This is a genomic window from Kitasatospora sp. P5_F3, from assembly GCF_054049135.1.
The window spans coordinates 1-41078 of record NZ_JBFUMY010000047.1 but is presented as its reverse complement, the minus strand read 5'-3'; the positions used below and the strand labels follow the sequence as shown (position 1 = coordinate 41078).

Here is a 41078-nt window from a genome sequence, read left to right as displayed (position 1 = left end):
GCTAGTGTTTTACTTCATAAAGGAATCTCCAACCCATCCAAAGGATAGGCCGGGGATGTCAACATATCTGGCGTTGACTTTTGGCACGCTGTTGAGTTCTCAAGGAACGGACACTTCCTTCGAGCCGCTTATCAGGCGGACCCTCCGGGTGCTTCGTTCTTTCGTGTTCCGAGCTTATCAGACGTTTTCCGCTCCGTTTTCCGGAGTTTCATTCAGCCGACTCGCTTTTCTTCGCCCCTCTCGGTGCGACTCCGGAACTGTACGGGCATCGCCGCCCCACAAGCAAATCGCCTCCCCCAGTCGCCCCAACCCCTCATCGACACGGGCCCCACAACCCACCTGACCAGCGCGTTCTCACCAGTAGGACCATCAGCCCGGAGGTGGCCTCGAACAAAATCGAGTGGTCCGCCTTACCCGACCGACCTCATCCTCGAGCCATGGATGAACCGAAGCACCGGATTCGCGCGCAGCACACGGCGACCACCGTCACCGTCTATCAGGCCTACCGCACCGAGATCGGCCTGCCGGCCGCACGCGAGGGTCGGTTTCCGGCGGCCTGGCAGCGGGATCGGATGACCTGGGTCAAACCGTCGTTCCTCTGGATGATGTACCGCTGCGGCTGGGCCACCAAGGAGGGGCAGGAGACCGTCCTCGCCGTCGAGATCTCCCGCGCTGGGTTCGAATGGGCGCTCCGGAGCGCCGCCCTGTCCCATTACAAACGTGGCGTGCACACCGATCAGGCCTCCTGGAAGCGGGAGCTGAAGCGGGCCCCCGCCCGCGTGCAGTGGGACCCGGAGCGTGACCTGCACCTCCAGCCGCTGCCGTACCGCTCACTCCAGCTCGGGCTCACCGGCGAGGCAGCGACCCGGTACGCCGACGAGTGGACTGTGGGCATCACCGACGTGACGCCGCTCGCCCATCAGGTGCACGCCCTGGTGCGCAGCGGGGAGCTGGCCGCAGCCGCCGAATTGCTCCCCCAGGAGCAGCCGTACCCCACCGGGAAGGGCACCCTTGCACACCTCCTCGCCTGACTCGCCCTCGCTCTCCCCCCTCGCGTCGCCCGTTCAGTGGTGTGCGTGCGGCTTCGGAGGATTCTCCGGGTCGTACGCGAGTGCCCAGGCCCGGTCATCCGTCAGGATCTCGGCCGGCGGCCACGACTTCCGCAGGATGTCGGCCACCGCCGGGACGGGGCTGTCGAGGATCTGTGGTGTGCGCAGCCCCTCCAGTCGGAGGGGCGAGCTGATCGAGACCGGCGCGGCGAGGATGCCGCCGCCCCAGGGGGCAAGGGCGTTGGCGAGTCGGCCGTCGTAGGACGCGACGGCTGGGACACCCTCTCCGTGCACGGCATCGGCGAACCGCGCGTAGGTGTCCGCCTCCAGGGAGACCCAGACGCCGAAGCTGACGGTTCGTCCGTCGTCGAGCGGCACCGCAAGCAGGGCCCGGACGAACCCGCCGAGGGTCCGGGTCAGGACGGCCTGTCCGGAGTAGAAGGTGATGGTCCTCTCCTGCTCCGCCTCCGTCAGCGCTGCCAACGGGTCGGGCAGCTGGAAGTTGAAGGCCGGCTCGCTGGTGTCCAACGGTTCGTCGCAGCAGCTGCAGGCCGGCACCGGCGGCACGGGAGACCCCGGCGACGGGGCGTAGCCGGAGCGGCGTCCGGCGGCCCGGGCTTCGTGGTAGTCCAGCCAGGCCTGCTCGGAGAGGCGGAAGGAGAAGCCGCCCTTGACCTCCGAGTCGCCGACCGGAAGTTCGTCCAGGGTGCCGTCCTGCTGGAGCAGTGAGAAGACGGCGAGGCGCTGGAGATAGGAGCGGGCGTAGGGCTGCTCCACCAGGTAGGCGCCCAGGTCGATCCACTCGCCCGGGAAGGCGGTGCGCTCGAGGAGTTCGCGGCGCAGTCCGTCCGCGTGCTCCCGGTTCGCTGCCTTGGTGGCGGCGTCGCCGTGCAGGCGCCGCTTGAGGTAGAGCCCGAGCGGTATCCCGATCGCTGTACCGATCACCAGTGCGATCAGCAGTTCCGTGCCAGTCATACCTGTCCCCGTCCCCCGTGATTGACGGGCGGAGCCTACTGAGCGGGGTGGCGGTCCGTCGAGGTCTACCCTGACCGCATGGGTGAGCCTGTGGCGGACGAGGATCGGGCGGCGGCGCTGGAGTCACTGGCCGAGCTGGTGGCCGGGCGGGGCGTGGTGGTGCTGAGCGGGGCGGGGCTGTCGACCGAGTCGGGCATTCCCGACTACCGGGGTGAGACCGGGAGTCGGCGGCCTGGCACCCCGATGACCTTTCAGGAGTTCACCGGCAGTGCGGAGGCCCGCCGCCGCTACTGGGCGCGGAGCCACGCCGGGTGGCGGACCATCGCGCGGGCCGAGCCGAACGCCGGGCACCGGGCGGTGGAGCGGTTGCGCCGCTCGGGCCATGTGTCGGCGGTGATCACCCAGAACGTGGACGGCCTGCACCGGGCGGCCGGCACCCGGCAGGCGGTGGAGCTGCACGGTGGGCTGGACCGGGTGGTCTGTCTGACCTGCCGTCACCTCACCCCGCGCACCGAACTCGACCGACGGCTTACAGAGTTGAACGGGGACTTCCGGGAGGCCCGCGCCAGGACCCTGGCGGACGGCGACGCGCTCCTGCCGGACGGGCTGGTCGAGACGTTCCAGGTGGCGCCGTGCACGGAGTGCGGCGGGGTCCTCAAGCCGGACGTGGTGTTCTTCGGCGAGAGCGTGCCCAAGCCCCGGGTGGAGCGCTGCTTCGAGCTGGTGGCGGCCGGGCAGCTGCTGCTGGTCCTCGGCTCGTCCCTGACCGTGATGTCGGGGCTGCGCTTCGTCCGCCGGGCGGCCCGGGACGGCACGCCGGTGCCGCCCCCGCCGGCGACCGGCGGGGGCGGTCGGAGAGCGCAGCCGTCAGCCCCGGCCGAGCTCCTCGGCGATCGCCGCCGCGAAGGCGTCGATGTCGGCCTCGGTGGTGTCGAAGGCGGTCATCCAGCGCACCTCACCGGTCTGCTCGTTCCAGAAGTAGAAGCGGTAACGCTTCTGCAGTCGCTCGCTGACCTCACGCGGGAGCAGCGCGAACACCGCGTTCGCCTGCACCGGCCGGACCAGCTCGACGCCGTCGATGCCCTCGACCGCCGTCGCCAGCCGCTGCGCCATCGCGTTGGAGTGCGAGGCGTTGCGCAGCCAGAGGTCACCGCTCAGCAGCGCCTCGAACTGCACCGACACGAAGCGCATCTTCGAGGCGAGCTGCATCGACATCTTGCGCAGGAACTTGAGGTTCCTGACCTTCTCCGGGTTGAGGACCACCACGGCCTCGCCCAGCAGCAGGCCGTTCTTCGTCCCGCCGAACGAGAGCACGTCGACCCCGGCGTCCGTGGTGAAGGCCCGCAGCGGCAGCCCGAGGGCTGCGGCGGCGTTGGCGATCCGGGAGCCGTCCAGGTGCACCAGCATGCCGTGCTCGTGGGCGTGGTCGCAGATCGCCTTGATCTCCTCGGCCGTGTAGACCGTGCCCAGCTCGGTGTTCTGGGTGATCGAGACGGCCAGCGGCTGGGCGCGGTGCTCGTCGCCCCAGCCCCAGGCCTGAAGGTCGATCAGCTCGGGGGTGAGCTTGCCGTCGGGGGTGGGGACGGTGAGCAACTTGAGCCCGGCGATCTTCTCGGGGGCGCCGCACTCGTCCACGTTGATGTGGGCGGACTCGGCGGCGATCACCGCGCCCCAGCGCGGCAGCAGGGCCTGCAGGGCAACCACGTTGGCGCCGGTGCCGTTGAAGACGGGGTACGCCTCGGCGCGCTCGCCGAAGTGCTTGCGGAACACCTCCTGGAGGTGCTCGGTGTACTGGTCCTCGCCGTACGCGACCTGGTGCCCGCCGTTGGCGACGGCAAGGGCGGCCAGGATCTCGGGGTGCACACCGGCGTAGTTGTCGCTGGCGAAACCCCGGACGGCGGGGTCGTGCCGCCGAACGGCGTCGGTGGCGTCGCTGGCAACGTTCATCGGGCTGTCAACCACAGGTGCTGTCCGTTCAGTTCTGCTGCGGGGCGGTCCCAGAGGCCCGCCAGGGTGTCGGCCAGGTCGGCGGTGTCGGTGAAGCCGGGGAACTTGGCCTCGGGCTTCTCGACGCGCATCTCGGGGGTGACCAGAGCCTTGATCACCAGGATGGCAGCCGCCGCGGTCGGGGCGCCGTCGGGTGAGGTGGTCTCCTTCTTGAAGGAGTCGGCCATCGAGAGCGTCCAGGCCTCGCTCGCCGCCTTGGCCGCGGCGTACGCGGCACCGCCCGCGGTCGGCTTGTGCGCGGCGGTGGCGGAGATCATCGCGTACCGGCCGGCCGCACTGCGCACCAGCGCGGGCTGGAAGGCCAGCGAGGTGTGCTGGAGGGTGCGGACCACCCGGTCGTGCAGCCAGTCCCAGTCGTCGATCCGGCTGTCGAAGAAGGTCTTGCTGCCGCGCCAGCCGCCGACCAGGTGGAAGACGCCGTCGACGTGCCCGTGCTCGGCCTCCAGGTGGTCGGCCCAGTCGTGCACCTCCTGCGGGTCGAGCAGGTCGATGACCTGGCCGCTGACCCGGGAGCCGGGGACCTGGGCGCGGGTGGCGTCCATGACCTCGTCCAGTCGCCGGGCGTCGCTGCCCGCCGCGATCACGGTGGCGCCGTCGGCGGCCAGTCGGCGCAGCACGGCGCGGCCCGCCGCGCCGGTGGCGCCGGCCACCGCGATGACCTTGCCCTCGAGCTGACGGGTGCTCACGCGGCGGCCTCCTGGCGGTCGGCGGTGGCACCGGTGATGCCGGTGCTGGCGGCGATCACGCCGCTGAGCTTCTTGGCCAGGGCCTCGTAGAACATGCTGAGCGGGAACTCGTCCGGCAGCACAGCGTCGCACAGGGCCTTGTTGAGGGCCTTGCCGTCGGTGGTGCCGAGCGGGAGCGCCTCGGGGCCCTTGGCCCAGGTGGAGGCCGGGTGCGGGGTGAGGTATTTGGAGACCAGCTGGTAGGCCGCGATCCAGTGCGCGGTCTTGGGCCGGTCGATGCCGTCCCGGTAGAGGGTCTCGATCTCGCCGCAGAGCGCGTTGGTGACCTCGGCGACCCGGTCCCAGTCGATCGAGAGCCGGTTGTCGCGCCAGCGCAGCGCGTCGTGCTTGTGCAGGTACGCGAAGAGCAGCTGGCCGCCCATGCCGTCGTAGTTGCGGACCCGGTCACCGCTGACCGGGAAGCGGAACATCCGGTCGAACAGGATCGCGTACTGCACGTCGCGGCCCTGGTCGTAGCCCTCGGCCTCCAGGCGGACGGCCTCCTTGAAGGCGGTCAGGTCGCAGCGCAGCTCCTCCAGGCCGTACATCCAGAACGGGCTGCGCTGCTTGATCATGAACGGGTCGAACGGCAGGTCGCCGTGGCTGTGGGTCCGGTCGTGGACCAGGTCCCAGAGCACGAAGGTCTGCTGCGAGCGCTGCTGGTCGGCGAGCAGCTCGGTCGCGTCGGCGGGGATCTCCAGGCTGAGCTGCCGGACGGCGCTGGTGGTGACGGCGCGGAAGCGGGCGGCCTCACGGTCGCAGAAGATGCCGCCCCAGGTGAACCGCTCGGGGGCCTGGCGGACCGCGATGGTCTCCGGGAAGAGCACGGCGGAGTTGGTGTCGTACCCGGCGGTGAAGTCGGTGAAGGTGATCGGCACGAACATCGGGTTGTCGAAGCGGGTGCGCTCCAGCTCGGCCAGCCAGTCGGGCCAGACCACCTTGAGCAGGACGGCTTCGAGGTTGCGGTCCGGGTTGCCGTTCTGGGTGTACATCGGGAAGACCACGAGGTGCTCGAGGCCGTCCTCGCGCTGCTCGGCGGGCTGGAAGGTGAGCAGCGAGTCCAGGAAGTCCGGCTCGCGGTAGCCGGTGTCGGCCCACTTGCGCAGGTCGGCGAGGACGGCCGTGAGGTAGTCGGCGGAGTGCGGGAAGAGCGGGGTGAGCTCCTCGACCGCGCCGAGCACGGTCTCCACCAGCGGGTCGACGGCCGACCGCTGCACGGTGGAGAGGTCGATGGAGCCGTCCTTGGACTGCAACGGGCGCAGGGCCTCGACGGCCTCCTTGAGCCGCAGCCAGGCGGGGTGGGCCGCGTGGCCGGCCGGGGATACTCCGGAGAGTTCGGCCGCCACAGTCAGCCCGGGCGAAAGATTCTGCATCAGAGACCCACTTCGACAGGAGTTATTTCGACAGGACCACCATAGATACGAAAGGTTCTCCTGTTCAAGGGGGGTCGGAGCAACACTGACGTGAACAGCGCGACGTCCACCATTCGGACACCTGCGCGGACAGTGGGGACGATTCCGCCGAGGGGTGCGGCCTCCCGTGCCGTACGCCGACCATGCCCGGTACCCCGACCCCCCGCCACCGGGGTGAGCCGGGTGGGAAGCCAGACCGACGCGGCACAGCTCGCGCCCGGGAGTTGACCACCCGTCACACCTCTGTGCGCCCCCGTTCGCGCCCTGCTGCCCCCGCCCTGGATCGGTGATCGTGGAGTCCCGGCACACCGGCCTGGAGGGGGCGCCGTGCACGGTCCGGTCATGGTCAGCTGGCTGCTCGCGGCTCTCGCCGCCGGTTCGGCGGGATTCGGTCTGCACCGACTGCGGGCCGGGCGCGGAGGCTGCGCGTCGGCGAGCTGGGACTCGGACGCCGCCGAGGCGCTGATGGGGATCGGGATGGCCGGGATGGTGCTCCGGCCCGGGATCGTCTGGGGGTGGCTGTTCGCCCTGCTCGCCCTGCCCCTGCTGATCGGCGCCCTGGCGCCGGGCGCACCCCGCGCCCACCGGCTGCACCACGCGATCGGGGCGCTGGCCATGGCGTACATGGGGCTGGCCCCGGCCGGTCACCACGGTTCAATGGGGCTGCCGGCCGTGACCGGTGCCCTGCTCGGCTACTTCGGCGGGTACGCGCTCTGGACGGGCAGCCGGCTGCTCTCCGTCCCCGGCGGCCGCGCCACCACCGCCACGGAGGCCGGGGCGGCCGACCTCTCGCGGGCCTGCCGGACGGCGATGGGCGTCGGGATGTTCGCGATGCTGCTGACGATGTGAGCCACCCCACTGCTCGCGGCCGCCGGGCGACAGCGGTCTGCCGGGCCGCCGCCCGTGTCAGCTTGGTCACTGGCGCGGCGTAAGGCGTTCCTAAGAGGCGCGCCCAGCGCGTAGGTTGGGCACACGGCGCATGGTCGCGCCCGCGTGCCCGCCTGGGGGAGCACCTGCCATGACGGCTCTGTTCGGTCTGCTGCTGCTCGGCGTTCTGCTGTCCACCGTGGCGCCCCGGCTGCTGGCCCGCGCGCCCTGGGCCGAACGCGAACCCGTGCTGGCGCTCTGGGCCTGGCAGTGTCTGGTGATCGCCGTCCTGCTCTGCTGCCTGATCGGTCTGCTGCTGGCCTCCTCGGCTGCCCTCCCCGGCCTGCGCGAACTGCTCTTCACGGGCGCCCCGCACGGCGTCGAGGCGGCGTACGGCCTGGCGGGTGCCGAGGGCTGGGGCCGGCTGGCCGCCGCGCTGCTCGCGGCCGGCGGGGTCTGGACCGCCTGGTCGCTCGGCCGGGAGGTGCTGGCGGCCCGCGCGCTGCGGGTCCGCCGCTTCGCCGAACTGGCCGACCGCGCACCGGAGTTGCCGGGCGGTCTGGCCCTCCCCCGGCGGACCGGGGAGCAGCTGGTGGTGCTGGAGAACGTCCGCCCCGAGGCCTGGTCGCTGCCCGGGCCGGGCGCCCGGCTGGTGGTCACCACGGGTGCGCTGCAGCAGCTGACCGACCGTGAGCTGGCGGCGGTGCTCAGCCATGAACGGGGGCACGTCCGGGCCAGGCACCACTGGCTGGCGCAGTCCGCCCAGGCGCTGGCCAGCGGGTTCCCGGGGGTGGGTGTGTTCAGCGCGTTCCGGGACCAGGTGGGCGAGCTGGTCGAGCTGGCCGCCGACGACCGGGCCGCCCGTCGGCACGGGCGGGTGACCACGGCACTGGCGCTGGTCGAGATCAACAGCGGCCGCGGGGTCTTCGGCGCCTGTCCGCCGCAGCAGCTGGCGCAGTCCCCGCACCGGGTGGACCGGCTGCTGCTGGGGGCGCCCCGGCTGCCCGTCCGGCACCGGCTCCGGCTCACCGTGGCGGCGCTCGCCGCTCCGGCGGCAGCGGTGCTGCTGGCGGTGGCGCCCGGAGTGAACGCTCTACTCTGACCCGCCGCCGACGCAGGCCGTGCCGTTCAGCGTCCGCGCGAGCACCTGACGGTGCACCGGCTGCGCCTCCCGGTAACGCTGCCGCCCGGCCTCCGTGAGCATCACGAAGATGCCGCGGCGGTCGGCCGCGCACATCGCCCGCTCGACCAGCCCGGCCTTCTCCAGCCGCCCGATCAGCCGGGACAGCGCGCTCTGGCTCAGGTGCACCTGGTGCGCGAGGTCCTGCACCCGGAGCTTCTCCCGGTCGGCCCCCTGCTCGTCCTCGAACAGGCGCTCCAGCACCTCGAACTCACTCATGCCCAGACCGTGCAGTTCACCGAGCTCACGGTCGAGCGCACACGCGGTGGCCGCGTGACGGGCCAACAACTCCCGCCAGCCGGCGACCAGGGCCGCCTCGTCGGCGGCGACATCGAGTTCTGACACGTGGCCCACGCTAGCACATGCCTCGGAACTTAGTGCGAACACATTAAATCGACTTGCATTGATTGCACATGCATGTACTGTCTCCCTCATGACCACAGCCCGAGAGCCTTCGGCAACCAGCGCCCCCGCCAACCCTTCTGACGCCCCGTCCGTTCACGGTGACGACAAATGGAGCCCCCGACTCTGGGGCACCCTGATCGTCCTCTGCGCCGCCCTGTTCCTCGATGCCCTCGACGTCTCGATGGTCGGCGTCGCCCTCCCCTCGATCGGTGACGACCTGCACCTGTCCACCTCCACCCTGCAGTGGGTGGTCAGTGGCTACGTCCTCGGCTACGGCGGTCTCCTGCTGCTCGGCGGCCGGGCGGCCGACCTGCTCGGACGCCGCGAGGTCTTCCTGATCGCGCTCGCCGTCTTCGCCGCCGCCTCTCTGCTCGGCGGTCTGGTCGACAACGGCGGCCTGCTGATCGCGGCCCGCTTCGTCAAGGGGGTGGCCGCCGCCTTCACCGCTCCGGCCGGCCTCTCCATCATCACCACCACCTTCGCCGAGGGCCCGGCCCGCAACCGCGCACTGAGCATCTACACCGTCACCGGCGCCAGCGGCTTCTCGCTCGGCCTGGTGCTGAGCGGCCTGCTCACCTCGGTCGGCTGGCGCTTCACCTTCCTGATGCCCGTCCCGGTCGCACTGATCGCGCTGGTCTTCGCGTTCCGTCTGCTGCCCCGTCAGCCCCGCCCCGAGCGCGGCACCGGCGGGTACGACATCGCCGGGGCGATCACCGGTACCGGCTCGCTGCTGCTGCTGGTCTTCACCGTCACCGAGGCGCAGAGCGCCGGCTGGGCGAGTGCCCGCACCGTCCTGTCGCTGCTCGTGGTGGTCGCCCTGGCCGCCGCCTTCCTGCTGATCGAGCAGCGCACCGCGCACCCGCTGGTCCGGCTCGGCATCTTCCGCAACGGCGGCGTGGCCCGGGCCAACCTGACCGCACTCGCCCTCTTCGGCAGCTACGCCGGCTTCCAGTTCGTCGCCACGCTCTACCTGCAGCGGCTGCTCGGCTGGACCGCGCTCGAGATGGCCCTGGCCTTCCTGCCCGCCGGTGCGCTGGTTGCTCTGTCGGCCACCAAGATGGGCGCCATCGTGGACCGGTTCGGCACCGGTCGGCTGATGCTCGGCGGGGTGCTCTCGCTGACCCTCGGCTACGTGCTCTTCCTCCGGCTGGACGAGCACAGCAGCTTCGTCGGCCTGGTGCTGCCGAGCATGGTCCTGCTCGGCATCGGCTTCGCGCTGGGCTTCCCCTCCGTCAACATCGCCGCCACCAACGGCGTCTCGGACGACGAGCAGGGGCTGGCGTCCGGGCTGGTGAACACCGCGTTCCAGGTCGGCAGTGCACTCGTGCTGGCCGCCGCGACGGCGGTGATCACCGCGGGCAGCAACGGCGGGCAGAGCCCCGCGGCCCAACTGGACGGCTACCGCCCGGCGTTGCTGGTGATCAGCGGGATCTCGCTGCTCGGCTTCCTGGTCACCGCGGTGCCCTTCGTCTCCGTACCCGGGTACCCCTGAGGGAACCCGTACCGGCCCTGCCAGTATATTGGCCAGGAGCCAATCAACGTACGGAGCAGACACGATGGCACCTCGCGGGGAATCGGTCAACGAGGAAATGCGCCAACGTTCCCGGCTCCGCATCATGCGCGCCACGGTCGAGCTGGTCGACCAGCACGGATACGGCAGGACCACGCTGGGTGACATAGCCGAGCGCGCCGGGCTCGCCCGGGGCCTGCTGTCGTACTACTTCGACAGCAAACGACTCCTGATGCAGGCGGCCACCCACCGGATGATGCACCTGTCACTGTCCGAGGCACTGGCCGGGCTGCCTGCCGGGAGCACCCCGGAGGCCCGGCTGGCCAGGGCGATCGACGCGGTGCTCGGGCTGGCGCTCGACCACCCCCGGGTGATGCGCTCGCACCTGGCGCTGATCCTCGACCCGGACGCCGGCTCGTTCGTCAAGGACCCGGAGCAGCGGCAGCTCGGGAAGATCCTGCAGGATCTGCTGCTGGCCTGGGGCGCGGCCGATCCGGTCGCCGAGCACGCGGTGCTGCGCAGTGCGCTGATGGGCGGCTGCATCGGGGTACTGCTGCCCGGCGCCGCGGTCACGCTGCCGCCGATCCGGGCGGACCTGTTCTACCGCTACGGCCTGGCCTGGGAGTTGGGCGTACCGCCGCAGCCGGTCGCGCCGCCGCGCTGGCAGCCGCCGGTCCGGGCCTGCGAACCGTCGGACGGGTCCTAGGGGCCTGTCTGACGCCGGGTCAGTGACCGGCCAGGATCCGGGTGAGCAGGTCCCTGGTCTGTTCCGGGGTGAGGCTGTCGACGCAGAGCCGCTCCATCACCTGGACGTAGGCGTCGACGTCGTCGCGCTTGTCGAGGTAGAGCGCGCTGGTGAGCTGCTCCAGGTAGACCACGTCGGCCAGGTCCTGTTCGGGGAAGCGCAGGATCGAGAACGCGCCGCTCTCGCCGGCGTGCGCCCCGAAGCGGAACGGCATCACCTGGATCACCACGTTGGCCTGCTCCGAGATGGCGAGCAGGTACTGCACCTGAGCCCGCATCACCTTCGGCCCGCCGACCGGGCGGCGCAGCGCCGCCTCGTCGATGACCGCCCACAGGCGCGGGCTCTGCCCGTCGGTGAGCAGCTTCTGCCGCCGCAGCCGCAGGCTGAGCCGCCGCTCCAGCTCCTCCTCGGAGATCACCGGACGGGTCTGCCCGAAGACCGCGCGGGCGTACTCCTCGCACTGCAGCAGGCCGGGGATGAACTGCACCTCGTACGTGCGGATCTGGGCGGCGGCCTCCTCCAGCCCGACGTAGGTCTGGAACCAGCCGGGCAGCACGTCGTTGAAGCTGTGCCACCAGCCGGACTTGTTGGCCTCCCGGACCAGGCCGAGCAGGGCCTCGCGCTCGCCGCCGTCGTCCACCCCGTACAGGCTGAGCAGGTCGGCGACGTCACGCTCCTTGAAGGAGACCCGGCCGAGTTCCATCCGGCTGATCTTCGACTCCGAGGCGCGGATCTGGTACCCGGCGTCCTCGCGGGTGATGCCGCGGGACTCGCGGAGGCGACGGAGCTGCGAACCGAGCAGGATACGGCGCACCATCGAACCGCCGCCGGGCTGAGCTGTGGTGGTCATGCCGTAAACCTCCGCCGTGGGCAAACAGCGCACAGTCTGCCATCAGTTGAGCGCTCTGGGTGCCGGTACTGACTGAACGATCTTCCTCTTACGCGCTCCGGGCTCCATGATGCACGTGCATCCGGCGCTTGCATATGCCAATAGTGCGACTGCACGTGAATCGACTCTTGCATCCGCAGTGTGCGCAGAGGACCATGGTGCACGTGCACCTGCACGCCCCTGGCATCCCTGCGGATACCGCGTCGACTCCATGCGCGTTTCCGCACACGCATCCGGCCACGCCCCCGCGTGGCCGGTTGTCCGTGTGCGCGTATGGCTGGCCGAGGCGGTGGCCGTGAGGCCGAGCGAGTCGGAGGTGACCGGCATGACCCCGGCGGGTCCAGCCGTGTCCGCCCCCTTATGGGAGGAGCTCTTCATGAGCACCGGAACGGCCATCGCGGTCGACCCCCACGTGGTCACCTGTACGCTCGCCCCTCGCTTCGAAGCCGTCAGAACCGCCCGGGAGTTCGCCCGGTCGACGCTGCACAGCTGGGGCCTGGGCGCACTCTTCGACGATGTCGCGCTGGTCGCCTCCGAGTTGGTGACCAACGCCCTTCGGCATGCGCTGGAGCAGCGCACTGACGCTCCGTCGGCCGAGTCGGTCCGGATACTCACCGAGTCGGTCCGCTCCGGGGAGCCGGTCCGGTTTCCGCTGCAGCCGGGTCCGACCCAGGCCGCCGACGCCCAACTGCCGATCCGGATCAGCCTGGTGCACCGCTCACCGCAGGTGGTCTGCGCGGTGAGCGACCCGAGCAGCCGGGGCCCGGTGGCCCGGGAGCCCGACTTCGTCGCGGAGTCCGGCCGGGGGCTGCACCTGGTGGACTCGTTCAGCCGGGCCTGGGGCTGGCACCCGCTGGCCGGTGCGGGGAAGGTGGTCTGGGCCGTCTTCGAGGCGGAGAACGCCGAGGCGGCGGGCCGGCACCGGCGCTCCGCCTGAAGCCCGGACCATCACGGGACACGGACCACAGGAGATGACGAAGGCCGTCGCGGTGACTTCCACGACGGCCTTTGACGCACCACCAGGGTGACGCCTGATCAGCTTGCCAGGTGGTCGAACTCCCCGTCCTTGGCACCGAGCAGCAGGGCGGTGATCTCCGCCCGGGTGTAGATGAGCGCCGGTCCGTCCGGGAACCGGGAGTTGCGCATCGCGACGTCGCCGCCGGGCAGCGCCGCGAACTCCACACAGTTCCCCTGCGAGTTGCTGTGTCGGCTCTTCTGCCAGACCACGTCTTCGAGGTCCGCAGCCGCCATGCCGTTGTACGTGTTCTGCATTCGAATTCTCCCCGACGTGCCTGGCGTTCGCCTCACTTGACGTGATGATAGCTCCAGTGCACGTGCATCAGCACGGGTGTTTGCTCGTGCACCGAATGGGCATCATCCCTCCACGGGCCTTGCCAGGCAGGCAAGTTGGCCTCACTTATGCGGACAAATCACAGCGATTCGTGAACATACCGATGACTGCGCGTACTCGAACTCCAGCGGGTTGTCGATCTTGGCGACCTTTCCGGGCCGCCTCACGGTCCGTCACCTCCGCCGGATTGTGACGCCGATCACCGTCCGGAGACCGGCCCGACTGTGGGCCGGTCCGCCGAATGTCCTACGATCTCCGCCATGAGCACAGCAGCCATCCCGGGCGCACCACTGCCCGTCCGCACTCCAGGCTCCCGTGCGCGGGGGCGCCACCGCCGTCCCGAGCGGCCGGAGATTCCCGCGGGTTCACCGTCGTTGGTGCTGGCCGTCCCGGCCACCGCCGGACCGGAGTCCCGCCCCGTGGTCGAGGAACTGCTCTCGATCGTCCGGGGTGAGCAGCCCGGCATCGAGGCGGCCGCCGCGTACCTGGAGAGCACCGATCCGGAGTACCCCACCATCGCCGGGCTGCTCGCCCAGGCGGCCGAGGCCGGGCTCCCGGCACCTGTCCTGGTGCCCCTGCTGCCCGGCCCGCACGGCTCCCTGACGGAGCTGCACCGGCTGGCGGCCGAGACCGGCGCCACCGTCACCGACGTGCTCGGCCCGCACCCGCTGCTGGCCGAGGCCGTCCACGTCCGGCTCTCCGAGGCCGGGCTGGCCCGGGCCGACCGGGCCCGGCTGTTCGCCATCGCCACGGCCGCGGACGGCGTGGTCCTCACCACCGCCGGTGGTGAGGAGGCGGCTGCGGCCGCCGGGATCACCGGCGTACTGCTGGCCGCGCGCCTCGCGGTGCCGGTCGTGCCGGCCGCGCTGGACGTGCCCGGGTCGGTGCTGGCCGCCGTCGAGCACCTTCGGGCGACCGGGTCGGTCCGGCCCGCGCTCGCTCCGCTGGTGATCGGGCCCGAGGCCGATCCCGAGCTGCTGGCGACTGCGGCGGAGGAGACGGGGTGTCCTGGGGCGGCTCCGCTCGGCGCGTACGCGGCGCTCGGGCAGCTGATCGCTTCGGCTTACCTGTCTGCGTTGGAGATCGTGCTCGCTGACGAGGCGTAACCCTTTTGCAGTTGCTCAGCCAGATGTGACCAGGGGCTCGGGGAACGGCGACGTACGGATCACCTTTTACGAGGTCGGCGTCGCAGTTCCCCGAGCCCCTGGCATGTTTCAGGTCAGCCGCGAGGTGCGGGCCGCTGCGTCGTGCAGGGTGAGCTGCGGGGTGGTGATCGGGCGGGGGCCCGGGGTGGCGGTGGTGGGGGTGCGGCTGTTGTCGCGGCGGACCTCTTCGGCCTGGGTCTGGCCGGCCCGGCGGAGGACGATCCGCTTGGGTTCCGGCAGGTCCGGGTCGAACCAGAGCTCGGGGCCGCCGAACTCGCAGTCCAGCACCGCGATGTCCTCCGGCGCTCCGCCGTCCACGGCGCGGAACGCGACGCCGGCCTTCCGATAGCCCGTCAGCCGACTGCGGGTCACCAGGACGGTCTCTCCCGGAAGTTGGTGGCGCTTGGTGGAGATCGCGAAGTCCGACTGGCCCGCCGCGTCGATCAGCAGGCCGTCCAGCACCGTCCCCTTGTCCCGGCCGAGGGCGTGCAGCGCCACTCCCCCGGCGGCGTTGCCGTAGAGGACGCTGCCGGTGTAGTCGAAGTCGTTCAGGTAGGCGCCGTGCTCGATGCCCCAGCCGCCGTTGTGGTAGGCCACGAACTGGCCGACCACGTGGTGGTGTTGGGCGTTGAGCCAGACGAAGATGCCGTTCTCCAGGTTGTTGTGGGCCAGGCAGCGCTCGAAGGTCCAGACCCCCTCGCTGGTCTCCGGCCAGTGGTAGCCGGAGGCACCGTTCGCGCCCTGCACGCCGACCGCCACGCAGTCCCTGGCCACTCCGCCGGTGCCCGCGCCGAGACTGAAGCCGGTCAGCCGGTAGCCGCGCGGGTTGGGGTCGAAGAGCGTCCGGGAGGCGACGCAGGAGTCGTACGTGATGTCGTCGGACGGGCCCTGCGGGGTCCGGGTGTCCAGCGGCCCGTCCCACCAGTAGGCGTCCTCCCAGGTCTGGTGGCTGATGCAGCTGCGGAAGGTGATGCCGTGGCTGGCGTGCGGGACGAACGCGTGGCTGCCGGTGTCCCGGACCACCACCCCCTCGACCACGGTGCCCCGGCTGGTGTCGCCGAGCATGTGGAAGTGCAGCCCGTACCGGCCGAGCACCGGCTCGGTGACCGCCTTGCCGTTCCACTGGTCCTTGCCGGGGGCGCGCGGTCCGAGCCAGCGCAGGGCGGCGTGCCGGACGTCGGACTTGCGTGAGCTGGTGAGGTGGACGTGGGCGCGGCCCTTCTCACTTCCCTCAATTCGGACATTACGGGTTAAATTCAGCACTTCTGCCCCGACGGTGACGCCCCCTCCGGTCGCCACCCGTGGGTGCGGGTACTTCAGCGGGCCGTCCAGGGTGACCGTGCTGCCGTTGATCGCGGCGATGGTCCGCAGGTCGTAGCGCTCCGAGAAGCCGTCGGCGTCGGGGGCTCCGGTCGGGGTCACGGCGAGCTCGTCGCCGGGGCGCCAGCCGGTCGGTGCGGTGGCGAGCGTAATGCTGGTGTCGCCGGGCTTGAGCGCCCCGGCGGCCCGCACCCAGGCCGTCCGGGCGGCGCCGTCCAGCCGGAGGTAGCCCGCCCCGGTGACCCAGAGGCCGGTGTCGCTCGGCAGCAGGGTCATGCCGCCGCCCTGGAAGCGCCGTTCGTCGACGGCGGGGAACCGCAGGGTGTGCAGGGCGGTGTCGGCCGGCGCCAGCGTCAGACTGCCCTTCACCTCGACGTTGCCCGCCGAGCTGAGCACCACCGAGCGGTCGGCCGCGAAGGTCAGCGAACCTGACGCTTCGACCACCAACGAACCAACTGCCGCATCGCCGTCCAACACCACGTGGTCGCTGACCCGGACGGCGGCGGCCGGGCCCGGCACGGCCCCGCCCCAACCGGCCGGGTCCGACCACGGCCTGGCCGGGGGAGGCGGCTCCGGGGAGGGCGACGGCGAGGGCTCGGGCGAGGCGGACGGCACCGGCTCACCGTGTACGTGCGAGGTCTCGGGAGTCGGCGGTGGCGGTGGAGCCGAGGCGACGTCAGGAGCGTCCCCGGTGCGCCGGACCAGCTCCTCCACGCCGATCGCGGCGGCCACCGTGCCGGCCGCGATCCAGCCGAGTACCTTCCTGCGCCCGGCCTTTGCCGAACCGTTACCTTCCGGGGCCGGTTCGGGCCTCTTCGCGTGCCGCATGGTGCCGCGCACCTCTCCCCCGGGCCGCGCCTGCGGCCGCCTCGCCTGAAGCATAGGCAAGTCCCTTGAACACCAAGGGGTTTGATCAGATCCGATCGAAATCCATCACTGGAACGAAGGCTTCCGATCCATGAAGGTTCCCTGAAGAAACCATGATCCACATCACAGAGGTTTGCGGTTTGAACTTAAGTCTGTCTAACGTGCTCCCCTGTTCGTGGCCACACGGACCCAGTTCATCCGGAACGCCGAGTCCTGCCATCGGATGAACAGGCAGCACCGCAATGCACCATGGCAGGGGCGGGGGAACCACAGGTAAGTCGCCTGGATTTGGTCTGATTTGACCGATTTCAGGCTTGGGGTGAAGCCGTGCTCACGCACGGCCGGGCAACTCCAGCCCGAATCCGACAGCTCACCTCGCAGGCGTGGGAGAGGAACGCATCTTCATGCTGTCCAGCAGCGCGTCCAAGCGCACCCGCCGTCTGATCGCCGCGACCGGCGTGGTCGGCATCGGCCTCTCGGTCCCGTGCCTCACGGCCGGCTCCGCCTCCGCCGCCACCGTCTCCACCTGGGACAAGGTCGCCCAGTGCGAGGCCACCGGCGACTGGAGCATCAACACCGGGAACGGCTTCTACGGCGGCCTCCAGTTCACCTCCAGCACCTGGGCCGAGTTCGGTGGCAAGCAGTACGCCGCCCAGGCCAACCAGGCCAGCAAGGGCCAGCAGATAGCCGTCGCCGAGAAGGTGCTCGCCTCCCAGGGCCCCGGCGCCTGGCCGGTCTGCTCCGTCAAGGCCGGTCTGACCAAGGGCGGCAGCGCCCCCCAGGTCGACACCTCGGCGAGCACCGACTCCTCCGCGAAGGCCAGCACCCCCAAGGCCGCCGCCCCGGCGCCGAAGGCGGCCGAGCAGCAGACCACCACCACGACCACCGCGGCCAAGTCCTACACGGTGGTCGCCGGTGACTGGCTCTCCACCATCGCGCAGAACCAGAACGTCGAGGGCGGCTGGGAGAAGCTCTACGAGCTCAACAAGTCGGTCCTGTCCGAGGGCCCGGACATGATCTACCCGGGTCAGCAGCTGGCGCTCGGCGGCACCACCACCGTGGTCACCAGCGCGCCGAAGTCGACCGCCCCGGCGCCGACTTCGTCCTCGGCCGGCACCGGCACCAGGACCACCAAGAGCAGCAAGGCCGCGTCCGGCTCCACCGCCACCACCGCGGTGGCGGCGACCGGCAGCAAGGCCGCCGCGATCAACTTCGCGATGTCCAAGCTCGGCCAGGCGTACGTCTACGGCGGCAGCAGCAACGGCGGCTGGGACTGCTCGGGTCTGACTCAGGCGGCCTTCCGCCAGGCCGGGATCTCCCTGCCGCGGATCGCCAACGACCAGGCGGACGCGGCCACCCGGGTCTCGCTGGACAACCTCCAGGCCGGCGACCTGCTCTTCTGGTCGAACAACGGCAGCAACTCCGGCGTCTACCACGTCGCCCTCTACATCGGCGACGGCAAGTACGTCGAGGCCGCCAACCCGCGCGCGGGCGTGAAGACCGAGTCCATCGCCAACTGGGCGCCGGACTTCGCCGGTCGCGTCTGACGCATCCCGGCCTGCGCGCGGCGATTATCCTTACGGGTGATGTGCGCCTTCGCTTCGTCGGTCATGTCGCGGAGTTACCTACTCAACAGCTCGACCGCGAGGACCAGCCATGACCGAGCAGCCCACCGCGACCCAGCGGATCGCCGAGACCATCCGGCCCGCGATGCTCCAGGGTCTGCAGAACGCCGACCTCGGCGGCGCCGCCGGCACCCAGCACATCAACGCCTGGGCGGACTGGATCGCCGAAGCGGTCTTCCACACCGCCGTCCAGCCGCTGGCCACCGAGCGCGACGCCTTCGCCGACCGGGTCGACACCCTCAGCGAGGTCGCCAAGCGCCACAAGGCGAACTACCTCGACGCGGTCCAGGACGTCCAGCGGCTGACCACCCGGGTCACCGAACTGGAGGCCGAGCTGGCCGAGCTGCGCGAGACCCCCGCCGAGCCGCCGACCGACTGACCCACGCCTGCGGCGGTAGTAGGCGACCGTGACCGCCGCCAGCAGCAGCAGCCAGAAGCCCGGGCCGCTGTTCGGCATGCCCTCGCCGGTGTCGTTCAGCGGTTCGACCAGGTGCAGGAGCTGGTTGACGGTTGCGTAGGTGATCAGCACGGTGACCAGGAAGGCGCCGGTCGCCGCCGGGAGCTACCCGGCCGCCTCGACCCTGGGGGCGGACCGTCTCCCCTCGGCTGGGATGCCCATCGCTCCTGCGGACGAGAAAGCCGAGTGGGGCACGAGGGAGAACCCTCGTGCCCCACCCTGACGTCCGGTCAGCTCTTCGGGTTGGCCCCGGTCGAGCCGCGCATCACCAGCTCGGGCTGGAACATGAACTCGGCGCGCTGGCCCGGGTTTCCGCCGACCTCCTCCAGCAGGGCGTCGACGGCGGCGGTGGCCATCGCCTCGACCGGCTGGCGGATGGTGGTGAGCGGCGGCTCGGTGAAGGCGATCAGCGGGGAGTCGTCGAAGCCGACCACCGAGACGTCCTGCGGCACCGCGAGCCCGCGCTGCCGGACGGCGCGGATCGCGCCGAGCGCCATCATGTCGCTGCCGCAGACGATCGCGGTGCAGCCCTTGTCGAGCAGCGCGTTGGCCGCCGCGTGGCCGCCCTCGACGCTGAACAGGGTGTGGTGGACCAGCCCTTCGGCCTCCGCCTCGCTCAGGCCGAGCAGCTCGCGGACCGCCGCCGTGAAGCCCTCGATCTTGCGCAGCACCGGCACGTACCGGCGCTGGCCGACCGCGAGGCCGATCCGCTCGTGGCCGAGCTCGACCAGGTGCTGGACGGCCATCCACATCGCGGCCCGGTCGTCCGGCGAGATGAACGGGGCGGCGATCTTCTCGCTGTACCCGTTGATCAGCACGAACGGCACCTGACGGCCGGTCAGCTTGGCGTACCGGTCGTGGTCGGCCGTCGAGTCGGCGTGCAGGCCGGAGACGAAGACGATGCCGGCCACCCCCCGCTCGACCAGCATCTCCACCAGTTCGTCCTCGGTGGAGCCGCCCGGGGTCTGGGTGCAGAGCACCGGGGTGTACCCGTGCCGGCTCAGCACCTGCTCGATCACCTGGGCCAGCGCCGGGAAGATCGGGTTGCTGAGCTCGGGGGTGATCAGGCCGATCAGACCGGCGCTGCGCTGCCGCAGCCGGGTCGGGCGCTCGTAGCCGAGCACGTCCAGGGCGGCCAGCACTGTCTGCCTGGTCGTGGCCGAAACCCCTGCTTTGCCGTTGAGGACGCGGCTGACGGTCGCTTCGCTGACCCCCGCCTGCGCCGCGATGTCCGAAAGTCGCGCCGTAGTCACGATCCCAGAGCCTATTGCAACCACGTCAGACCGCCCACCAGATGGTGCTGTCCGCCGGCAGAACCGCCTCGCCGTCCACCGCGACGGCTTCGGTGGAGGAGAGCAGGATACGGCCGGGGGCCGCGATCCGGACCGGTTCGGCACCGGCGTTCACGGTGCAGACGAAGGAGCCGCGACGGAAGGCCAGCACGCTCGCAGGCGTCTCCAGCCACTCCACCGAGGTGCCCGCGCCGAGGTCCTGGTGCTCCCGACGGATGGCCAGCGCGCTGCGGTAGAGCTCCAGCGTCGAGGTCGGGTCCCCGGTCTGCACCTCCACGCTCAGCCCGGCCCACTCGGCGGGCTGCGGCAGCCAGCTCGGGCCGCCGGCCGCCGGGCCGAAGCCGTACGGCGCCTCGGTGCCCGACCACGGGATCGGCACCCGGCAGCCGTCCCGGAAGCCGTCCTGGCCGGCCTGCCGGAAGAAGGACGGGTCCTGGCGGACGGCGTCGGGCAGGTCGGTGACGTCCGGCAGGCCGAGCTCCTCGCCCTGGTAGACGTACGCGGAGCCGGGCAGCGCCAGCATCAGCAGGCTGGCGGCGCGGGCCCGGCGCAGGCCGAGTTCGCGGTCGCCGGGGGTGCGGATCTGGGTGCCCAGGCCGGGCGGGTTGGCGAAGCGGGTGGCGTGCCGGGTGACGTCGTGGTTGGACAGCACCCAGGTGGCGGGTGCGTCCACCGGGCGCATCGCGTCCAGCGAGACGTCGATGACCGAGCGCAGCTCGGCGGCGTCCCAGGAGGTGCCCAGGTACTGGAAGTTGAAGGCCTGGTGCAGCTCGTCCGGGCGGACGTAGTTGGCGGTCCGCTGGACGGTCGGGGTCCACGCCTCGGCGACGCCGATCCGGTCGCCCGGGTACTCGTCCAGGATCTGGCGCCAGGCGCGGTAGATGGCGTGCACGCCGTCCTGGTCGAAGAACGGCATCACGTCGTTGCCGAGCAGCTTGAGCTGGTCGGCGCCGCCGAGGTCGGGCAGGCCGGGGGCCTTGACCAGGCCGTGCGCGACGTCGATCCGGAAGCCGTCCACGCCCATGTCGAGCCAGAACCGCAGGATCGAGCGGAACTCGTCCGCGACCGCCTGGTTCTCCCAGTTGAAGTCGGGCTGCTCGGGGGCGAACAGGTGCAGGTACCAGTCGCCTTCGGTGCCGTCCGGGTCCGTGGTCCTGGTCCAGGCGGGGCCACCGAAGATGGACTCCCAGTCGTTGGGCGGCAGTTCGCCCTTCGCACCCTTGCCGGGACGGAAGTGGTAGCGCTCGCGCAGCGGTGAGGCCGGGCCCTCGCGCAGCGCGCGCTGGAACCACTCGTGCTGGTCGGAGGAGTGGTTCGGCACCAGGTCCACGATGATCCGCAGACCCAGCTCGTGCGCGTCCCGGATCATCCCGTCCGCGTCCAGCAGGCTGCCGAACATCGGGTCCACCGCACGGTAGTCCGCCACGTCGTACCCGGCATCGGCCTGCGGCGACGCGTAGAAGGGGGACAGCCAGACCGCGTCCACGCCCAGTGCCTTCAGGTACGGCAGCCGGCTGCGGACGCCCGGCAGGTCACCCATGCCGTCCCCGTTCGAGTCGGCGAAGCTGCGCGGGTACACCTGGTAGATGACCGCATCCCGCCACCAGCCTCTGGAGGCAGCACCGTTCGCAGCGATGGGCTCGGCGGCGGGCCGGGAGGTGTCGGCCAGGTTCTGGGTCATGGACAGTCATCCCTTGGGGACTAGGTGTCGTCCCGCCGGCCCGGGGTAGGGCCGGCGGCACGCGGCAACAGGCAGTTTCGGAAGCTGGATTGACGGTACGTCAGGACTTGGCCGCACCGGCGGTCAGTCCGGTCACCAGGTGACGCTGTACCAGGTAGAAGACCAGAGCTGCGGGCAGCGCGATCAGCACCGAGGTGGCGGCCATCAGGTTCCACTGGCTCTCGTACTGGCTGACGAAGGTCTGCAGACCGACCGCCAGGGTGTACTTGGAGGAGCTGAGCAGGAAGGTGGAGGCGAAGGCCACCTCGGCCCAGGCGGTGAGGAAGGAATAGAAGGCCGCCACGGCCAGGCCCGGGCGGGCCAGCGGGATGATCAGGCGCCAGAAGGTGCCGAACGGGCTGAGCCCGTCCACCCGTCCTGCCTCGTCGATCTCCACCGGGATGGTGTCGAAGTAACCCTTCAGCAGCCAGGCGCAGTACGGCACGGTGGTGGCCGAGTAGACGATGATCAGACCGGTGTAGCCGTCCAGCAGCTTGAGCGAGGCGAGGATCGTGTACATCGGCACGATCAGCACCGCGATCGGGAACATCTGGGTGACCAGCAGGGTCCACATCAGCTGGCGGTGCCCGGCGAAGCGCATCCGGGAGACCGCGTAGCCGGTGGTGGCGGCGACCGTCACGCCGAACACGGTGGTGCCGCCGGCCACGATCACCGAGTTGAGGAACCACTCGGCGAAGTCGGTCTCGAACAGCACCTTGGTGTAGTTCGAGAAGGTGATCTTGTCGAAGATCTGCCCGGGGTGCAGGTAGTCCATCTTGTCCGGGCCGAGCGAGATGAAGCCGATGTACAGCACCGGGAAGAGGGCCACCAGGCTGGCGATCACCAGGGCGCCGTGCGAGAGCGCGCGGACCAGCGGGCTGCTCTCGCCGCGGCGGCGGACCTTGGGCCGGCGGGCCGGCGGAGCGGCGGGGGTGAGTACGGTCTCTTCGATGGTGGCGGTCATCGGGAAGCCTCTTCGTTCCGGGCCAGCCAGCGACGGTAGAAGCTGGTGAAGACGATCAGGATGGAGAGCAGCAGCACGCCGTAGGTGGCCGACTGGGCGTAGTCGCGCGGCTGTTGGCCGAAGCCGAGGCGGTAGGCCCAGGTGACCAGGATCTGCGCGTCGGGGGCGCCGTTGCCGAACAGCAGGAAGATGACGGCGAACTGGTTGAAGGTCCAGATCACCCCGAGCAGCACCACCGTGGAGGAGACGGTCCGCAGGCCGGGCAGGGTGATGTGGCGGAACTGCTGCCAGGCGGTGGCGCCGTCCATCTCGGCGGCCTCGTACAGCTCGCCGGGGATCGACTGCAGGCCGCCGAGCAGCGAGACCATCATGAACGGCACGCCGACCCAGGTGTTGACCAGGATGGCCGCCGCCTTCTGCGCCAACGGGTCGGAGAGCCAGGCGGGTTCGGGCAGGCCGAGCGAGCCGAGCAGTCCGTTGACCACGCCGCCGTCGGCCAGCATCAGCCGCCAGGAGAAGATGGTGACGAAGGTCGGCACCGCCCACGGCAGGATCAGCATCAGCCGGTAGAAGCTGCGGCCGCGCAGCCGCTGGTTCATCAGCAGGGCCAGCGCCAGACCGGTCGAGTAGGTGAGGGTCACACAGATGACCGTCCACGCGATGGTCCAGACGAAGTGTGACCAGAACCGGTCGTAGGAGCCCGGGCCCCACAGGATGTCGGCGTAGTTGTGCAGGCCGATGAACTGGTAGGTGGCCGGGATCTCCTTGACCCCGATGGTGCGGGCCGAGTTGAGGCTGTTGGCGTCCGTCAGGGTCAGGTAGAAACCGTTGATCAGCGGGTAGCCGACCAGCACACCGAGCACGATGACGACCGGAGCGACCATCGCGTAGGCGTACCAGTGCTTGCTGTACGAGAGCTTGACGCGCGCCACCAGGCCAGGGCGCGGATCCTGGCTGCCCTTGGTGGGAGCGCCTTGCACGGCGACTGCCATGAGTTGACACCTTTTCGGGAGGTCCGCCGCGGCTCGGGGCGGTGACTGCTGCTGGTACGGGACGAGCCGCCCGGGCCACCTCTGTCAGGTGGGTGGCCCGGGCGGCCTGCTTGTTACTTCGAGAAGCCGGGGAGCAGCTTCAGGTAGTCCACCGCGGTGGCGTCCAGGCCGGCCTGGGTGCTGCTCTGGCCCTGCACGATCTTGCCGAGGTTGGTGCCGATCGAGCCGAACAGCGAGCTGTACTCGGGCAGTTCGGGGCGCGGCTGGGCGCTGGCCAGGATCGACTGGAAGCCGGCGATGCCCGGGTTGGCCTTGACCTCGGCGGTGTACGCGTCGGTGCGGGTCGGCAGGGTGGAGTTCTTCAGCGCCAGGAAGGTCTGGCTCTCGGCGGAGGTGAGGAACCCGGCCAGCTTCTCGGCGGCGGCCTTGTGGGCCTTGTCCGCACCGGCGTAGACCGAGACGTTGTGGCCACCGGTCGGGGCACCGGCCTTGCCGGCCGAGCCGCCCGGGACGGCCGCGATGCCGAGGTTGTTCTTGTCGGCGAAGGCGGCGCCCTTGTAGATGTTGGTGATCTCCCACGGGCCCTGGATGATCGCCGCGACCTTGCCGGTGTTGAAGGCGTCCATCATGTGCGCGTAGCTGTCGGTGGTCACGTCGGCCTTGGCGGTGCCGGGCGCGGTGAACATCGACTTGTAGGTCTCGACGGCCTTGGCGGCCTCGGGCGAGGCGACGGTGATCTTCTTGCCCTTGGCGTCCACCATGTTGGTGCCCTCGCCGTACAGGAACGGCATGGCGTAGTAACCGTCGGCGGCGCGCATGAAGAAGCCGTCCACGCCGGCCTTCTCCTTGAGCTGGGCGGCGGCGGTCTTCAGCTCGTCCCAGGTCGCGGGGGCCTTGGTGATGCCCGCCTTGGCGAACAGCTCCTTGTTGTAGAGCAGGCCCAGGGTGTCGGTGACGATCGGGGCGCCGTAGACCTTGCCGTCGTACGTCGCCTGCTCGACCAGGCTGGCCTGGAAGGCGGCCTTGTCGGTCATCGCCGGGGTGCCGTCCAGCGGCTCCAGGTAGCCGGCCTTGGCGAAGGCGGAGGTCCAGCCGACCTCGGAGCGGAACGCGTCCGGGGCGCCGGTGGCACCCATCGCGGTCTGCAGCTTGTTCTGCGCCTGGTCGAACGGGACGTTCTCGAACTTGACCTTGATGGTCGGGTTCGCGGCCTCGAACTTCTTCACCAGGGCCTCGTAGTTCGGCGCCTCGTTGGTGGCGTTGGAGGTGTCCCAGTAGGTGATGGTGACCGGGCCGTCAGCAGCCTTGTCATCGGATCCGGAGCCGCTGCTGCCACAGGCTGCCATGGTGACCGCAAGGGCCGCAACGAGGGCAGAGGCCGCGATGCCACGCCGCATGAGAACTCCTAGGGAAAAAGGTGGGGGTGCCCGGGATGGAGGTGGACGGCGCATAATGGCTGTCCCGTTGCCGACTGGGCCTTGCGGCCGTCGGGCTTGGGGAGGAACGTAACAGCGATGCAACCGCTGTCGAAAGTCCTTGCAGCAAGTTTCTGCAAGAACTGGGGATCGTTACGTCCACGTGTCCTGGGCGTTGCCGCAAGGTAGTCGGCAGACGGAGCCTCGGAAGGGTGACCTTTGGCCCCTTTTTGGAGGACGGCCGTCATTTATATTAAGAGCGCAGCTGTCAGCGTCCCAGGAGGAACCTGTGCTCTCCCCGCAGTCGACCGAGACCGTCCGCGCCACCCTGCCCGCCGTCGGCGGAGCCATCGGGGAGATCACCCCGCTGTTCTACGCCAAGCTGTTCGCCGCCCACCCCGAGCTGGAGCGCGACCTCTTCAACCGGGGCAACCAGGCCGTCGGCGACCAACCCCGGGCGCTGGCGGGCTCGTTCGCCGCCTACGCGACCATGCTGGTCGAGCACCCCGAGGTGCGCCCCGGCGCGATGCTGGCCCGGATCGCCCACAAGCACGCCTCGCTCGGCGTCACCGAAGCCCAGTACCAGGTGGTGCACACCCACCTGTTCGCCGCCATCGTGGAGGTGCTCGGCGAGGCCGTGACCCCCGAGGTGGCCGCCGCCTGGGACGAGGTCTACTGGCTGATGGCCGGTGAACTCATCGCGCTGGAAGCCAAGTTGTACCAGGAGGCCGGCCTGGAGCCGGGCGACGTCTGGCAGTCGATGACCGTCACCGGCCGTCACCAGGAGACCGCCGACGCGGTCTCCTTCACCCTGCGCCGCACTGACGGCGAGCCGGTCGCCGCGTTCCGCCCCGGCCAGTACGTCAGCGTCGCGGTCCGGCTCCCCGACGGCGCCCGGCAGATCCGTCAGTACAGCCTCTCCGCCGCCCCCGACCGGGGCGAGTGGCGGATCACCGTGAAGCGCGACGGCGAGGTCTCCACCCAACTGCACACCACCGTGCACGAAGGCGACCTGATCGAGGTCTCGCACCCCTTCGGCGACCTGGTGCTGGACGAGAGCGAGGCACCGCTGCTGCTGGCCTCCGCCGGGATCGGCTGCACCCCGATGATCGGCATGCTCGACCACCTGGTGCGCACCGGCTCGGAGCGCCGGGTCACCGCGGTGCACGGCGACCGCTCGGCGGCCGACCACGCCCATGCGGCCGAGCTGACCACTCTGACCGGCGAACTGCCGGGAGCCGCGCTGCACCGCTGGTACGAGGACCGCGACGGCCTGGTCGACCTCACGGCGGTCGAGCTTTCCCAGGATGTCCGGGCCTACCTCTGCGGCCCGCTCCCCTTCATGCGGGCGGCCCGGGCCCAGCTGCTCGACCGGGGCATCCCGGCCGAGGCGATCCACTACGAGGTGTTCGGCCCCGACCTCTGGCTCGCGAGCCGCTGAGCACTAGGCGCTCGAAGGCCCGATGGTGATGCTGCACACCCCCGGCGCACTGAACGGGTGCAGCCGGACGGTGTCCTGACCGTCCGCCAGGGCGTCCAGAAGGCCCTGGTGGACGGCGCAGATCACCTCCGGGTGCCGCTCGGCGGTGCGCAGGAACGGGCAGTCTCTGAGCAGCAGCTCGCCGTCCGGGCCCGGCTCGGGCCGGAAGCCCCAACGCTCGGCGGCGGCCCGGATCCGATCGATCAGCGGGGCGTCGTCCGGCGGCAGCTCGGCGCCCCAGTCCCGGCCGGCCTGGACGGCGCCGAGCCGGCCGTAGCCGTGCGCCAGTACCTCGACCAACTCCCGGTAGGCGTCCAGCTGTTCGTGGGCCGGGGCGGCGGTGTAGCGCAGCTTGGGCCGCCCCCGGCCGGTGCCGGGCTGCCGGGAGACGGTCACCAGACCGGCCTGCACCAGGGCGGTCAGGTGGTGCCGGATGGTGGTCGGGTGCAGCCCCAGCGCGTCGGCGAGCTGCTGGGCCTCCAGCGGTTCGGCCGCCGAGGTCAGCTCGGCCAGCAGCGCCCGGCGGGCCGGAGCGGCCAGCGCGCGGTGCACACCGGCGTCCCCCGCTGCTGCTGCCCCGACGCCGTCCATGCGGTCAATATACGGCGATACCGGGATCAGCCGACGCCGAGCCGCAGCACGGTGACGGACCGGAACTCCTCGCCGGGCCGCAGCACGGTGCTCGGGTAGTCGGGGTGGTGCGGCGAGTCGGGGTGGTGCTGGGTCTCCAGCGCGACCCCGGCGTACTTCCCGTACGGGACACCGCTCGGGCCGCGCACCGCGCCGTGGAAGCCGTTGGCCGTGTAGACCTGCAACCCGGGCTCGGTGGTGAGCAGCTCCAGGGTGCGGCCGCTGTCCGGGTCCTCCAGGAAGGCGGCCCGGGTCGGCGTGCCGTCCGTGCTGCGCTCGCGGAGCACCCAGTTGTGGTCGTAGCCGCCCGCCGCCGTCAGCTGCGGGTGGTCGTCCCCGATCGCCTTGCCGACCGGGCGGGCGGTGGAGAAGTCGAACGGTGTGCCCGACACCGGCTCGTACGGGCCGAGCGGGATCTGCCGGGCGTCCACCGGGGTGTACGCGTCGGCGTCCACGGTGAGCAGGTGGCCGAGCACGTCGCCGCTGCCTTCGCCCGCGAGGTTGAAGTAGGCGTGGTTGGTCAGGTTGACCACGGTGGGGCGGCTGGTGACGGCCCGGTAGGCGATGGTCAGCTCGGCGCCGTCCAGGGTGTACTCGACGGTGACGTCGAGCGCGCCGGGGAAGCCCTGGTCGCCGTCCGGGCTGTGCAGCTGGAGCCGGACGCCGCCCGGGATCTCGGCGGCGGCCCAGACCCGGTGGATGAAGCCGTCCGGGCCGCCGTGCAGGGTGACACCGTTGCCGGTCGGGGCGAGCGGGTGCTCCTCGCCGTCGATGGTGATCCGGCTGTCGGCGATCCGGTTGGCGTACCGGCCGACGGTGGCGCCGTAGTGCCGGGCCGGGCCCAGAACGCCCGTCAACTCCTCGGTGCCGAGCAGGATCTGGGCTGCGCGGCCGGCCCGGTCCGGGGCGGTCAGACCGTGCAGGGTGGCACCCAGGCTCAGCACGGTGGCCTCGACCCGGTCGCTGCGCAGCGTCCAGCGCTCGATCGCCGCACCCGCGCCGGACGCGTCGAAGGGCTCCCGCCGCACTTCGGTCTGCTGAGCCGCCATCAACCGTTCCTCCTGATCCGCCGCGAACTGTCAGCCAGACCCTACGCCCTGGGCACCGCTCGGAGCCGGAGCTGCGGCCTACTCGGCCGAGTCCGGTCAGTCGGTGTCCTCCGGCTCCGGCCGGGGCAGGCCGAGTGCCTCGGCCAGGCCCTCGGGGCCGGTGCCGATCTTGCGGTGGACGGCGGCCAGCCGCCGGTGCACCAGGCTCAGCTGGACGTTGAGCTGGTCGGCGATCCGCTGCGGAGGAACGCCTTTGGCCGCCAACTCGGCCACCTTGCGCTCGTGCTGACTGAGCGACTCCTTGCTGAGGGTGCGCAGCCGGTTCGGCCGCAGCCCCGTCCTGGCCAGCTCACGCCGGGCCTTAGCGACCAGCCTGTCGGCTCCGCAGTTCTGGGCCAGCTCGATGCCCTGGTAGAAGTACTCGGCCGCCTCGGTCAGCCGCCCGGTCCGGGCCAGCGCACTGCCCAGGTCGACCAGCGAGCAGGCGAGTTCGTAGCTGACCGGGGACTGGGTGAGCAGGTTGACCGACTCCTCCAGCAGGGCCACCGCGACCTGGCCGTCCGAGACGGCCCCCTGGATCCGCAGCGCCGTACCGCGCGCCGAGGCGGTGCCGAACTTCTCCGCCCGCTCCACCGCCTGGGCCGCCATCTCGCGCGCCTCCTCAGGACGGTCGGAGGCCAGCGCGAGGGCCAGCTGACCGGCCCACGGTGCCCAGACCGGGTTGAACCAGCCGCGCTTGTCCAGCTGGGCGCCGACCGAGCGGAACACCTCGATCGCGCCGGCCCGGTCGCCCTTGGCCAGCAGCAGCTTGCCGTAGAGCGTGGGCGCGTCCGGCAGCACCATCGCGGTCGGGTGGTAGGGCGGCGCGAAGCGGTACTTCTGCGCCAGCTCCCACGCCTCGTCCACCCGGCCCCGGGCCAGCAGGGTGTCGCACAGCACGCCGACCACGTCCCACTGCAGCGGCAGGTCGGGGGCGATCCGCTCGGAGAGCCGCAGGCCACGGCGGAGGAAGTCCTCGGCCTCCGCGAGCAGCCCGCGCCGGAACCGGACCAGGCCCATCAGGAAGTACGAGAAGCCCCGGTGCGCACCGCTCCAGCCGGCCACCTCGAACTCGGTGATCGCCTCGGCGAACAGCTTCTCCGCGCTGTTCAGCTGGTCGGTGTAGGTGTACGTCAGGCCGATGATGGCGGGCAGCTCGAAGCCCCAGGTGGTGTTCCGCCAGCCCAGGCCCTCGGGCAGCCGGCCCGCGTCGGTGGCCTGCTCGACGAAGCCGAGTGCCCGGCCCGCAGGCTCCCCACGGAGCGTCAGATCCCAGGCCCGCAGGGTGTAGACGGCCCGCTCGGGTGTCTGCTGGCCGCTGATCCGGCCGCCCAGCTCGGCCAGCCGGCGGGACCGCTCCGGGCCGTCCGCCTCGTCGCGCTGCCAGGCGATCCACATGAAGTGCAGCGCCTCCAGCCGCAGCCGGTCGGTGCCGGGCGCCGTCCGCTCGGCCTCGATCCGGCAGACCTCCGCCGCCTCGATCAGCTCGCCGGAGTGCGCCAGCACCTCGGACAGCCGGAAGGTGGCGTCCACCCGCTTCTCCGGGCTGAGGCCGGGCTCCAGCGCGAGGGCCTGCTTGAGCTGGTGGACGGTGGCCAGCGGGTCGGTGAGCAGCGCGGCGCTGCCCGCCTCGTACAGCACCTCGGCCCGGACGTCCTCGTCCGGCGGCTCGTACAGGGCGCGCTGCAGACAGCGCAGCGCCGCCTCCGGGGCGCCGATCGCCAGGTGCTCGGTGGCGGCCTGGCGGAGCTTGGCCACCATCAGGTCGTCGCCCTCGGGGTGGGTCTCCAGCAGGTGGCGGGAGGCGTCCAGCAGCGAGCCGCCGGAGTTCTCGATCGCGGTGGCCGCGATGCCGTGCATACCGGTGCGGGTGTTGGGCGGCATGGTCTGGTAGATCGAGGTGCCGATCACCGGGTGGACGAAGTCGAGCCGCCCGTTCGGCCCGGTGGTGAGCACGTGGTGCCGGCGCAGCTGACGGACCGACTCCTCCGCCTCGGCCGGGCTCTGCGCGCAGATCACGGCCGCCAGGTTCTGCTTGATGTCGGTACCGAGCAGGGCGCAGGCCCAGGCGAACCGGATCACCCGGGGGCCGAGCTTCTCCAGCCAGTAGTCCATCGTCATGCCCTTGGCGGCGGCCGCCAGGTCGTGCAGCTGCTGGACGTTCTCCTCGAACGGCTCCAGCTGCTGCTCCCGGACCTCGCGCAGCAGCACGGCCACGTCGTACGGGTTGCCCCGGGTGACCGCCCAGACCTGACGGCAGAACAGGTCCTCGGCCTCCGGGCCGAGTTCGGTCCTGACCAGTTCGGTGACCGAGGCCGGGTTCAGCGGGCGGAGCACGTGCCGGCGGGTGGCCTGGCTCTCGATCTGCTGCTGGAGGCTGCGGCCCTCCTCCTCGAACTCGTTGCGGTGCGCGAAGACCAGCAGCACCGGCAGGTGCCTGGACCGGACCGCGAACGAGGCCAGCCAGGTCAGCGACTCCTGGTCCGCCCAGTGCAGGTCGTCCACCATCATCACCAACGGCGCACGGCGCGGTGCCAGTTGGGTGAGCACGTAGTCCAGGCCGTCCCGGACGCCCTGCGGGTCGAGCTGCTCCACCTCGCCGGACGGCGGGACCAGGCCGATCGCCGGGCCGACGATGCCGTACCAGCCGCCGAAGACCTCGATCCGCTCGGCCTCGGTGAGGTCGCCGAGCACCGGCAGCAGCAACTGCTTGAGGACGTGGAACGGTTCCTTGATCTGCCGCTCGCCGCCTCGACCGGAGAGCACCGTGCAGGTCTTCCTGAGCTTGGCCAGCCGTCGGACGTGGTCCATCACCGCCGTCTTGCCGAGACCGGCGGGCGAGGCGTAGACGAGGAGTTCACCGATCTCGGTGCCGCCGGCCTCGAAGTCCTGGCAGAGCCGGTCCAGCGCCTGCTCGGCGGTCCGCAACTCCTCGTCCCGCTCGCGCAGGTGACCGCCCCTGGCCCCGCCCTGATGATCGACCACTGCCCCAGCCTCCGCTTCGCACCCGTCCCAATGGACCTGTTGCGAGACTAGTACCGTGGCCGCCCCCGTGGCGCGCGTTCGCGCAGGCTGGAGTGCCCGTTCAGGGTTCGGTGCCGATGCCTGGGGCAAATCCTTTGGTACCCCTAACGTCTGATGATCAGATCAGATACTCTTCGCCCCGAACGGGGCGCCGCATGATCTTCAGTACGTAAACGGCGCGAAAGGCTACCTATCAGAGCCGTGGAGAGCGCCAAGAGCACGCACAGAACCGAGCGCCGGGAGTCCCATGTCCGACGAATGCTCACTCGAGCTTCCGTTCCCTCACCGTCGAAACCCGCACCAGCCCCACGCAACACAGCACCACCAGGAATGGCTGCACCGCCACCGCGAACTCGCCGCCTCCACCGGCGAATTGGCATATGCCGGCTGGGAGGTGCCCGAGCTCGCCGCGCTCACCTACCCGGAGAGCTCTGCCGAGGACCTGGACCTGGCGGCCGACCTGATGGGCTTCTACTTCCTGTTCGACGACCAGTTCGACGAAGCCCTCGGCCGGGAGCCGGAACGGGTGGCGGTGATCTGTGAACGCCTCACCGCCATCATCCACAGCACCAGACCGCTCGGCAGCACGCCCACCGAACGCGCCTTCGCCGACCTCTGGCGGCGCAGCCTGCAGGGGATGTCCGCCCGCTGGCGGGCCAGGGCGGCGTACAACTGGGAGTGGTACTTCGCCTGCCATCCCGCCGAGGCGGCCGGACGGATATCCAGCCGTCTCCCGGACCGCGAGGGCTACCTGATGCTTCGTCGGGGGACGGCTGCCATGGAGACCATCTTCGACATGGTCGAACGCCTGGGCCGGTTCGAGGTCCCGCAGGCGGTGCTGCACCACCCCGTGCTCCGCCAACTGCGGCAACTGGCCGCCGACATACCCTCGCTCTCCAACGATGTCCGCTCCTACGCCCAGGAACTGGCCCGAGGCGATGTCGCCAACCTGGTGATGATCGTCCAGCGTGAACGCGGCTGCCCGGCCGACGAAGCCGCCTCGGTGGTGATGGCCGAAGCCCAACTCATGGTGGACCGATTCGCCGAGCTGATGGACCAACTCCCCGAGATCTACAGCCTACTGGGTCTGACACCGGCCGAACGCCACTCCGCGCACAAGTACGCCGACGGGTTGGCCGCCTGGACCGCCGGCTACCTCCGCTGGGAGGCCGGAACCGGTCGCTACCTGGCCGGTTGAGCCGATCCGGAAGGCACCGTGGCGGCCGGGCCGCCACCGGGCTAGGGTTCCGCACGGGTCACTACTCCGAGTGTTCGAGCAGTGACCCTCGCACGTGTCGGTTCCCACCCACGGGCCGCCACCTCCGGCCCGGGGTACGCCTTCCAACAGCGAGGAGTACCACCGTTCATGACGGTCTACCAGCCTCCCGGCCAGCCCGGCAGCATCGTCGACATCCGCTCCCGCTTCGAGCACTGGATCGGCGGGCAGTGGGTGCCCCCGCTCCGGGGTGAGTACTTCGACAACCCCACCCCCGTCACCGGCCGCAGCTTCTGCGAGGTCGCCCGGGGCACCGCCGAGGACATCGAGGCGGCACTGGACGCCGCCCACGCCGCCGCCCCGGCCTGGGGCCGCACCTCACCCGCCGACCGGGCGCTGGTCCTGCTCCGGGTCGCCGACCGGATCGAGGCCAACCTCGAATCCCTGGCGGTGGCCGAGAGTTGGGACAACGGGAAGCCGGTCCGCGAGACACTGGCCGCCGACCTGCCGCTCGCGGTCGACCATCTCCGGTACTTCGCCGGGGCGTTGCGCGCCCAGGAGGGCGGGCTCTCGCAGCTCGACGAGGACACCGTCGCCTACCACTTCCACGAGCCGCTCGGCGTGGTCGGCCAGATCATCCCGTGGAACTTCCCGCTGCTGATGGCGGTCTGGAAGCTGGCGCCCGCGCTGGCCGCCGGCAACGCGGTGGTGCTCAAGCCCGCCGAGCAGACGCCGGTCTCGGTGCTGCTGCTGATGGAGCTGATCGCCGACCTGCTGCCCGCCGGCGTGGTCAACGTGGTCACCGGCTTCGGCGAGGAGGCGGGCAAGCCGCTGGCCTCCTCCGCCCGGGTCCGCAAGATCGCCTTCACCGGCGAGACCTCGACCGGACGCCTGATCATGCAGTACGCCTCCGCCAACCTGATCCCGGTCTCGCTGGAGCTCGGCGGCAAGAGCCCGAACCTGTTCTTCGCCGATGTGGCGGCCGATCAGGACGCCTTCTACGACAAGGCCCTGGAGGGTTTCGCGCTGTTCGCGCTGAACCAGGGCGAGGTCTGCACCTGCCCGAGCCGCGCGCTGATCCAGTCGAGCATCTACGACCGCTTCCTCGGTGACGGCCTGGCCCGGGTCGCGGCGATGCGGCAGGGTAACCCGCTCGACACCGAGACCCAGATCGGCGCCCAGGCCAGCGCCGACCAGCTCACCAAGATCCTCTCCTACCTCGAGATCGGGCAGGCCGAGGGCGCCAAGCTGCTCACCGGCGGCGAACGGGCCGACCTGGGCGGGGATCTGACGGACGGCTACTACGTCACGCCGACCGTCTTCGAGGGCGACAACCGGATGCGGATCTTCCAGGAGGAGATCTTCGGCCCGGTCCTCGCCGTCACCCGCTTCGAGGACTTCGCCGACGGGATCGCGATCGCCAACGACACCGCGTACGGGCTCGGCGCGGGCGTCTGGAGCCGGGACGGCTCCACCGCCTACCGGGCCGGACGGGAGATCCAGGCGGGGCGGGTCTGGACCAACTGCTTCCACCTGTACCCGGCCCATGCCGCCTTCGGCGGCTACAAGAACTCCGGCATCGGGCGGGAGACCCACAAGATGCTCCTCGAGCACTACCAGCAGACCAAGAACCTGCTGGTCAGCTACTCCCCGCAGGCGCTCGGCTTCTTCTAGCAGCGGGTGGGCCGGGGTGTGGCGGACACCCCGGCCCCAGGGCCTGTCTCAGTGACCGGCCCACTCCTGCAGCACGGCCCCGGCGTGCGCCCCGGTCGCCACATTCACCACGCCCTCGCCGCCGACGGCCGGTCAGCCCGACGCGAGCAGCCGGGCCTTGGCGGTGGCGAACTCCTCCGCCGTGAGCAGCCCCTGCTGGACCATCTGCCCCAACTCGGTGAGCTTGGAGGCCAGATCGGGCAGCGCGGGCGGCTGGTAGACCGGAGCCTGCGGTTGGTACGCGGGCGGCGGAGCGGCCTGTTGGGCCTGCAGGTCGGCGATGGCGGCGTTCTGGTCCTGCTCGTTGCGGGACGAGCGGGCGACGCTCCTGCCCGCCGCGTACGCGGCGCCGCCGACCACCAGCCCCCGGATCAGCGGGGCTCCCATCGGGCGGACGGCGCGGATCGGCCTGATCGGGCGCATAGGTCGGAACACGACGTCCTCCTCTACTTTCCGGCCGCGACGCGGGCCTCGGCGGCTCGCACGGCCTCTTCGATGTGCTCCGGCGGGATCCGCACGCCGGTGGCGATCCGGCCGCCGACCGCACGCAGGGCGTCGGCGGTGGCCTCGGCCCAGAGGTGCTCGATCAGCACCAGCAGTGCCACGTTGCCGGGCTCCAGCAGTTCGGCGGCTTCCTGGGCATCCTCGGGGCCGATCAGCGCCAGCTCGTCGAGGTCGTCCGGCACCACGCCCTGGAGGTGCTCGAAGTCGGCGAGTTCGCCGTAGGTGGCCTCGCCGTCGGCGTGCCGGGTGACGACCAGTGAGTCGATCACCCGGACGTGGCCCTCGATCCGCAGCCGGTCCAGGGCCTTGATCGCCTCGACGGTGATGGTCTCCTGCGGGAACGTCAGGACGAGCAGTTCGGCCGGCCCCATCCAGGGCTCCCTTCGGTGAGCGAATCCCCCATATCCGGATCAAAGCACACGAACTGATAAAGATGCCGCAGTTGGCGGCACGCCACGGACGGCCCAAGGTCATCGGGACTGCCCCGGGTGGAGTGTTCGCTGGGTCCGACAGCTGAGTTCAGCAGCCGCCCCTCCCCAGGAGAAGGACCGATGACCATCCCGCTCGACAAGCTCTCCGACCCGGCCGTGCGCACCTTCCTGGCCGCCCTCAACGCCAATGACCGGGACGCCTTCCAGGCCGCGCTCACCCCGGATGCCACCATGTCCGACGACGGAACGGACCGGAACCTCACCGAGTGGACCGAGCGGGAGATCTTCTCCTCGCACGGTCGCGTCGAGGTACAGACCGAGAAGGACAAAGGCCGCAAGGTGATCGCCGACTACCGCAACGACACCTGGGGCGTGATGCGGACCGCCTGGCGGTTCGACGTCAAGGACGGCCGGGTCAGCCGCTTCGAGACCGGCCAGGCCTGACGGGTCGACAGGATTGGTGAAGCGCTTCGACAGCAGGTCTGGACACGCGCCAAGTGCCTCTCTAAGCTCTCCGGGCAGGACAGCATCGAGACGGACAGTCGACACTGTCGAAGCGCTTCACCATCCGGCGCCCGACAGCGTCGCGAGATGGAGCACCGCATGGTCACGCTCGCCCAGGTCGCCCAGCACGCCGGGGTGTCGCCGAGCACGGTCAGTTACGTGATCAGCGGCAAGCGCTCGATCTCCCAGGACACCCGGCTCCGGGTGGAGCGCAGCATCGCCGAGCTCGGCTACCACCCGCACGCCGGGGCCCGGGCGCTGGCCAGCAACCGTTCACACGTGATCGCCCTGGTGGTGCCGCTGCGCACCGACATGTTCGTGCCGGTGATGATGGAGATCGCCATCGCGGTCACCACCACCGCCCGCCGGTACGCGCACGACATGCTGCTGCTGACCAGCGAGGAGGGGCCCTCGGCGATCAAGCGGATCACCAACAGCGGGCTGGCCGACGCGATGATCCTGATGGACGTCGAGTTGGAGGACGAGCGCATCCCGCTGCTCCGGCAGACCGGCACCGCCGCCGCACTGATCGGCCTGCCCGCCGACCCGGCCGGACTCACCTGCGTGGACCTGGACTTCGAGGCCACCGGGCGGCTCGCCGCCGACCACCTGGCCGACCTCGGGCACCGCGAGGTGGCGCTGATCGGCCCGGCCGAGTCGGTCTACCGGCGGCACACCGGCTTCGCCGAACGGACCCTGGCCGGGTTCCGGCAGCAGGCCGGGGTGCGCGGGCTGCGCTTCCTGCACCGCCCGTGCGGGGACGGGCACGAGGCCGCCAGCGGCACACTCTCCCGGATCTTCGAGGAGCGCCCCGGGATCACCGGCCTGGTGGTGCAGAACGAGTCCGCCCTGCCCCATCTGCTCGGCCAGCTCCGGCAGTCGGGCCGGGCCGTGCCCGAGGACGTCTCGGTGGTGGCGATCTGCCCCGACGACGTCGCCCTGCACTCCGCCCCCCGGCTGACCTCCGTCTCGGTCCCCGCCAAGGAGATGGGCCGACGCGCGGTCGAGCTGGTGATGGCCCTCGCGGCCGGCCACCCGGCCGAGGAACTCACCCTGCTCACCCCGGCCCTGACGATCCGGGAGAGCAGCGGTCCCGGTCCCCGCTGATTCCTTAGCCGGTTCCCCGTTCGCGCGCATCGCCGAGCGTCCGCCCTGCTTCGCCATGCCCACGCGCCCCCAGGAGCCGCCGTGAAGTCCGCCATGCACCCTGCCCCGACCGCTCCCCGCGTCCCCGCCCAGCCCGCCCAGCCCGGGCCGCACCGGCACCCGGCCGGGCTGCTGACCCCGTCCGAGCACCAGTTGCTGCTGCTGCTCGCGGAGGGCCTGCCGCTGGACTCGATAGCCCGTCGACTGGACACCTCCAGCCGGACCCTGCGCCGCCGGATCCGGGTGCTCTGCGACCGGATCGGCGTCCGCACCCCGCTCCAGGCGGCGGTCTGGGCTGCCCGGCGCGGTCTGATCTGAGCGACCGCAGCTCAAGAAAGCGGTCAGCCGGCCGCCAGGCACTTACGGACGGCCGCGATCAGCGTCCGGGAGCGGATGTCGCCGGTGACGCCGGGCTGCATGCCGTTGGTGACGTAGCCGAAGCCGATGCCGAGTTCGGGGTCGGCGAAGCCGAGGGAGCCCCCTCGGCCGGGGTGGCCGAAGGAGGCCGGGGAGGCCATCGGGGAGCTGGGGCCGTGGCGGAAGAAGCCGAGGCCGAAGGCAGTGTTGATGATCAGCACCCGGTCCGGGCCGCTGACCGCCGGACCCATCGCCTCCGCGAGCAGGCCGGACCCGAAGACCGCCGGGAGCAGTTCGCCCGGGGCCCCGCCGTGGCGGTCGGCCGCACCGATCAGCGCCGCGTAGAAGCGGGCCACCGAACGCGCGGTGCCAATCCCGCCCGCGCCGGGGATCTCGGCGGCCTGCACCGCCGGGTCGTTCAGGTCGACCTTCGGCCGCACCGCGCCGAACGAACGGGCCGTCAGCGAGGTGGGGTCCTGGTAGGCGTCCACCACCGACTGGCGGGGCCGCAGCCGTAGGCCGTTCGGACCGTTCAGGGCCGCCTCGGGGGCGGGCAGGTCGACCAGCCGGCCGACCCTGGGGGCGGCTCCGGTGGGCAGGCCGATCCACAGGTCGAGTCCGAGCGGCTGGGCGATCTCCTCGGCGAAGTACCGCCCGACGCTGCGCCCGGCGGCCCGCCGGACCACCTCGCCGACCAGCCAGCCGAAGGTGTACGGGTGGTAGCCGTGCGCCCGGCCCGGCTCCCAGAACGGCGCCTGCGCGGCCACCGCCGCGACGGCGGGCTCCCAGGAGATCACGTCCTCGACCCGCAGCGGCACGTCCAGCGCGGGCACCCCGGCCTGGTGCGAGAGCAGCCAGCGGACCGGGATCCGCTCCTTGCCCGCCGCCTTGAACTCCGGCCAGTACGAGGCGACCGGCGCGTCCAGGTCGAGCCGTCCCTGCCCGGCCAGGTGCAGCGCGGTGGCGGCGGTCAGCCCCTTGGTGACCGAGCGGAGCACCTGCGCGGTGTCGGCCGTCCAGGGGACCGCCGGGTCGGGGCGGCCGCCCACCTCGGGCCGGGCGTCGCCGCCCCAGATGTCCACCACCTTGCGCCCGTCCAGGTAGAGCGCGAACGCTCCGCCGAGTTCGCCGTGGTCGCGGAAGTTGCGCGCGAAGGCCTCCCGTACGGGCTCGAAGCCCTCCGCCGCCTCGCCCCAGATCTCCACCCGCGTGCCGCCTTCTGCTCGTCCGCTCCTCGCTTCTGAAAGATAGTCCGCTCATCCGGCAGACGCCGACTCGGTAGCGTGGGTCCATGACGAACCCTGCTGACGAAGTGCTGGACGTGGTGGACGGAGCGGACCGGGTGATCGGCACCGCCCCGCGCGGCGAGGTCTACCGGCTGGGGCTGACCCACCGGTGCGTCTTCATCCTGGTCCGCGACGCCGAGGGCCGGATCTTCACCCACCGCCGGGCCGCCGACAAGCTCTACGCGCCCGGCACCTACGACTGCTTCGTCGGCGGCGTGGTCGGTGCCGGGGAGACGTACGCGGCGGCGGCGGTCCGCGAGGCCGAGGAGGAGATGGGGGTCAGCGGGATCGTGCCGGTCCGGCTGTTCAAGTTCCTCTTCGAGGAGGACGGGCTGTCCTGGTGGTGCGACACCTACGAGGCCCGCTGGGACGGCCCGGTCAGCCCCCAGGTCGAGGAGGTCGACTGGCACGACTGGCTCACCGAGGACGAGCTCACCCGGCGGCTGACGGAGTGGCAGTTCGTCCCCGACGGCCTGGCCGCCTACCGGCACTACCTGGAGCACCGCAGGACGACCGGCTGACCCGGTGGCCGGCAGCAGTTGCCGCCCTGGCTCCCCCCGACCGGCCGGGAGCACTTAGGGTGGCGCTCATGGTTTCCCGTACGCCGCCGGTGGCGGACCGGCCCGAGCGAGCGCCGCGGCGCAGGCTCAGCGTGGACGAGCGCCGGGAGCAGCTGATCGCGGTGGCGCTCGACCTGTTCAGCCGGTCTGCGCCGGAGGACGTGTCGATCGACGACATCGCGGCTGCCGCCGGTGCCTCGCGGCCGCTCGTCTACCACTACTTCCCCGGCAAGCAGGCGATCTACGAAGAGGCGCTGCGGCGGGCCGGGCAGGAGCTGGCGGGACGGTTCGAGGAGCCGCACGAGGGTCCGCTCTCCGAGCGGCTGCTGCGGGTGATGGGGCGTTACCTGGACTTCGTCCGCAGTCACGGCCCCGGTTTCGCGGCGCTGCTGCGGGGCGGATCGGTGACGGCCGGACCGGCCGGCAACGCGGTGATCGACGAGGTGCGGCGGGCCGCCGCCGTGCAGATCCTCCGGCACCTGGCGGTGGCCGATCCCAGCCCGGGGCTGCGCCGGACGGTCCGCGCCTGGATCGCCAACGCCGAGATCACCTCGCTGGACTGGCTGGCCACACCCGAAGTCCCGCTGGAGGAGCTCCAGCTCCAGCTGGTGCAGGAGTTCGTCGCGGCACTCGCCGTGTGCGCGGCCCGCGAGCCCGCGCTGGCCCTCGAGCTGGCCGGTTTCCTCGCGGACGAGAGCGCCGACGGCCCGACCGGTCGGCTGATCCGCCAACTCGGGGGCCTGCTGGGCGTTCCGGGCCTGGCCGACGCGGTGGCGGCGCTGGCCGAAGGGTGACCTCGGCGGGATCCTGACGCCGGGTTCTGATAGAAAGTGGACGGAATTATCACCTGAGAACGAGGGGGGCTCAGCGGCATGAATCAGGACGGCTTCGCGGGCGCGGAACGGATCGGCGCCACGATCGACGTACTGGCTGACACCCTGTTGGGGGCCGACGCCACGCACTACCCGGCCGCCTCGCTGACGGCCTTCGACCGCGCCGCACACCCCTCCGCCGACGCCCTGTTCGGGCTCCGGCTGAGCCCCGGCGGGCCCGGCCTGCTGACGGTCCGTGGGCTCGGCACGGTGGTCGAGGCCGGCACCACGCGGACCGCTGCCGACGCCTCTGCCGACGCCGAGGCTCCGACGGCGGAGCTGTTCGCCCGTTACGGGGCCACGGACGTCTACGGGCTGCCGCTCGGGGCCGTCTCGGCGGAGCAGGTCGCCGTACCCGTCCGGCCGGAGTCGGCCGAGGCCTGGATGCGACCGGAGTTCCCGGCCGCCGTGGCCCGGTTCGCCGCCGAGCGGCCGGTCGCGGTGCCGGAGGAGCTGGCCACCGGGGCGGGCGTGGAGGTCCGTCTGGTGGTGCCGTCGGTCTTCCACCCGCTGACCGTCCGGGGCGACCGGCAGGCCCGGGCGGGTCATCTCGCCGAGGTGGCCGAGGAGTTGTACTCGGGCGCCCGGGCGCCGCGCCGACAGGACTGGTCGGTGCTGACCGGTCTGCTGGCCCAGCCGTCCGCAGCCGCCGGGGTGGTCTTCGCCGGGGTCGCCGCCCTCCAGCTGGACGGCCGGCGGAGCCGGGCCTCGCTGGTGGTCTCGCTGGCCTCGCACCCGCGTCAGATCTCCGAACTGTCCGCCGAGTTGGCGGACACCCGCCCGCAGGCCGAGGTCTGGACGGTGCTGATCCCGGCCGGTCCGACCGCCGTGCTGGTGGAGCGCCGGATCGCCCCGGTGCCGCCGCTGCTGCTGCCGGTCGGCCAGCCCGACAACGAGCCCGACGTCGCGGACAACACCCTCGTCTCGGTGCTGCAGGCCTTCCTGCCGCTGCCGGACGGTGTCTCGGTGCTGACCGTCCAGCTCGGCACCGCCCAGCCGGACGACTGGGACCTGTACGCGGCGACCTTCGCCGAGATCCTGGCGAGCATCCAGCTCGGCTGGGACGGCACCAGGGCCGCCCTCCCGCAGCTCCCGGCCCAACAGCCGGTCGCCCAGGCCCCGGTGGCGCAGCCGGTCGCCCAGCAGGCGGCCCCCCAGGCCCAGGCCCAGGCCCAGGCCCCGCAGGCACCGGCTCCGCAGGCGCCGCTACCGCCCGCCGTCGTCCCCCCGGTCCCGGCCGCGCCGCCGACCGTGCCCGCCCCGGCTCCGGTCGTCGCCGCCCCGGCGGCGCAGGAGCGCCCCAAGGGCGTCCGGGTCAACGTGCCGCCGGCCGACTTCAACCCCTTCGCTCCCCC

36 protein-coding genes, 2 pseudogenes and 1 riboswitch are annotated in these 41078 nt (G+C 71.3%); of the genes and pseudogenes, 19 read left to right on the top strand and 19 right to left on the bottom strand.

All coding sequences use genetic code 11. The features are described from left to right. Window positions 1-437: 437 nt before the first annotated feature. A complete protein-coding gene (locus ACXJMZ_RS25150; protein ID WP_457032327.1) occupies window positions 438-1031 on the top strand; it encodes a DUF4291 domain-containing protein in 594 nt (197 codons plus the stop codon). Window positions 1032-1064: 33 nt separating this feature from the next. Here the strand turns inward: ACXJMZ_RS25150 and ACXJMZ_RS25145 are convergent, their stop codons facing one another. Next, window positions 1065-2024 (bottom strand): DUF2199 domain-containing protein, encoded by a 960-nt coding sequence (locus tag ACXJMZ_RS25145; protein ID WP_457032326.1) that lies wholly within the window; start codon window positions 2022-2024, stop codon window positions 1065-1067. Window positions 2025-2102: 78 nt separating this feature from the next. Here ACXJMZ_RS25145 and ACXJMZ_RS25140 point away from each other — a divergent pair. Continuing rightward, window positions 2103-2846, top strand: a pseudogene (locus tag ACXJMZ_RS25140) (Sir2 family NAD-dependent protein deacetylase); the annotation flags it as partial. A 45-nt stretch (window positions 2847-2891) separates the two neighbouring features. On the opposite strand, the gene ACXJMZ_RS25135 reads toward ACXJMZ_RS25140, so the two are convergent. Genes ACXJMZ_RS25135 through ACXJMZ_RS25125 form a run of 3 tightly spaced genes read right to left on the bottom strand, consistent with a single transcriptional unit; the run spans window position 2892 to window position 6129 of the window. Beyond that, complete coding sequence (locus tag ACXJMZ_RS25135; protein ID WP_057236635.1) at window positions 2892-3971, bottom strand: threonine aldolase family protein; 1080 nt, start codon at window positions 3969-3971, stop codon at window positions 2892-2894. Next, the gene (locus ACXJMZ_RS25130) at window positions 3968-4717 is read right to left on the bottom strand and encodes an SDR family NAD(P)-dependent oxidoreductase (RefSeq protein ID WP_457032325.1); all 750 of its coding nucleotides are present in this window, start codon (window positions 4715-4717) and stop codon (window positions 3968-3970) included. Before ACXJMZ_RS25130 ends, ACXJMZ_RS25135 begins: the two co-directional genes overlap by 4 nt. Next, the gene (locus ACXJMZ_RS25125; protein ID WP_457032324.1) at window positions 4714-6129 is read right to left on the bottom strand and encodes a DUF6421 family protein; all 1416 of its coding nucleotides are present in this window, start codon (window positions 6127-6129) and stop codon (window positions 4714-4716) included. The genes ACXJMZ_RS25130 and ACXJMZ_RS25125 overlap by 4 nt, the downstream gene beginning before the upstream one ends. 366 nt (window positions 6130-6495) lie before the next feature. On the opposite strand from ACXJMZ_RS25125, the gene ACXJMZ_RS25120 reads away from it, so the two are divergent. Both ACXJMZ_RS25120 and ACXJMZ_RS25115 read left to right on the top strand, forming a co-directional pair. Continuing rightward, window positions 6496-7017: a DUF5134 domain-containing protein gene (locus tag ACXJMZ_RS25120; RefSeq protein ID WP_457032323.1), complete on the top strand. Its 522-nt coding sequence runs from the start codon at window positions 6496-6498 to the stop codon at window positions 7015-7017. Between the two features lie 169 nt (window positions 7018-7186). After that, complete coding sequence (locus ACXJMZ_RS25115) at window positions 7187-8137, top strand: M56 family metallopeptidase (protein WP_457032322.1); 951 nt, start codon at window positions 7187-7189, stop codon at window positions 8135-8137. Here ACXJMZ_RS25115 and ACXJMZ_RS25110 read toward each other — a convergent pair. Further along, window positions 8129-8560, bottom strand: coding sequence for a MarR family winged helix-turn-helix transcriptional regulator (locus tag ACXJMZ_RS25110; protein ID WP_457032321.1), 432 nt, complete (start codon window positions 8558-8560; stop codon window positions 8129-8131). The genes ACXJMZ_RS25115 and ACXJMZ_RS25110 overlap by 9 nt on opposite strands. Before the next feature lie 88 nt (window positions 8561-8648). Between ACXJMZ_RS25110 and ACXJMZ_RS25105 the strand changes: the two genes are divergently transcribed. Together ACXJMZ_RS25105 and ACXJMZ_RS25100 are read left to right on the top strand one after the other, a co-directional pair. After that, complete coding sequence (locus tag ACXJMZ_RS25105) at window positions 8649-10112, top strand: MFS transporter (RefSeq protein ID WP_457032320.1); 1464 nt, start codon at window positions 8649-8651, stop codon at window positions 10110-10112. 124 nt (window positions 10113-10236) lie between these two features. After that, window positions 10237-10836 (top strand): TetR/AcrR family transcriptional regulator, encoded by a 600-nt coding sequence (locus tag ACXJMZ_RS25100; RefSeq protein ID WP_457032319.1) that lies wholly within the window; start codon window positions 10237-10239, stop codon window positions 10834-10836. A 19-nt stretch (window positions 10837-10855) separates the two neighbouring features. Here the strand turns inward: ACXJMZ_RS25100 and ACXJMZ_RS25095 are convergent, their stop codons facing one another. Then, window positions 10856-11725, bottom strand: a complete 870-nt coding sequence (locus ACXJMZ_RS25095; protein ID WP_457032318.1) for a helix-turn-helix domain-containing protein — start codon at window positions 11723-11725, stop codon at window positions 10856-10858. Between the two features lie 415 nt (window positions 11726-12140). Here ACXJMZ_RS25095 and ACXJMZ_RS25090 point away from each other — a divergent pair, with 415 nt between their 5' ends. Next, window positions 12141-12701 carry an ATP-binding protein gene (locus tag ACXJMZ_RS25090; RefSeq protein WP_457032317.1) on the top strand — a complete coding sequence of 187 codons (561 nt, stop codon included), beginning with the start codon at window positions 12141-12143 and terminating at the stop codon, window positions 12699-12701. Between the two features lie 98 nt (window positions 12702-12799). On the opposite strand, the gene ACXJMZ_RS25085 is transcribed toward ACXJMZ_RS25090, so the two are convergent. Beyond that, window positions 12800-13036, bottom strand: coding sequence for a DUF397 domain-containing protein (locus ACXJMZ_RS25085; protein ID WP_457032316.1), 237 nt, complete (start codon window positions 13034-13036; stop codon window positions 12800-12802). A 339-nt stretch (window positions 13037-13375) separates the two neighbouring features. Between ACXJMZ_RS25085 and ACXJMZ_RS25080 the strand changes: the two genes are divergently transcribed. Further along, window positions 13376-14221, top strand: a complete 846-nt coding sequence (locus tag ACXJMZ_RS25080) for a sirohydrochlorin chelatase (RefSeq protein WP_457032315.1) — start codon at window positions 13376-13378, stop codon at window positions 14219-14221. Between the two features lie 108 nt (window positions 14222-14329). Here the strand turns inward: ACXJMZ_RS25080 and ACXJMZ_RS25075 are convergent, their stop codons facing one another. Continuing rightward, complete coding sequence (locus ACXJMZ_RS25075; RefSeq protein WP_457032314.1) at window positions 14330-16408, bottom strand: hypothetical protein; 2079 nt, start codon at window positions 16406-16408, stop codon at window positions 14330-14332. 264 nt (window positions 16409-16672) lie between these two features. Next, a riboswitch (cyclic di-AMP (ydaO/yuaA leader) is annotated at window positions 16673-16846 on the top strand. On the opposite strand from ACXJMZ_RS25075, the gene ACXJMZ_RS25070 reads away from it, so the two are divergent. Together ACXJMZ_RS25070 and ACXJMZ_RS25065 are read left to right on the top strand one after the other, a co-directional pair. After that, window positions 16831-17994, top strand: coding sequence for a transglycosylase family protein (locus tag ACXJMZ_RS25070; protein WP_457032313.1), 1164 nt, complete (start codon window positions 16831-16833; stop codon window positions 17992-17994). It overlaps the preceding riboswitch by 16 nt. A 109-nt stretch (window positions 17995-18103) precedes the next feature. Continuing rightward, on the top strand, window positions 18104-18451 hold the full coding sequence (locus ACXJMZ_RS25065; RefSeq protein ID WP_457032312.1) for a hypothetical protein: 348 nt from the start codon (window positions 18104-18106) through the stop codon (window positions 18449-18451). Between the two features lie 308 nt (window positions 18452-18759). Here the strand turns inward: ACXJMZ_RS25065 and ACXJMZ_RS25060 are convergent, their stop codons facing one another. The 5 genes from ACXJMZ_RS25060 to ACXJMZ_RS25040 form a co-directional block, all read right to left on the bottom strand. After that, window positions 18760-19782: a LacI family DNA-binding transcriptional regulator gene (locus tag ACXJMZ_RS25060; RefSeq protein ID WP_457032311.1), complete on the bottom strand. Its 1023-nt coding sequence runs from the start codon at window positions 19780-19782 to the stop codon at window positions 18760-18762. Window positions 19783-19807: 25 nt separating this feature from the next. Beyond that, window positions 19808-21502, bottom strand: coding sequence for a glycoside hydrolase family 13 protein (locus ACXJMZ_RS25055; protein ID WP_457032310.1), 1695 nt, complete (start codon window positions 21500-21502; stop codon window positions 19808-19810). A 100-nt stretch (window positions 21503-21602) separates the two neighbouring features. Next, entirely contained in the window at window positions 21603-22505 is a 903-nt protein-coding gene (locus ACXJMZ_RS25050) for a sugar ABC transporter permease (protein WP_457032309.1), read from the bottom strand. After that, window positions 22502-23497, bottom strand: coding sequence for a carbohydrate ABC transporter permease (locus ACXJMZ_RS25045; RefSeq protein ID WP_457032308.1), 996 nt, complete (start codon window positions 23495-23497; stop codon window positions 22502-22504). Before ACXJMZ_RS25045 ends, ACXJMZ_RS25050 begins: the two co-directional genes overlap by 4 nt. 113 nt (window positions 23498-23610) lie before the next feature. Further along, complete coding sequence (locus tag ACXJMZ_RS25040) at window positions 23611-24894, bottom strand: extracellular solute-binding protein (RefSeq protein ID WP_457032307.1); 1284 nt, start codon at window positions 24892-24894, stop codon at window positions 23611-23613. A 307-nt stretch (window positions 24895-25201) separates the two neighbouring features. Here ACXJMZ_RS25040 and ACXJMZ_RS25035 point away from each other — a divergent pair, with 307 nt between their 5' ends. Then, window positions 25202-26353 carry a globin domain-containing protein gene (locus tag ACXJMZ_RS25035; protein WP_457032306.1) on the top strand — a complete coding sequence of 384 codons (1152 nt, stop codon included), beginning with the start codon at window positions 25202-25204 and terminating at the stop codon, window positions 26351-26353. A 3-nt stretch (window positions 26354-26356) separates the two neighbouring features. Here ACXJMZ_RS25035 and ACXJMZ_RS25030 read toward each other — a convergent pair whose 3' ends face one another. The 3 genes from ACXJMZ_RS25030 to ACXJMZ_RS25020 form a co-directional block, all read right to left on the bottom strand. After that, window positions 26357-26983, bottom strand: a complete 627-nt coding sequence (locus ACXJMZ_RS25030; RefSeq protein WP_457032305.1) for a helix-turn-helix transcriptional regulator — start codon at window positions 26981-26983, stop codon at window positions 26357-26359. 26 nt (window positions 26984-27009) lie between these two features. Then, entirely contained in the window at window positions 27010-28071 is a 1062-nt protein-coding gene (locus tag ACXJMZ_RS25025; RefSeq protein WP_457032304.1) for an aldose epimerase family protein, read from the bottom strand. Between the two features lie 96 nt (window positions 28072-28167). Beyond that, a complete protein-coding gene (locus tag ACXJMZ_RS25020; RefSeq protein ID WP_457032303.1) occupies window positions 28168-31095 on the bottom strand; it encodes an ATP-binding protein in 2928 nt (975 codons plus the stop codon). 433 nt (window positions 31096-31528) lie between these two features. On the opposite strand from ACXJMZ_RS25020, the gene ACXJMZ_RS25015 reads away from it, so the two are divergent. Then, window positions 31529-32332: a terpene synthase family protein gene (locus tag ACXJMZ_RS25015; RefSeq protein ID WP_457032302.1), complete on the top strand. Its 804-nt coding sequence runs from the start codon at window positions 31529-31531 to the stop codon at window positions 32330-32332. Between the two features lie 168 nt (window positions 32333-32500). Beyond that, window positions 32501-34024 (top strand): acetaldehyde dehydrogenase ExaC, encoded by a 1524-nt coding sequence (gene exaC, locus ACXJMZ_RS25010; RefSeq protein WP_457032301.1) that lies wholly within the window; start codon window positions 32501-32503, stop codon window positions 34022-34024. Between the two features lie 132 nt (window positions 34025-34156). Here exaC and ACXJMZ_RS25005 read toward each other — a convergent pair whose 3' ends face one another. Beyond that, entirely contained in the window at window positions 34157-34498 is a 342-nt protein-coding gene (locus ACXJMZ_RS25005; protein WP_457032300.1) for an SHOCT domain-containing protein, read from the bottom strand. Window positions 34499-34509: 11 nt separating this feature from the next. Continuing rightward, the gene (locus ACXJMZ_RS25000) at window positions 34510-34938 is read right to left on the bottom strand and encodes a DUF6325 family protein (RefSeq protein WP_457032299.1); all 429 of its coding nucleotides are present in this window, start codon (window positions 34936-34938) and stop codon (window positions 34510-34512) included. Window positions 34939-35118: 180 nt separating this feature from the next. Between ACXJMZ_RS25000 and ACXJMZ_RS24995 the strand changes: the two genes are divergently transcribed. The 3 genes from ACXJMZ_RS24995 to ACXJMZ_RS24985 all read left to right on the top strand — a co-directional run bounded on the left by ACXJMZ_RS24995 (window position 35119) and on the right by ACXJMZ_RS24985 (window position 36966). Next, entirely contained in the window at window positions 35119-35442 is a 324-nt protein-coding gene (locus tag ACXJMZ_RS24995) for a nuclear transport factor 2 family protein (protein WP_457032298.1), read from the top strand. Between the two features lie 147 nt (window positions 35443-35589). After that, window positions 35590-36609, top strand: coding sequence for a LacI family DNA-binding transcriptional regulator (locus ACXJMZ_RS24990; protein ID WP_457032297.1), 1020 nt, complete (start codon window positions 35590-35592; stop codon window positions 36607-36609). 81 nt (window positions 36610-36690) lie between these two features. Beyond that, on the top strand, window positions 36691-36966 hold the full coding sequence (locus ACXJMZ_RS24985; RefSeq protein WP_457032296.1) for a LuxR C-terminal-related transcriptional regulator: 276 nt from the start codon (window positions 36691-36693) through the stop codon (window positions 36964-36966). A 23-nt stretch (window positions 36967-36989) separates the two neighbouring features. On the opposite strand, the gene ACXJMZ_RS24980 is transcribed toward ACXJMZ_RS24985, so the two are convergent. Further along, a complete protein-coding gene (locus tag ACXJMZ_RS24980; protein WP_457032295.1) occupies window positions 36990-38210 on the bottom strand; it encodes a serine hydrolase domain-containing protein in 1221 nt (406 codons plus the stop codon). Between the two features lie 86 nt (window positions 38211-38296). On the opposite strand from ACXJMZ_RS24980, the gene ACXJMZ_RS24975 reads away from it, so the two are divergent. The 3 genes and pseudogenes from ACXJMZ_RS24975 to ACXJMZ_RS24965 all read left to right on the top strand — a co-directional run. Further along, window positions 38297-38812 carry an NUDIX hydrolase gene (locus ACXJMZ_RS24975; protein WP_457032294.1) on the top strand — a complete coding sequence of 172 codons (516 nt, stop codon included), beginning with the start codon at window positions 38297-38299 and terminating at the stop codon, window positions 38810-38812. A gap of 68 nt (window positions 38813-38880) precedes the next feature. Beyond that, window positions 38881-39645: a TetR/AcrR family transcriptional regulator gene (locus ACXJMZ_RS24970; protein ID WP_457032293.1), complete on the top strand. Its 765-nt coding sequence runs from the start codon at window positions 38881-38883 to the stop codon at window positions 39643-39645. 78 nt (window positions 39646-39723) lie between these two features. Next, window positions 39724-41078: pseudogene (locus tag ACXJMZ_RS24965) on the top strand (hypothetical protein); the annotation flags it as partial.

Bases quoted from the DNA above. Each gene is read 5' to 3' on its own strand.
- ACXJMZ_RS25150 (WP_457032327.1), top strand. From the start codon at position 438: ATGGATGAACCGAAGCACCGGATTCGCGCGCAGCACACGGCGACCACC.
- ACXJMZ_RS25145 (WP_457032326.1), bottom strand. From the start codon at position 2,024: ATGACTGGCACGGAACTGCTGATCGCACTGGTGATCGGTACAGCGATC.
- ACXJMZ_RS25135 (WP_057236635.1), bottom strand. From the start codon at position 3,971: ATGAACGTTGCCAGCGACGCCACCGACGCCGTTCGGCGGCACGACCCC.
- ACXJMZ_RS25125 (WP_457032324.1), bottom strand. From the start codon at position 6,129: ATGCAGAATCTTTCGCCCGGGCTGACTGTGGCGGCCGAACTCTCCGGA.
- ACXJMZ_RS25115 (WP_457032322.1), top strand. From the start codon at position 7,187: ATGACGGCTCTGTTCGGTCTGCTGCTGCTCGGCGTTCTGCTGTCCACC.
- ACXJMZ_RS25105 (WP_457032320.1), top strand. From the start codon at position 8,649: ATGACCACAGCCCGAGAGCCTTCGGCAACCAGCGCCCCCGCCAACCCT.
- ACXJMZ_RS25100 (WP_457032319.1), top strand. From the start codon at position 10,237: ATGCGCGCCACGGTCGAGCTGGTCGACCAGCACGGATACGGCAGGACC.
- ACXJMZ_RS25095 (WP_457032318.1), bottom strand. From the start codon at position 11,725: ATGACCACCACAGCTCAGCCCGGCGGCGGTTCGATGGTGCGCCGTATC.
- ACXJMZ_RS25090 (WP_457032317.1), top strand. From the start codon at position 12,141: ATGAGCACCGGAACGGCCATCGCGGTCGACCCCCACGTGGTCACCTGT.
- ACXJMZ_RS25085 (WP_457032316.1), bottom strand. From the start codon at position 13,036: ATGCAGAACACGTACAACGGCATGGCGGCTGCGGACCTCGAAGACGTG.
- ACXJMZ_RS25080 (WP_457032315.1), top strand. From the start codon at position 13,376: ATGAGCACAGCAGCCATCCCGGGCGCACCACTGCCCGTCCGCACTCCA.
- ACXJMZ_RS25075 (WP_457032314.1), bottom strand. From the start codon at position 16,408: ATGCGGCACGCGAAGAGGCCCGAACCGGCCCCGGAAGGTAACGGTTCG.
- ACXJMZ_RS25065 (WP_457032312.1), top strand. From the start codon at position 18,104: ATGACCGAGCAGCCCACCGCGACCCAGCGGATCGCCGAGACCATCCGG.
- ACXJMZ_RS25055 (WP_457032310.1), bottom strand. From the start codon at position 21,502: ATGACCCAGAACCTGGCCGACACCTCCCGGCCCGCCGCCGAGCCCATC.
- ACXJMZ_RS25050 (WP_457032309.1), bottom strand. From the start codon at position 22,505: ATGACCGCCACCATCGAAGAGACCGTACTCACCCCCGCCGCTCCGCCG.
- ACXJMZ_RS25045 (WP_457032308.1), bottom strand. From the start codon at position 23,497: ATGGCAGTCGCCGTGCAAGGCGCTCCCACCAAGGGCAGCCAGGATCCG.
- ACXJMZ_RS25040 (WP_457032307.1), bottom strand. From the start codon at position 24,894: ATGCGGCGTGGCATCGCGGCCTCTGCCCTCGTTGCGGCCCTTGCGGTC.
- ACXJMZ_RS25030 (WP_457032305.1), bottom strand. From the start codon at position 26,983: ATGGACGGCGTCGGGGCAGCAGCAGCGGGGGACGCCGGTGTGCACCGC.
- ACXJMZ_RS25025 (WP_457032304.1), bottom strand. From the start codon at position 28,071: ATGGCGGCTCAGCAGACCGAAGTGCGGCGGGAGCCCTTCGACGCGTCC.
- exaC (WP_457032301.1), top strand. From the start codon at position 32,501: ATGACGGTCTACCAGCCTCCCGGCCAGCCCGGCAGCATCGTCGACATC.
- ACXJMZ_RS25000 (WP_457032299.1), bottom strand. From the start codon at position 34,938: ATGGGGCCGGCCGAACTGCTCGTCCTGACGTTCCCGCAGGAGACCATC.
- ACXJMZ_RS24995 (WP_457032298.1), top strand. From the start codon at position 35,119: ATGACCATCCCGCTCGACAAGCTCTCCGACCCGGCCGTGCGCACCTTC.
- ACXJMZ_RS24990 (WP_457032297.1), top strand. From the start codon at position 35,590: ATGGAGCACCGCATGGTCACGCTCGCCCAGGTCGCCCAGCACGCCGGG.
- ACXJMZ_RS24975 (WP_457032294.1), top strand. From the start codon at position 38,297: ATGACGAACCCTGCTGACGAAGTGCTGGACGTGGTGGACGGAGCGGAC.
- ACXJMZ_RS24970 (WP_457032293.1), top strand. From the start codon at position 38,881: ATGGTTTCCCGTACGCCGCCGGTGGCGGACCGGCCCGAGCGAGCGCCG.